General features: G+C 38.5%; 59 protein-coding genes and 1 pseudogene (1 of these 60 running past the window's edge). 6 read left to right on the plus strand and 54 right to left on the minus strand.

Going from position 1 to position 57,671, the window contains the following annotated elements:
* Positions 1-60: 60 nt before the first annotated feature.
* From trmFO to HMPREF2867_RS10385, 18 genes are all read right to left on the minus strand, one after another.
* Entirely contained in the window at positions 61-1,404 is a 1,344-nt protein-coding gene (trmFO, locus tag HMPREF2867_RS10300) for a methylenetetrahydrofolate--tRNA-(uracil(54)-C(5))-methyltransferase (FADH(2)-oxidizing) TrmFO (protein ID WP_070438364.1), read from the minus strand.
* A gap of 117 nt (positions 1,405-1,521) precedes the next feature.
* Complete coding sequence (locus HMPREF2867_RS10305) at positions 1,522-2,898, minus strand: sensor histidine kinase (RefSeq protein WP_141751029.1); 1,377 nt, start codon at positions 2,896-2,898, stop codon at positions 1,522-1,524.
* Complete coding sequence (locus HMPREF2867_RS10310; RefSeq protein ID WP_070577336.1) at positions 2,889-3,548, minus strand: response regulator transcription factor; 660 nt, start codon at positions 3,546-3,548, stop codon at positions 2,889-2,891. The genes HMPREF2867_RS10305 and HMPREF2867_RS10310 overlap by 10 nt, the downstream gene beginning before the upstream one ends.
* Positions 3,549-3,583: 35 nt before the next feature.
* Positions 3,584-4,408 carry a TraX family protein gene (locus HMPREF2867_RS10315; protein WP_064524350.1) on the minus strand — a complete coding sequence of 275 codons (825 nt, stop codon included), beginning with the start codon at positions 4,406-4,408 and terminating at the stop codon, positions 3,584-3,586.
* A 128-nt stretch (positions 4,409-4,536) separates the two neighbouring features.
* Complete coding sequence (locus tag HMPREF2867_RS10320) at positions 4,537-5,184, minus strand: ABC-2 family transporter permease (protein WP_064524348.1); 648 nt, start codon at positions 5,182-5,184, stop codon at positions 4,537-4,539.
* Entirely contained in the window at positions 5,171-5,899 is a 729-nt protein-coding gene (locus tag HMPREF2867_RS10325) for a lantibiotic immunity ABC transporter MutE/EpiE family permease subunit (RefSeq protein WP_064524346.1), read from the minus strand. The genes HMPREF2867_RS10320 and HMPREF2867_RS10325 overlap by 14 nt, the downstream gene beginning before the upstream one ends.
* Positions 5,900-5,903: 4 nt before the next feature.
* Positions 5,904-6,578 (minus strand): ABC transporter ATP-binding protein, encoded by a 675-nt coding sequence (locus HMPREF2867_RS10330; RefSeq protein WP_064524345.1) that lies wholly within the window; start codon positions 6,576-6,578, stop codon positions 5,904-5,906.
* A 182-nt stretch (positions 6,579-6,760) separates the two neighbouring features.
* A complete protein-coding gene (gene topA, locus HMPREF2867_RS10335) occupies positions 6,761-8,902 on the minus strand; it encodes a type I DNA topoisomerase (RefSeq protein ID WP_070577337.1) in 2,142 nt (713 codons plus the stop codon).
* Positions 8,903-9,069: 167 nt separating this feature from the next.
* The gene (gene dprA, locus HMPREF2867_RS10340) at positions 9,070-9,909 is read right to left on the minus strand and encodes a DNA-processing protein DprA (protein WP_048790506.1); all 840 of its coding nucleotides are present in this window, start codon (positions 9,907-9,909) and stop codon (positions 9,070-9,072) included.
* 66 nt (positions 9,910-9,975) lie between these two features.
* Entirely contained in the window at positions 9,976-10,896 is a 921-nt protein-coding gene (locus HMPREF2867_RS10345; RefSeq protein ID WP_048790507.1) for an ROK family protein, read from the minus strand.
* 6 nt (positions 10,897-10,902) lie between these two features.
* Positions 10,903-11,673 carry a ribonuclease HII gene (locus HMPREF2867_RS10350; RefSeq protein WP_048790508.1) on the minus strand — a complete coding sequence of 257 codons (771 nt, stop codon included), beginning with the start codon at positions 11,671-11,673 and terminating at the stop codon, positions 10,903-10,905.
* On the minus strand, positions 11,660-12,514 hold the full coding sequence (gene ylqF, locus HMPREF2867_RS10355; protein WP_014634567.1) for a ribosome biogenesis GTPase YlqF: 855 nt from the start codon (positions 12,512-12,514) through the stop codon (positions 11,660-11,662). The genes HMPREF2867_RS10350 and ylqF overlap by 14 nt, the downstream gene beginning before the upstream one ends.
* Positions 12,515-12,642: 128 nt before the next feature.
* Entirely contained in the window at positions 12,643-13,332 is a 690-nt protein-coding gene (locus HMPREF2867_RS10360; protein ID WP_049553740.1) for an XRE family transcriptional regulator, read from the minus strand.
* 97 nt (positions 13,333-13,429) lie between these two features.
* Positions 13,430-13,942 carry a transcription repressor NadR gene (locus tag HMPREF2867_RS10365; protein ID WP_070577338.1) on the minus strand — a complete coding sequence of 171 codons (513 nt, stop codon included), beginning with the start codon at positions 13,940-13,942 and terminating at the stop codon, positions 13,430-13,432.
* A gap of 22 nt (positions 13,943-13,964) precedes the next feature.
* Positions 13,965-14,492, minus strand: a complete 528-nt coding sequence (locus HMPREF2867_RS10370) for an ECF transporter S component (RefSeq protein WP_002883896.1) — start codon at positions 14,490-14,492, stop codon at positions 13,965-13,967.
* 110 nt (positions 14,493-14,602) lie between these two features.
* Entirely contained in the window at positions 14,603-16,165 is a 1,563-nt protein-coding gene (gene ffh, locus HMPREF2867_RS10375) for a signal recognition particle protein (protein WP_070577339.1), read from the minus strand.
* A 32-nt stretch (positions 16,166-16,197) separates the two neighbouring features.
* On the minus strand, positions 16,198-16,530 hold the full coding sequence (locus HMPREF2867_RS10380) for a putative DNA-binding protein (RefSeq protein WP_002883908.1): 333 nt from the start codon (positions 16,528-16,530) through the stop codon (positions 16,198-16,200).
* 65 nt (positions 16,531-16,595) lie between these two features.
* The gene (locus tag HMPREF2867_RS10385; protein WP_070577340.1) at positions 16,596-17,294 is read right to left on the minus strand and encodes a GntR family transcriptional regulator; all 699 of its coding nucleotides are present in this window, start codon (positions 17,292-17,294) and stop codon (positions 16,596-16,598) included.
* A 168-nt stretch (positions 17,295-17,462) separates the two neighbouring features.
* Between HMPREF2867_RS10385 and guaA the strand changes: the two genes are divergently transcribed.
* Positions 17,463-19,025 carry a glutamine-hydrolyzing GMP synthase gene (gene guaA / locus HMPREF2867_RS10390; protein ID WP_070577341.1) on the plus strand — a complete coding sequence of 521 codons (1,563 nt, stop codon included), beginning with the start codon at positions 17,463-17,465 and terminating at the stop codon, positions 19,023-19,025.
* A 288-nt stretch (positions 19,026-19,313) separates the two neighbouring features.
* Here guaA and HMPREF2867_RS10395 read toward each other — a convergent pair whose 3' ends face one another.
* A complete protein-coding gene (locus HMPREF2867_RS10395; RefSeq protein ID WP_070577342.1) occupies positions 19,314-19,898 on the minus strand; it encodes a GNAT family N-acetyltransferase in 585 nt (194 codons plus the stop codon).
* A 109-nt stretch (positions 19,899-20,007) separates the two neighbouring features.
* Between HMPREF2867_RS10395 and HMPREF2867_RS11800 the strand changes: the two are divergent.
* Positions 20,008-20,073: pseudogene (locus HMPREF2867_RS11800) on the plus strand (IS3 family transposase); the annotation flags it as partial.
* Between the two features lie 109 nt (positions 20,074-20,182).
* Here the strand turns inward: HMPREF2867_RS11800 and adhP are convergent.
* The 9 genes from adhP to glmS form a co-directional block, all read right to left on the minus strand.
* A complete protein-coding gene (gene adhP, locus HMPREF2867_RS10400) occupies positions 20,183-21,202 on the minus strand; it encodes an alcohol dehydrogenase AdhP (RefSeq protein ID WP_037611373.1) in 1,020 nt (339 codons plus the stop codon).
* Between the two features lie 160 nt (positions 21,203-21,362).
* Positions 21,363-21,644, minus strand: a complete 282-nt coding sequence (locus HMPREF2867_RS10405; RefSeq protein WP_037611375.1) for a DUF5960 family protein — start codon at positions 21,642-21,644, stop codon at positions 21,363-21,365.
* Entirely contained in the window at positions 21,622-21,999 is a 378-nt protein-coding gene (locus HMPREF2867_RS10410; RefSeq protein ID WP_037604998.1) for a hypothetical protein, read from the minus strand. Before HMPREF2867_RS10410 ends, HMPREF2867_RS10405 begins: the two co-directional genes overlap by 23 nt.
* Positions 21,996-23,411, minus strand: a complete 1,416-nt coding sequence (locus HMPREF2867_RS10415) for a Y-family DNA polymerase (RefSeq protein ID WP_038676147.1) — start codon at positions 23,409-23,411, stop codon at positions 21,996-21,998. Before HMPREF2867_RS10415 ends, HMPREF2867_RS10410 begins: the two co-directional genes overlap by 4 nt.
* Positions 23,412-23,524: 113 nt before the next feature.
* Complete coding sequence (locus tag HMPREF2867_RS10420; protein WP_004182025.1) at positions 23,525-24,376, minus strand: amino acid ABC transporter substrate-binding protein; 852 nt, start codon at positions 24,374-24,376, stop codon at positions 23,525-23,527.
* Between the two features lie 12 nt (positions 24,377-24,388).
* Entirely contained in the window at positions 24,389-25,018 is a 630-nt protein-coding gene (locus HMPREF2867_RS10425; protein ID WP_004182073.1) for an amino acid ABC transporter ATP-binding protein, read from the minus strand.
* Positions 25,019-25,026: 8 nt separating this feature from the next.
* A complete protein-coding gene (locus tag HMPREF2867_RS10430) occupies positions 25,027-25,668 on the minus strand; it encodes an amino acid ABC transporter permease (protein ID WP_002891087.1) in 642 nt (213 codons plus the stop codon).
* Between the two features lie 200 nt (positions 25,669-25,868).
* The gene (locus HMPREF2867_RS10435; RefSeq protein WP_004182104.1) at positions 25,869-26,201 is read right to left on the minus strand and encodes a zinc ribbon domain-containing protein YjdM; all 333 of its coding nucleotides are present in this window, start codon (positions 26,199-26,201) and stop codon (positions 25,869-25,871) included.
* A 117-nt stretch (positions 26,202-26,318) separates the two neighbouring features.
* A complete protein-coding gene (gene glmS, locus HMPREF2867_RS10440) occupies positions 26,319-28,127 on the minus strand; it encodes a glutamine--fructose-6-phosphate transaminase (isomerizing) (protein ID WP_002891089.1) in 1,809 nt (602 codons plus the stop codon).
* A gap of 207 nt (positions 28,128-28,334) precedes the next feature.
* Between glmS and HMPREF2867_RS10445 the strand changes: the two genes are divergently transcribed.
* Entirely contained in the window at positions 28,335-29,243 is a 909-nt protein-coding gene (locus HMPREF2867_RS10445) for a LysR family transcriptional regulator (RefSeq protein ID WP_014634578.1), read from the plus strand.
* Positions 29,244-29,336: 93 nt separating this feature from the next.
* On the opposite strand, the gene HMPREF2867_RS10450 is transcribed toward HMPREF2867_RS10445, so the two are convergent.
* Positions 29,337-30,050, minus strand: coding sequence for a glycoside hydrolase family 73 protein (locus HMPREF2867_RS10450; RefSeq protein ID WP_014634579.1), 714 nt, complete (start codon positions 30,048-30,050; stop codon positions 29,337-29,339).
* Positions 30,051-30,222: 172 nt separating this feature from the next.
* Here HMPREF2867_RS10450 and HMPREF2867_RS10455 point away from each other — a divergent pair, with 172 nt between their 5' ends.
* Complete coding sequence (locus HMPREF2867_RS10455; protein WP_070577343.1) at positions 30,223-31,230, plus strand: YeiH family protein; 1,008 nt, start codon at positions 30,223-30,225, stop codon at positions 31,228-31,230.
* Positions 31,231-31,284: 54 nt separating this feature from the next.
* Here HMPREF2867_RS10455 and HMPREF2867_RS10460 read toward each other — a convergent pair whose 3' ends face one another.
* The 3 genes from HMPREF2867_RS10460 to HMPREF2867_RS10470 all read right to left on the minus strand — a co-directional run bounded on the left by HMPREF2867_RS10460 (position 31,285) and on the right by HMPREF2867_RS10470 (position 33,902).
* Positions 31,285-31,596, minus strand: coding sequence for a hypothetical protein (locus HMPREF2867_RS10460; RefSeq protein WP_070577344.1), 312 nt, complete (start codon positions 31,594-31,596; stop codon positions 31,285-31,287).
* Positions 31,597-31,740: 144 nt separating this feature from the next.
* The gene (locus tag HMPREF2867_RS10465; protein ID WP_004182418.1) at positions 31,741-32,139 is read right to left on the minus strand and encodes a hypothetical protein; all 399 of its coding nucleotides are present in this window, start codon (positions 32,137-32,139) and stop codon (positions 31,741-31,743) included.
* A 218-nt stretch (positions 32,140-32,357) separates the two neighbouring features.
* A complete protein-coding gene (locus tag HMPREF2867_RS10470) occupies positions 32,358-33,902 on the minus strand; it encodes a metal ABC transporter solute-binding protein, Zn/Mn family (protein WP_048790516.1) in 1,545 nt (514 codons plus the stop codon).
* Positions 33,903-34,059: 157 nt separating this feature from the next.
* Between HMPREF2867_RS10470 and HMPREF2867_RS10475 the strand changes: the two genes are divergently transcribed.
* Positions 34,060-34,881, plus strand: a complete 822-nt coding sequence (locus tag HMPREF2867_RS10475; RefSeq protein WP_070577345.1) for a PrsW family glutamic-type intramembrane protease — start codon at positions 34,060-34,062, stop codon at positions 34,879-34,881.
* Positions 34,882-34,936: 55 nt separating this feature from the next.
* Here the strand turns inward: HMPREF2867_RS10475 and HMPREF2867_RS10480 are convergent, their stop codons facing one another.
* The 16 genes from HMPREF2867_RS10480 to HMPREF2867_RS10555 form a co-directional block, all read right to left on the minus strand.
* Entirely contained in the window at positions 34,937-36,334 is a 1,398-nt protein-coding gene (locus HMPREF2867_RS10480) for a C69 family dipeptidase (protein ID WP_070577346.1), read from the minus strand.
* A gap of 17 nt (positions 36,335-36,351) precedes the next feature.
* Entirely contained in the window at positions 36,352-37,263 is a 912-nt protein-coding gene (whiA, locus tag HMPREF2867_RS10485; protein ID WP_070577347.1) for a DNA-binding protein WhiA, read from the minus strand.
* Positions 37,260-38,234 carry a YvcK family protein gene (locus HMPREF2867_RS10490; RefSeq protein WP_070577348.1) on the minus strand — a complete coding sequence of 325 codons (975 nt, stop codon included), beginning with the start codon at positions 38,232-38,234 and terminating at the stop codon, positions 37,260-37,262. The genes whiA and HMPREF2867_RS10490 overlap by 4 nt, the downstream gene beginning before the upstream one ends.
* Positions 38,231-39,121: an RNase adapter RapZ gene (gene rapZ, locus HMPREF2867_RS10495; RefSeq protein WP_060971235.1), complete on the minus strand. Its 891-nt coding sequence runs from the start codon at positions 39,119-39,121 to the stop codon at positions 38,231-38,233. Before rapZ ends, HMPREF2867_RS10490 begins: the two co-directional genes overlap by 4 nt.
* The gene (locus HMPREF2867_RS10500; protein ID WP_070577349.1) at positions 39,102-39,872 is read right to left on the minus strand and encodes a DUF1003 domain-containing protein; all 771 of its coding nucleotides are present in this window, start codon (positions 39,870-39,872) and stop codon (positions 39,102-39,104) included. The genes rapZ and HMPREF2867_RS10500 overlap by 20 nt, the downstream gene beginning before the upstream one ends.
* A 125-nt stretch (positions 39,873-39,997) precedes the next feature.
* Positions 39,998-42,007 carry a CAP domain-containing protein gene (locus tag HMPREF2867_RS10505; RefSeq protein WP_070577350.1) on the minus strand — a complete coding sequence of 670 codons (2,010 nt, stop codon included), beginning with the start codon at positions 42,005-42,007 and terminating at the stop codon, positions 39,998-40,000.
* Positions 42,008-42,271: 264 nt separating this feature from the next.
* Positions 42,272-42,763, minus strand: coding sequence for a preQ(1) synthase (queF, locus tag HMPREF2867_RS10510; protein WP_003097375.1), 492 nt, complete (start codon positions 42,761-42,763; stop codon positions 42,272-42,274).
* A 122-nt stretch (positions 42,764-42,885) separates the two neighbouring features.
* Positions 42,886-43,602: a 7-carboxy-7-deazaguanine synthase QueE gene (gene queE, locus HMPREF2867_RS10515; protein ID WP_070577351.1), complete on the minus strand. Its 717-nt coding sequence runs from the start codon at positions 43,600-43,602 to the stop codon at positions 42,886-42,888.
* Positions 43,595-44,038 (minus strand): 6-carboxytetrahydropterin synthase QueD, encoded by a 444-nt coding sequence (gene queD, locus HMPREF2867_RS10520; RefSeq protein WP_070577352.1) that lies wholly within the window; start codon positions 44,036-44,038, stop codon positions 43,595-43,597. The genes queE and queD overlap by 8 nt, the downstream gene beginning before the upstream one ends.
* On the minus strand, positions 44,038-44,691 hold the full coding sequence (queC, locus tag HMPREF2867_RS10525; RefSeq protein WP_004182407.1) for a 7-cyano-7-deazaguanine synthase QueC: 654 nt from the start codon (positions 44,689-44,691) through the stop codon (positions 44,038-44,040). The genes queD and queC overlap by 1 nt, the downstream gene beginning before the upstream one ends.
* Positions 44,692-44,866: 175 nt before the next feature.
* The gene (locus HMPREF2867_RS10530) at positions 44,867-45,247 is read right to left on the minus strand and encodes a RidA family protein (protein WP_002891112.1); all 381 of its coding nucleotides are present in this window, start codon (positions 45,245-45,247) and stop codon (positions 44,867-44,869) included.
* Between the two features lie 108 nt (positions 45,248-45,355).
* Positions 45,356-45,763, minus strand: coding sequence for a hypothetical protein (locus tag HMPREF2867_RS10535; RefSeq protein WP_070577353.1), 408 nt, complete (start codon positions 45,761-45,763; stop codon positions 45,356-45,358).
* A gap of 26 nt (positions 45,764-45,789) precedes the next feature.
* Positions 45,790-47,136 (minus strand): asparagine--tRNA ligase, encoded by a 1,347-nt coding sequence (gene asnS, locus HMPREF2867_RS10540; protein WP_002891115.1) that lies wholly within the window; start codon positions 47,134-47,136, stop codon positions 45,790-45,792.
* Positions 47,137-47,172: 36 nt separating this feature from the next.
* Positions 47,173-48,354, minus strand: coding sequence for a pyridoxal phosphate-dependent aminotransferase (locus HMPREF2867_RS10545; RefSeq protein WP_070577354.1), 1,182 nt, complete (start codon positions 48,352-48,354; stop codon positions 47,173-47,175).
* Between the two features lie 4 nt (positions 48,355-48,358).
* The gene (locus HMPREF2867_RS10550; protein WP_070577355.1) at positions 48,359-48,841 is read right to left on the minus strand and encodes a cell wall elongation regulator TseB-like domain-containing protein; all 483 of its coding nucleotides are present in this window, start codon (positions 48,839-48,841) and stop codon (positions 48,359-48,361) included.
* Positions 48,842-48,998: 157 nt separating this feature from the next.
* Entirely contained in the window at positions 48,999-51,485 is a 2,487-nt protein-coding gene (locus HMPREF2867_RS10555) for a bifunctional DnaQ family exonuclease/ATP-dependent helicase (protein ID WP_070577356.1), read from the minus strand.
* Positions 51,486-51,580: 95 nt separating this feature from the next.
* Here HMPREF2867_RS10555 and HMPREF2867_RS10560 point away from each other — a divergent pair, with 95 nt between their 5' ends.
* Complete coding sequence (locus tag HMPREF2867_RS10560) at positions 51,581-52,216, plus strand: MBL fold metallo-hydrolase (RefSeq protein WP_070577357.1); 636 nt, start codon at positions 51,581-51,583, stop codon at positions 52,214-52,216.
* Positions 52,217-52,320: 104 nt separating this feature from the next.
* On the opposite strand, the gene HMPREF2867_RS10565 is transcribed toward HMPREF2867_RS10560, so the two are convergent.
* The 6 genes from HMPREF2867_RS10565 to deoC form a co-directional block, all read right to left on the minus strand.
* A complete protein-coding gene (locus HMPREF2867_RS10565; protein WP_070577358.1) occupies positions 52,321-53,277 on the minus strand; it encodes an ABC transporter permease in 957 nt (318 codons plus the stop codon).
* Between the two features lies 1 nt (position 53,278).
* Positions 53,279-54,346 carry an ABC transporter permease gene (locus HMPREF2867_RS10570; protein WP_004184109.1) on the minus strand — a complete coding sequence of 356 codons (1,068 nt, stop codon included), beginning with the start codon at positions 54,344-54,346 and terminating at the stop codon, positions 53,279-53,281.
* Positions 54,339-55,877, minus strand: coding sequence for an ABC transporter ATP-binding protein (locus tag HMPREF2867_RS10575; protein WP_070577359.1), 1,539 nt, complete (start codon positions 55,875-55,877; stop codon positions 54,339-54,341). Before HMPREF2867_RS10575 ends, HMPREF2867_RS10570 begins: the two co-directional genes overlap by 8 nt.
* Positions 55,878-55,992: 115 nt before the next feature.
* A complete protein-coding gene (locus tag HMPREF2867_RS10580; protein WP_277752511.1) occupies positions 55,993-57,057 on the minus strand; it encodes a BMP family lipoprotein in 1,065 nt (354 codons plus the stop codon).
* Between the two features lie 67 nt (positions 57,058-57,124).
* The gene (locus HMPREF2867_RS10585; protein ID WP_002891126.1) at positions 57,125-57,523 is read right to left on the minus strand and encodes a cytidine deaminase; all 399 of its coding nucleotides are present in this window, start codon (positions 57,521-57,523) and stop codon (positions 57,125-57,127) included.
* Positions 57,510-57,671, minus strand: partial view of a deoxyribose-phosphate aldolase gene (gene deoC / locus HMPREF2867_RS10590; RefSeq protein ID WP_070577361.1) — the 3' end only. It continues 501 nt past the right edge of the window; the window shows 162 of its 663 coding nt (coding positions 502-663); its start codon lies beyond the right edge, outside the window; its stop codon occupies positions 57,510-57,512. Before deoC ends, HMPREF2867_RS10585 begins: the two co-directional genes overlap by 14 nt.

Here is a 57,671-nt window from a genome sequence, read left to right on the forward strand (position 1 = left end):
GATTTTTTCTGTCTAACTTTTGGGGTGCAGTTCACATTCGGTAAGGGATTTTGATCTTGTCTAAGCTTGAATAAAAGGTTGTAAATCCTTAAGAGCACGCTCAGCAATTTTTTCGTAACGCTCTTTCTTGTCACGAATACGTGGACCTTCCAACTCTTTGATAATACCAAAGTTAACATTCATTGGTTGGAAATGTTTGCTCTCAGCATGTGTCACATAATATGGGAGGCTTCCGATAGCTGTTGTATGAGGGAAGATAAGTTCCTCTTCACCTTTAAAGAGACGGGCTGCATTGATTCCAGCAACTAAACCTGAGGCCGCTGATTCAACATAACCTTCAACACCAGTCATTTGTCCCGCAAAGAACAAATTAGGGTTTGATTTTGATTGGAAAGTCTGCTTAAGCAAGTTTGGCGAATCCATGTAAGAGTTGCGGTGCATAACCCCATAACGCACAAATTCAGCATTTTCAAGACCTGGAATCATTTGGAAGACACGCTTTTGCTCGCCCCATTTGAGGTGGGTTTGGAAACCAACGATATTATAGAGACTACCAGCCGCATTATCCTGACGAAGCTGAACAACTGCATAAGGTGTCTTGAAATCGCCGTCACGTGGCCCTTTGTAATCCTCAGGATACTCCAAACCAACAGGTTTCATAGGGCCATAGAGCATTGTCTTGATACCACGTTTAGCCATGACCTCGATAGGCATACACCCTTCGAAATACTTTTCTTTTTCAAAGGAATTCAAAGGAGCTTCTTCAGCTGTTGTCAAAGCCTCATGGAAGGCCAAGAACTCTTCCTTGATCATTGGACAGTTTAGATAAGCTGCTTCACCCTTGTCATAGCGTGACTTAAGGTAAACCTTGTTCATATCGATAGTCGCTTTATCAACGATTGGTGCAGCGGCATCATAGAAATAGAAGCCATCTCCACCGTTAAGCTCATGAATTTTTTCAGCTAGAGCATCAGAAGTCAATGGTCCTGAAGCAATAACTGTAATGGCATCATCAGGAATTTCTGTGATTTCTTCACGGATAACTTCAATTAATGGATGATTTTCAATTTCAGCTGTTACTGCTTCTGCATAACCCTCACGGTCCACCGCCATGGCACCACCAGCTGGCACACGGTGAGCTTCTCCATTGCGCATAATGATAGAGTCCAAGCGACGCATTTCTTCTTTAAGAAGCCCTACAGCATTGGTCAAGCTATCTCCACGGAAAGAGTTAGAGCAAACCAATTCTGCAAAATTTGTTGTCTTATGCTGTGGTGTTGCTTTAACCCCACGCATTTCATAAAGTTTTACTGGAATACCACGTTTGGCAATCTGATAAGCCGCCTCGGATCCGGCCAAACCAGCTCCAATCACGTTAATATAATCTGCTTTTGATTGAGACATGACACTAATACCTCTTCGGGAACAAGATAAAATCCTGCCCCCACAAATCTTTCTTCATTTTTACTCTTAGTAGTATAGCAAAAAACTCCTCATCTGGCGACTAGGAGTCATCTGTATTTAAAGGGGTAAAATGATAGTCACTCTAGCACCACCTGTGCCATTGTCATTTGAAAGAGAAAGACTACCGTGGTGTAAGCGAATAATATCATTAGCAATAGTCAGACCAAGTCCACTATGATTGCGGCTCTGTCTACTTTTATCCTCTTGATAAAAGAGCTGAGTGGCCTTTTCAAGTGATTCAAGGGAAAATCCAGGACCAGAATCAAGGCAGATAAACTTGAATTCATCATCTTCTACCCTAGCAGTTAAGAGCAACTGACTACCACTAGGCGTATGCTCTACCGCATTCGAAAGGATATTCATAAAAGCTCGATTCAACAAGGACCTGTCCCAATTGCCTATAATTTCTTCCTCAATTTCTTTCTTGTCAAATACAACATTGATTTGTTTCGTTTGTGCTAATGACAAGGTTTGATCGTAAATGTCTTCAACAAATTCCTTAACTGGAATTTCTTCAAGCGTCAAAGTTTTCTTCAAACTCGTTTTGTTGAGTTCAGACAACTCTTTCACATAAGCATCAACCTGTGCAATCCCTTTTTGAAAATGCTCTAACAAATCCGTCTGTTCTGCATTTAAGGGCGTCATAGCTAAGAGCTCAGCATTCCCACGAGCAACTGTTAGGGGTGTCTTTAAATCATGTGTCAGAGCAGAAATCTGATTTTGTTTATCTTGCTCTGCCTTCCAATTTTCCATCAAAGACTCACGAAGTGCTACTCGCATATGATCCAAACCATTTAAAACTTGGTTAAACTCAGTAATTTTAGATTTGGACGTTTGAAAATCCAAGTCTTGCTCTGCTATTTTCTTTGTTGCCTTCAATATTGGGCTTAACTCTCGACTCAATTTACTAGCATAGTAAAAAGTTAAAGAAATAAATATGAGTAGGATAGACACCATCATTGAGCCAATCATCAATAGATCAGCATTGGGAAAATGCTGGTTCATCCAGTCATTACGGTACCGAGGTGATAGTTGATAATTGACAATGACTATGCCATCTGACCGTTCAAAAGACTGAAAATAGCCGTATATTCCACCGTGAGCATTCTTGAATTGGTAATTTAGTAAGGATTCTTCTTGCAAGTTAACTGGCATGTTAGACTTCTTAAGCTTAAAATCCCTAGTCAAAAAGACATAGCGAGTACCATCGGGCAAAACATCTGGATTAAAGACCTTAGAAGTTTCAATATCATTCCTCACAGCATGCAAATCACTTTCTACCCGATTTGCTGGAATGACAACCCCAAAACAATAAGACAAGCTGAACAAAGACAAAATAAGTAGGCTACTGATTGCTGATAGAACTGTAAGGCTGACGACATAAGATATCAAGATTGTTCTTAGAGAGTGTTCTCGTTTTTTAATTAGTGCCACTTATAACCAATCCCCCAGACTGTTTCAATAGGACTTTGCCCAACATTTTTGAGCTTTGCACGGATATTTTTGATATGTTCGGCCACTGCTGTCGGACTCCCTTTATCCTCATAGCCATACAAATGCGTGTAGATTTGTTCTTTGGAAAAGACTTGGCCCTTATTTTCAGCCAGAAACTGACAAATACAATATTCTGACTTAGTCAAATCTAACAACTGATTCTCAACATAGAGCTCCTGAGCAGACAAATCAAACTGAATATTCCCAATTAATAGCTTATGGTGGCGCTCACGATGTTCACGTCTCAAGTGTGCAGCCACACGCGCTTGCAGTTCTTTAACCCCAAATGGCTTACAAATATAATCGTCAGCACCATAAGTCAAGCCTTGGACAATATCTGCCTCTTGTGTTTTAGCTGTAATAAAGAGTATAGGACAATCCACCTGATCACGAATCTCATGACAAAACTGGAGACCGTCAACATCAGGCATCATGATATCCAGTAAAATCAAGTCAAACTGTGGCAACGAGTTCTTATCCAAATCTAAAACACTTGTAAACCCCGTCACCTTATGATTTTTAAGCTCTAAAGCTTTTACAACCAATTTCACAATATCTTCTTGATCATCAATAACAAGTATTTGAGCCATAAGCTTTCCTTTCGTACAAAATTACCTTTATCATATCATCTATAGAAGATAACTGACAAGGCGTAGAGTAGATAAATATGTGTTGGGTAAAAGACATAGAATAAATATTTTGACCCATTCCCTCTTTGACCGTTATAACAAAGCATCAAAGGAGCTGCAAATATTTCCATCCATTCAATGTATTTAAACATTAAATCGTGAAAAGAAGGTCTAGTTAGAACAATCGCCATTAGTACCCAAACAAGACTAACACTCACAAAAGCAAGCACTTCTTTCTTAAGATTCTTATGACAAAGATACATAGCGATACCAGTCAAAAGCAACCATGTTCCTCCATCACTAATAAATGTATGAACTGGTAGCACTGTAAAATTGAGAAATTTTAGTAGAAAAAGTAACATAGGTTTATTCACACTTAGCAGATAAAAAGGCAACATTAGCAATGGGAGTAATATTGGGAAAAGTAAGGTTGGAATTCCTTTAAGGTATTTCTTTTCTTGAATCCAAGCAATACCTTGAAGAGCAACAAGCAAAATAGCGAATGATGACAGCATCATATTTTGTGGAAAGAAACCATCTGGTCTCACAAGAGGATGTAAAAAATTATAGAATCCAAACTGAATCAATCCCATCAAAATCGCTAAAGCATAAATCTTTAGGAAGTATTTTTTTCGATTGTGTGTATGAACGAAACCTTCAATCACAGCAAAAAGGAACAAGGGGGCCGCTAATCTCCCAATCATAGTAAACCAAATTGGTATTTTCCCTGTATAATCAAAAAAGTAATGAATATGGTCAAATACCATAGTAATTAAGGCTATATATTTGAGTTGGAAACTTGTCAAACTTAAACGTTTCATAATAACTCTCCTTTCTTTCATTCTTAGTAAAAAAAATTAACTAATATAGTTTACTTTTCAGACAAACAATTAATATTATTTTAGGATAATCATTGAAGACTAATACACTATCCATGTTATTTCTTATATTATCTTTTTGTTTTGAAATCTATGGAACAAATAAATAACATAGTCACCCCAACTATCCATAAAGGCAAGGTAGTGAGTTGACGCCAATCACCTATGAGAATGCTGTTAATAGGAAATGCAATAGGAAGCCAATGAATAGACAAGAAAACTTTATTACTAGCAAAAATAATAAAAATAATTTCAACCATAGAGATAATAATATTACTGGCACTGTTCAGACTCACTTGTGTTAAGTAATGAAAATGATTGAGAAAGATAATTAGCATCCAACTTGATAGGCTTACTACAAATCCATCAAGGCTATGTTTTAAGAGTAGATTTATACTAATCCAACTCAATAAAGAAGGTAGACTAAGGATTAGGTCTGCTATTAAAAGTTTTGTCAACCATAAACGTCTTTTCTTAGGATAACTCAATATTTCTTGATAATGATTAGCGTGTTCTTCTTGTTCAATCCATAAAATTGACAAAAATGATGTCAATAGCGGATAGCATAAAAAAGATAAGATAGCTAGATTGCTTATAAATATGACTTTGGGCACAAACCTCACATATAATGGAATTGTAAGGGTTTCTAATACCGCAAAACTGAAAACAAGATAGAGACCTACTGTGTTTTTTAATTTAAGTAACTCACTCCTTAACACTTGATTTCCTCCTTTTTAGGATATACGATAAAAGAATTATCATTATCATTGATAAAATAATAATAAGCGGCACTTGCAAAATGCTGGTTTGATTTTGATTTGTAAGAACATCTCCCGATGGTTTAAGGTTTAATATAAATTGAGCTATTTTATAGTGATAGGTATAGGGCAAGACGAACCAGAGAGGACTTTGAGCAATAAAGGGGGCTATTAAAAGACAAACCAGTGTATTAAGAGCTAATAGAATGAAATGACTCATGTATTTAGACATCAGATAAAGAAAAGGAATATTCCATAAAGTTGTCATCCAAATTAAAATTAATGAAATAGCTGTTTTAGGAATATTTATTGGAATAAAACCTGTGTAAATAAATGCAACGAGACTGAGGAAAGCAAGTAAGAATAAACTAGAAATCAATGTCCTCATTCCTATAAGCACCATTTTCATCAAGATAATTTTCCAAGTGAAATATCCATTTGTAACATTTTGAAAATGCCCAGCCTGGTCTTCTAAACGTCTATCAACTATAAACAAAAGACCATTTACAAGATATAAAAAGATAGCTTCCCACCAATAAACCGAGAAAGGAACAAAAATCTGTAACCCTCCCATTAAAAAGGCTATAAGAACGGTTAAAAATGGTATGATGATTAAGAATTTAGTCGTTCCTAAATGTCGTAATTTGAGCAATTCCGAATAGAATATCTTTTGCATATCACTAACCCCCATGAACAATTTTAAAGAAGAGTCTCTCAAGACTATCTACATTTTTGTTTTCACCATCATATTGAATTTTACCTTTATCGAGAATAAGAATATGATCAGCAACCTTACTAATTTCTAGAAGTTGATGACTGGAAACCAGAATTGTCATCCCTTTTGCTTTCAAAGAACGAATAAGGTTTAGCAATTCATTTATACCATCAGGATCAAGGCCATTAGTAGGCTCATCTAGAATTAAAAATTGGGGATTAGTTAAAATAGCCATACCAATCCCAAGTCGCTGCTTCATACCTAATGAAAATTTACCGGCTTTTTTCTTTCCAGTATTTGAAAGACCAATTATTTCCAAGGTTTCAAAAATTTTTGAATCAGGAATATCATATAACAACGCTTTTGTTTTTAGATTATCAAAAGCCGAAAGGTTGTGATAAATTGCAGGTGCTTCGATTAATGCACCTAATAAATGTTTGTTTTTGGATGATCCATCAAATCGAATTTCTCCACTACTTTTTTGGACTAAACCAAAAAGAATTTTCATCAGAGTTGACTTACCAGCCCCATTTACTCCTAATAGACCAGAAACCGTTCCAGATTCAATTGTAAATGTGATGTTGTCTAAAATAGTCTTATCTTTGTAGGATTTTGAAAGTTGTTTAACAGTTATTTGCATTTGTACACCTCTTTTAGAATAGTTCTGTTTTCAATATAAGCTTATATTTACCTAATATCAGAAAACCACTTACTCTCCTTTCTTTTCATGCTTAGTATAAAAAACAAATTTAAGGAAAGTATCAGTTTTTTTGATAAAATGCAAAAAACTATCTCAAGACTTAACTTGAGATAGTTTTCTTTTTATTTAACAATAGATTCTTTGTAGTCACACTCTTCGTTACTACAGATAACTTGCTTGCCGCCACCACGGACTTTCTTCTCGACAAGATAATCGCCTGATTTAGGACAGTTACGTCCAACAGGGATATCCCACGATGTAAATTCACAGTCAGGATAGCGATCACAACCATAGAAGACACGATTTCGTTTTGTCTTACGTTCGATGACCTGACCTTTACCACAGGTTGGACAAGTAACGCCAATTTCTTTGGTTATGGCTTTAGTATTGTGACAATCTGGGAAGTTACTACATGCATAAAACTTACCATATCGACCAAGTTTGATTACCATTGGGTGACCACAGAGGTCACAATCAAAACCAGCTGGCTCATCCTTGATTTGGATTTTTTCAATACCTTCTTCAGCTTTTTCCAATTCTTTTTGGAAAGGTTTGAAGAACTCATCAATAACCTTTTGCCACTGCTCTTTACCGATTTCAACTTTATCGAGTTTTCCTTCCATCTCGGCAGTGAATTTAACATCCACGATGTCTGGGAAGAATTCGACGATTAAGCTATTAACGATTTCACCAAGTTCTGTTGGTTCAAAACGTTTAGCTACTAATTTAACATAGTAACGACGTTGAATAACATCAAGTGTCGGTGCATAAGTTGACGGACGACCAACACCATTTTCTTCCAGCGTCTTAATCAGAGTCGCTTCAGAATAGCGGGCAGGGGGTTGCGTGAAGTGTTGTTCAGGCGTTGTCACAACCTTCTTAACCGTATCACCTTCAGCCATATCAGGAAGCATTTTATTCTTATCAGAGTCGTTGTAAACGGCCATATAACCATCGAACTTGATTTGGCTACCTTTTGCTGTGAAAATGACTCCGTTTTGAGACAAGGTCACCTTCATCGTATCAAATACAGCAGCTGTCATTTGACTCGCCACAAAACGATTCCAGATAAGAGTATAAAGCTTGAGCTGATCCTTATCCAAATACTTAGCGATGCTTTCTGGTGTTTGGAAAACATTTGACGGACGAATAGCCTCATGGGCATCTTGTGCTCCCGAACTATTTTTCACCTTGCTACCATGTTTTGAATACTTAGAACCAAAGCGTTCCGTAATAAATTCAGCAGCCTGGTTTTGTGCCACCGGACTGATACGTGTAGAGTCCGTACGCATATAGGTAATCAAACCTTGAGCGCCTGAACCAAGATTAATCCCTTCATACAACTGTTGGGCAACCATCATGGTCTTACGTGTACGGAAGTTAATCTTATTGGCAGCATCCTGTTGGAGAGATGAAGTTGTATATGGCAATGGCGCATTACGACGACGTTCTTTTTTCTCTACCTTATCAACGTTAAAGTCATCACTTGTGATACGAGAGAGAACAGCTTGAACATCATCATTATTGTTGAGCTTAAGCTTTTTACCATCCAAGCCATAGAAGCTAGCCTGAAACTTTTTAGCACCCTTCTTAAAAGCACCATCAATAGTCCAGTATTCTTCTGGTTTAAAGGCCTTAATTTCATTCTCACGGTCGATAATGAGCTTAAGAGCTACCGATTGTACACGACCGGCCGAAAGACCTTTCTTAACCTTCTTCCATAGAAGCGGTGAAATAGAGTAACCCACAATACGGTCCAAGACACGACGAGCTTGCTGGGCATCTACCAAGTCCATGTCAATGGCGCGTGGCTCTACGAAGGCATTTTTAACCGCATTCTTTGTGATTTCATTGAAGACCACTCGGTTTTTATCATGTTCGTCAAGACCAAGAATATGTGACAAATGCCATGAAATAGCTTCTCCTTCACGGTCCGGGTCACTTGCCAGAAAGACTTGTTTGGCTTTTTTAGCTTCCTTCTTTAGTTCATTGATAAGAGGTCCCTTGCCTCGAATGTTAATATATTGAGGTTCGTAATTATTTTCAAAATCAATCGACATACTTGATTTTTTCAAATCACGGATATGCCCAACAGAGGCCACAACTTTATAATTGCGCCCAAGGTACTTCTCAATCGTTTTCGCTTTAGCAGGAGACTCCACGATAACCAAATTTTTCTTTGGTGTCGCTCTCTTTTTAGTCGCCTTTTTGGCTGTCGTTTTCTTTGTTGTTTTAGTTTTCGTTTTTGTTGTTGCTGTCGCCATAGACTATTTCCTTATAATGTTATAAACTGGCTGCGCCACTAATTTGTCTAAATTCTAGTCACAAGACATTAAAAAATGAAACATCTTGGACCGAGCAACTAACATGATACCGTCCTTTTCTTTAACTGTCAATAAAAAACTTTATCTCTATAGGAGAACTTTGATTTTCAAGAAAACTCTGAAAGGATGTCAAACCCTGTCGTAATGCACTTTGCGCCCTCCTGAATTAGGTGATGGCATCCATCTGACTTGCCATCTAAAATATTTCCTGGAATAGCAAAAACATCTCTACCTTCTTCCATGGCACGCTCACAAGTAATCAGACTTCCTGAGCGAAGCTTAGCTTCTACAACCATAACTCCTTGACACAATCCAGAAATAATCCGATTGCGTTCAGGAAAGTGGTACTTGAGAGGCTGTTCACCTGGTCCATATTCTGTAAGAACTAAATGATTTTTTGCCATATAGTCCTGCAAAGCTTTATTTTCTTTAGGATAATAAACATCAAGTCCTGTCCCGATAACTGCAATAGTGTTGCCTTTATTTTTCAAGGCTTCCATATGCGCACAAGTATCAATCCCACGCGCCAATCCACTAACAATAGTAAAGTGATTCCCAAGTTCACTAACAATTTTTCGAACGGACTGTTTGCCTGTTTCAGAACACTTTCTTGCCCCAACAACAGCTAATTTTGGCTTACTCAAGAGATCAAGATTTCCTTGATAAAATAAGAGAACAGGGGGATTATAGGTATGCTTTAGCTCAATGGGATACTCCTTATCAAAAATTGAGAGTGTAGGAAAACGTTTAAACTGCTCTCTCAGTTGCTTGACATCCAAATTCTTGTATTTCTCCATAAAGAGAACAGCATTTTTAGACTTAGAGACAACTGCCATATCACGCAGACTTAATTTTCTATCTTGAGTTTCTTGATAGTCTAAAATATTTAAGATATTCAAATTCGTCAACCCAGCAGATTTCAGTTTAAAAAGTTCAAAGTGGTTCATGTAAATACCTCCACTTCTTTATTCGTAAGAAAAAAGAAAAAAGCTCCATAATGGAACTTTCCTTGATTATAAAACATTTTCAGAGGCAAAATAAGACGCCGCGCCTAGTAGGTTACTATCGTTATGGAAATAACAGGCTTGAATAGTTATGGGCTCAAATCCTAATCCAGGCATATCCTTAAATAACTCCTCATAGGCATCACTTATTCCTTCTATTAAAGTACCTTGCCTACTGATACCACCACCGATAACAACTTTCTCCAACCTAAAGAAGCTCTGCAAATTTAGCACAAGAACAGCAATTTCATGACAATAGTCTTTAAATAAAAGATTTAGATCCTCCGATTGATTTCCCTCTATAGCTGAGAATACGGCTGGACCATCGTCTTGATCTAACCCAAGTAATTGACTGGCTTCATGAACAAAGCCTACTGCAGACCCCTTATTATCGACAAGACTTACTAAGCAATGCATAAACAATTCCCACTGGAAAGGTAGAGAGGTTTGACTCATTCTTTGGGGACTTGGAGCTCGCAGATATTGGGTGACTGACAGAGGTGATAGCAAGTCCTTCTGTGAGACAAGTCCTAAACCAACACCCGTACCTAAAACCAAGGCAGCCCCACAATCTAAGTCTTGTAGACTTCCATATCTGGCTTCAGCCAAAGCTGCTGCGTCAGCATCATTAATAACCTTTACAGGCAGTTGAAATGTTTTAGTCAATCGTGATCCAAGAGGAATAGCCGTTAAATATGGGATAAGACCTCCCTTGAAAATGAAGCCACGTTTACTATTTATTTCTCCTGGGCACGCAATGGCAATCCCAGAAATGATATCCTTGTGAGACGAGACAATATGCTCTAAAGTCAACCAAAAGTCGTCTAACGTTGGTGGTGTTGGAACTTTAGATTGATTGCTAAACCTAAAATCATCATCAACTAACCCAAACTTGATAAAGGTTCCTCCAATATCAATAGCTAAAATCACACCACTTCACCTACTTTTTATTATTGACTTTATGGGTTCAAAGCTTCTTCTATGAATTGGAGTAACACCAAAGTTATCTATGCCAGTCAAATGATCCTTAGTACCATAGCCTGCATTTTTGGCAAATGCGTAACCAGGAAACTCCTGATCATAGTCAGCCATCATCTTATCACGGGTTACCTTTGCTACGATAGAAGCTGCCGCAATTGATAAAGAATTAGCATCCCCTTTTATAATTGATGTTTGTCCTATTGGTAGGTCTAAAGTCATGGCATCAATTAACAAATGTTCAGGTTTGGGACTAAGTTTTTCAATAGCTTCAGTCATAGCAAGCTTGGTTGCTTCATAAATATTGACATCGTCAATCACATGATTGTCCTTTATACCAATCCCGACGGCTACCGCTTCCTTCATGACCTGCTTATAAATAGCTTCATGTTTTGATTTTGGTATTTTTTTACTATCATTAAGACCTTTTATTTTGCAAAGCTTCGGTAAAATCACCGCTGCAGCTACCACTGGCCCAGCCAAAGGGCCACGTCCAACTTCATCAACACCTGCAATGAGTTCAACTCCCTGAGCATAAAGCGATTTTTCATAACTGAGCATCACCTCTAAGCGTTCTTCCTCAGCAATCTCAGCTTGTATAGCTTTACGGCGTTGCTTAATGGCAGTTTGTATACCAGCTCGACTATCTTCCTCAAAACTTGCCCATCGGTGATCGTCAAGGTCTGTCAAAGTGGCCAATTGCTCTTTGACTTCTTTAATTGTCGCCATCAGTATCGACCCCAACAATATCAAGTGTGTAACGTCCTAGTTTTCCATCACGAACTTCTTTGACAAATAGATTATAGAAACGGTCATAATCTTCACGGAAGCCAAGTTTTCGAGTCATTTCCATAATGATTTCTGGTGCCTCTTCTTCAAGGTCAATCCCTTTAAAGCGTTCCTCTAAACGTTCAGGATAGTAAGTTTTAAAATAGTTAAGTCCAAAAATTGTAACCTCATCCATTGGCAATAGCTGGTCCTTGATGGCACCTGTCAAAGCAAGTTTCAAACCGACCAATTCATCTTCAAACTTAGGCCACAAAATCCCCGGAGTATCCAGAATTTCCAAGTCCTTATTAGACTTCAACCACTGTTGACCTTTTGTCACACCAGGTTTATTTCCTACAACGGCAATTTTTTTACCAGCCAAACGATTCATCAAGGTAGATTTCCCAGCATTTGGAATCCCAATAATCATGGTTCGCAAGGTCTCTTTCTGGATACCGCGTTCACGTAGTCGTTGAATCTTGTCAGCCATAAGACTCTTAGCAGCGTCTGTCACCAATTTAACTGTAGATTGTTCCTTGGAGTTGATGGCCAAGGTTTTAATTCCTTGACTCTCAAAATAGCTACGCCACTCTTTTGTACGATTACTATCAGCAAGGTCAGCCTTATTGAGAATTAAAAGCTTTGGTTTATCGCCAACAATTTTAGTCAGCATGGGATTTTGACTTGACAGTGGCAAACGTGCATCCACTAAAATCGTTACAAAATCAACATGCTTAAGATTTTCCTGGACCTGTCGGCGTGCTTTGGACATGTGACCAGGAAACCATTGAATAGTAGCCATGTATATCTCTCCTCTTTATTTTCTTAATAAAATATGATTTAAATTCTTTAAAAAAAGCCAAAAAATTGGCTTTACTTTACTTATATTATAACAGATTTAGTTTGAGATGCCTAATCGATACAAGCTGCTTAAGCCTCAACAGGCATAAAGTTACCGACAATTTTACCAATAATTCGAGGATCTTCGTCATAGGGTGCGAACTTATCACCATAACGTTTATTGAGAGAAACTAAACGTAGCCCATCTTCCTCGCGATAAACTTTTTTAATATAGGTTTGACCATCCCAGTCTACAGCATAAACAGCTCCATCATAATCAAAACCTGTTTGTTTGATTAGCACTACTTCACCATTTAGGTAGGTAGGTTCCATAGAGTCTCCAAATACCCATGATGCAAAATCATGATCCAATTCTTCATCATAGAAAACTTCATCATAATTGCCATCACCAAAGTAAGTGTAACCAGTTCCGGCTGATAAACGCTCGAAAACTTTGTATGAGTAAAGGGGAATAACAGGAGCTTTTTGCTTTTCTGTTTCTTGCTCTTCTAGGAGAGCCTTAGTGAGTCGCAAAGCTTCTTGGCGATTTTCCTCATTTAGTTCCAAGTAGACTTCTACAATCTCATGTTCAGACAGAAAATAAGTCTCAGCTACACCAAAAAGTTCGGCCAAAACCGAAAGGTTCTTTTGATTGGGTTTCGTCTTACCATTTTCCCAATTAAAATAAGAGGAGCGTGAAATTCCTAGATGCTTAGCTACTGATGCTTGGCTCATTCCTTGTGCTTCTCGAATTTCCTTAAGTCTTTGTCCTGAAAACATGGCTACCTCCGTAAGTTAATAAACTAACATAAGTTTATCAAAAAAAGCAGTTGTTTTCAAGTGAAACTAACTACTTTTACATTTCTCTTTTATCTCATTATTTAACTAAAAATCCTAGATGGTTAAGTGCCTCTTCAATATAATCTATATCTTGCTCACTATCTGCTTCGACAAGATGATAATGAACACCGTTTGTCAAATCAGATAAGGGGCGAAAGTCATTTGACGAGGCTTGGTCTAAAAAATGCCTAACATCTCGACGACAAGTCAATTTCAACAAAGTCTGAATTTCTCCATAAACTGGATGATCTATCATGATATTTTGAATACGGCCTCCATTATCAACAATAGCCAAAAGCTCATCCTCCATATCGGACACTTTATGATTCACCTTAAACAGTCGACGTACATAAGAATTGTCATCGCTACTTTTATAGATATATCCTCTATTAGTTGAAATAATCTGGGCACCATCTGCACGTAAGAGTGCAATATCTTGAACAATGATTTGACGTGTCACACCAAAATGCTCCGCCAAACTCTGTCCATTCATTGCCTCTTTAGCTCCCTTTAAGAGTGCCAATAATTCTTGTTTGCGATTTGAAGCCATAGACCAACCATACCTCTTTCAATTAGCGTATTTTTCGAATACTTTTGAAAATCGTTAATGCTATAACATAGTCTATCATACTATGGACAATAGTGCCAAAACCAACTAAAACAAAGAGAACATAGAACAGTTTTTGGAAATCCTCTCCTGTTACGGAATAAAAAATCACGCAAGCAAGAACTTCACCTATGGCATGGATAAGTCCTAAAACAAAGTTGAAAAGTAATGATGATTTATGGTTTTCTATCGTTTGTGGAAATTTTTTCAAATAGAGTGCGCCTAAAAAGCCAAATATAATATGAGAGAATGCTCTAAAAACAACCACAATCGGATAGCCAGCCATAAAGTATCCCAAACTAGAAGCTAAGATAACAAAAGCAGTTACCCAGGGAGATATAAACATAGCTAGAAATATTGGAACATGACTCCCCAAAGTATACGAAGCCGGTGGGATGATTAGTTTAATTGGCATGATACTTGGGATAAGGATAGCAATTGCAGTTAATAAAGCTGCAAAGGTCATTTCTTGAATTCTCTTTTTCGGTTTCATAATCTACTCCTTTTTATTGTATATACATTAGTATATTACAGTGTATAGTTATATAAGTCAATATTTTTCAAAAAAAACACTAGAGCAAAATGTCTAGCGTTCTAAGTTTCTTATTTACGTTTTTTCTTAGCTTTTTTCATCTTATTAGCTTGACGCTTCATCGCATGTTTCATGGCAAATGAACCAACCTTACCTTTAAGGCCACCACCAAGCATTTGGCTAAGATCTAAATTTCCAAAATCTGGCATACCAGCGCCACCCATCATGCCTTCGAGAGCAGACATATCCATATTACCCATATCAGGCATATTTGGCATGTTTTTTGGCAGATTATTTGGGTTAAGACCCATTTGACGCATCATTTGCTCCATATCGCCAGACATAACACCTTGCATCATTTGTTTGGCTTGGTTGAAGTCTTTAATAAACTTGTTTACTTCGATGAAGGTATTCCCTGAACCATTGGCAATACGGCGACGACGGCTTGGCGTTAAAAGATCTGGATTTTCACGTTCTTCAGGTGTCATAGATGATACGATGGCACGCTTACGCGCAATTTGCTTTTCATCTACTTTAACATTAGCCAAGGCTGGATTGTTAGCCATACCTGGCAACATCTTAAGCAAATCCTCCATAGGACCCATATTTTGTACTTGGTCTAATTGGTCGATGAAGTCATTGAAATCAAAGGTGTTTTCACGCATCTTTTCAGCCAACTCAAGAGATTTTTTCTCATCGTACTCTTGAGAAGCTTTTTCGATAAGGGTAAGAAGGTCACCCATACCCAAAATACGACTTGACATACGGTCTGGGTGGAAAGTCTCGATATCCGTAATTTTCTCACCAGTACCCGTAAATTTGATTGGCTTGCCTGTAATCTCACGAATAGAAAGAGCTGCACCACCACGTGTGTCCCCATCAATTTTAGTAAGAACAACACCAGTGATATCTAGCTGTTCGTTGAACTCCTTGGCAACGTTAGCAGCTTCCTGACCAATCATGCTATCCACAACCAAGAGAATTTCATTTGGATGAGCAAACTCCTTAATATCATGCAATTCTTGCATGAGAGTCTCGTCAATCTGCAAACGACCAGCCGTATCAATCAAGACATAGTCATTCTTATTGGCACGCGCTTGTTCCAAACCATTTTTGACAATCTCAACTGCTGGTGTCTCTGTTCCCATATCAAAAACAGGAACATTGATTTGTTGCCCCAAAGTTTTCAATTGATCAATGGCTGCTGGACGATAGATGTCCGCCGCAATCATCATTGGACGGGCTTCTTGTTCCTTGATCAACTTATTAGCCAATTTACCAGCAAAGGTTGTCTTACCAGCCCCTTGGAGACCAACCATCATAATGATTGTTGGAATCTTTGGAGATTTTTCAATTTCAGATGTTTCAGACCCAAGAATCTCTGTCAATTCTTCATTAACAATCTTGATAATTTGTTGTGAAGCATCAAGAGTATCAATGATTTCGTGACCTACAGCACGTTCACGAACACGTTTGATAAATGTCTTAACGACTGGTAGCGCTACGTCTGCTTCAAGAAGTGCCAAACGAATCTCTTTAGTGACTTCTTGAACTTCTTTCTCTGAAAGTTTTCCTTTACGTCTTAAATTTTTGAAAACGCCTTGCAAGCGTTCCGTTAAGCTTTCAAAAGCCATATATCATTTCCTCTCTTACTTTCTGCTTGAATCTAATCTCTATTATCAATGCTGCTGAGCACAGCAATTTGTTCCTGAAGATAGCTATCGTCTGGATATTTTTCCATGATATCATCAAAAATTTGGCTACGAACGATGTAATCTGAATACATATGTAATTTCATCTCGTAAGCTTCTAAAATCTTCTCAGTACGCTTGATGTTATCATATACTGCCTGACGACTTACACCAAATTCCTCGGCAATTTCTGCCAAACTGTAATCATCCGCATAATAGAGCTCAATATAGTTCATCTGCTTATCTGTCAAAAGTGCAGCATAGAACTCAAAAAGGGCATTCATGCGATTGGTTTTTTCAATTTCCATAAGCTCCATTTTACCATAAAATCATGGTGTTAGCACGATTCTTGTGCAGAAAAAAGCAGTGACTTTTAGTTATTCTCCAAATAAAATTCAAAACGGTCACCAACATAGTAACTTCGTACATATTCGAAAGCCTGACCGTCTTGGAGGAAGGAAATTTGTGTCAAACTCAAGAGAGCATCACCAGTCTTAACCTTGAGGTGCTTGGCTAAACTACTATTGGCCAAACTAGCTGATATGGTCTGCTGACTTTTCCCTATTTCATAGCCATTATCAGTTAAGGTCTTGAAGAAGTGTTCGGTAATTTCTGATTCCTTAAAACCTCGGATAATTTTCTCAGGGATACTGGCAATCTCATAGGCAACTGGAATGTCATCGGCAAAGCGAACACGTTCCATACGAATGACATAGGACTGCGGTAAAACACCTAAATTCTTGATTTCAAACTCATTTGGATGTACACGTTGATAAGAAATAAGCTCACTAGATGGTTTCTTGCCTTGGGATTTGACAATCTCAGTAAAACTCGTAGTTCCACGCATCTTTTCCTTAACTCGACTGCTAGCCACAAAGGTTCCACTGCCTGGTTTGCGTTCTAAAATCCCCTCATCCACTAAAAGTGTTATGGCCTGACGAACAGTCATACGACTCACATCAAAAGTCTCGCAAAGATCTCGCTCGCTAGGGAGACGTTGCCCGATTTTCCAAGTACCATCATCAACATCTTCCTTAATCTTATCATGTATGCGAATATACGCTGGTAACATCTAATCCCCCCTTCTGTACCCCTATTTTACAAAAAAAGTAACAGAATTGTAAAGATGAGTATGATACTTACAGTTTCTCGTATAAATCTAGGTGCTAAGTCCATAAATTTGTGATACAATGATTGCATAAGAAAGAGTCCATGTGTGACGTAAAAAGAAAGGGTAATAATGACTGACATTTCTACTTTGAATGATGTGCAGAAAATCATTGTTCTAGACTATGGTAGCCAATACAATCAGCTGATTGCACGTCGTATTCGTGAATTTGGTGTTTTCTCTGAATTGAAGAGCCATAAAATTACCGCTGATGAAGTCCGTGCCATCAATCCTATCGGTATCGTACTTTCTGGTGGTCCTAACTCTGTTTATGCCGAAGATTCATTTGGTATTGACGAAGAGATTTTGGAACTTGGTATTCCAATTCTTGGTATCTGTTACGGAATGCAACTTTTGACCCACAAACTTGGTGGTAAAGTTGTTCCAGCTGGTGAAGCAGGTAACCGTGAGTATGGCCAATCAACACTTCGCCTTCGTGCCCAATCAGAACTCTTTGCAGGAACTCCTGAAGAACAAGTTGTTCTTATGAGCCACGGTGATGCAGTTACAGAAATTCCAGAAGGTTTCCATCTTGTTGGTGACTCAGTAGATTGCCCATTCGCCGCAATGGAAAATACTGAGAAAAACTTCTACGGTATCCAATTCCACCCAGAAGTTCGTCACTCTGTATATGGTAATGATATCTTGAAAAACTTTGCTTTTGGTATCTGTGGTGCCAAAGGTGACTGGTCAATGGCTAACTTCGTAGATATGCAAATTGCACAAATCCGTGAAACAGTTGGTGACCGTAAAGTCCTTCTTGGACTCTCAGGTGGGGTTGACTCATCTGTTGTTGGTGTCCTTTTGCAAAAAGCTATCGGAGATCAATTGACATGTATCTTCGTTGACCACGGTCTTCTCCGTAAAGGTGAAGGTGACCAAGTTATGGAGATGCTCGGAGGTAAATTTGGCCTTAACATTATCCGTGTTGATGCTTCTAAACGCTTCCTAGACCTCTTGGCTGGTGTTGATGATCCTGAGAAAAAACGTAAAATCATTGGTAACGAGTTTGTTTACGTCTTTGATGACGAAGCAAGCAAACTTAAAGGTGTAGACTTCCTAGCTCAAGGGACACTTTACACTGATATTATTGAATCAGGTACTGAGACAGCTCAAACAATCAAATCTCACCACAACGTTGGTGGTCTTCCAGAAGACATGCAATTTGAATTGATTGAACCACTTAATACCCTCTTTAAAGATGAAGTTCGTGCCCTTGGTACTGAAATGGGAATGCCTGATGAAGTCGTTTGGCGTCAACCTTTCCCAGGACCAGGACTTGCCATCCGTGTTATGGGTGAAATCACTGAAGAGAAACTTGAAACCGTTCGTGAGTCTGATGCTATCCTTCGTGAAGAAATTGCCAAAGCTGGTCTTGATCGTGATGTATGGCAATACTTCACTGTTAACACAGGCGTTCGTTCTGTCGGTGTTATGGGTGATGGCCGTACTTACGACTACACTATCGCTATCCGTGCTATCACTTCAATCGACGGTATGACAGCTGACTTTGCGAAACTTCCATGGGAAGTTCTTCAAAAGATTTCTGTTCGAATCGTTAACGAAGTTGACCACGTTAACCGTATCGTCTACGATATTACAAGTAAACCACCTGCAACAGTAGAGTGGGAATAAAATATAAACCTAATTTAAAGTGACTTGATTGATTTAACAGCATTTGAATTGTTTTAAAACGCTAAAATCTAATTACTTATATTTGGTTCCCCACCAAATACCCCACCAGAATTTCTTTCTGGTGGGTATTTTTTATATCTTAATTACAAAAATAGAGCAATAAGCAATGATATGGGGTAAGAAAAATTTTTCCTTTTCTGCTGTTCAGTACTAACTCTTACATCATACCTAGATAATGGGGTAAAATCAAAACTCTCTGATTATTATTTATTTGTAAAAAAATTCACTTTAATCATTTGCTATATTTCCTTCGTTCATATTTAGCCCATAAATTTCAAAATCATGATAGAATCCATTATAGAACTCGAATTGGGAGATTTCGCTTTCCTTTTTAAAACCTAAACTGATTGGTATAAACTTACTTTTAACATTATCAACATCTATATAAATCAAAAGCTTATCAATTTTAAATTTGGATGGAATGATTGTTATTAATTCTTTTAATCCCTGCTTTACAAAACCTTGATTTTCATATCTTTCTGATATCCAATATCCAATTTCGGCTTGATGTTTTTGTAAATCAATATTATGTATATCTATCATTCCTACTGGTTTCTGATTGACACAAATTGTTAACATAAATAACTCATTGCGCTCCATTTTTTCACGTGCATACTTTATAAACGCTCTTTCATTTTCAATACTTTTCATATCTTCCACCCAAGGAAGCCACATAGCAAGACGTTCTCGTTCAGTAGAAACAATCTCATATAACCCTTCACTATGTCTATCGGATATATAAAAAAGTTGGCATCGTTTCCCACGTGATTTAAACTCTATGAATAGTTCCGAGTCCAAGTTGGTAGAATCCACTTCATTCTCCTTGTTATAAATGATAATATTCTTTAACTTCTTTATTTACGAAATCATTATATAACTTTTTTACTACTTTTCAAATGACTAAAATTTTGTCTATCTTTTTGAGTACAGTACATATTACAACTACAAACGAATTAAGGTAAAACTAAAAGGACCTAGTCCTATATAGTAGAGAACTAAATCCTTCACTTAAATTATTTGTCTAACTTTCTAGTATCAGTTCAAGTTTACACCACTAGACTCTTCACATAGTCAGGGTAGCACAGAAAGATGTTTGCTTACTTAGTGAAATCCAATACTTTACGTCCTTGAATTTCACCTTTTTCCATTTGGTCAAAGACCTCTACCGCTGTATCAACAGGAACAGTTTCAACAACTGGCACTACCAAGCCTTGTGCACCGAAGTCGAAGGCTTCTTCCAAATCCTTACGTGTACCTACAAGAGATCCAACAACACGGATACCATCTAGAACTGTTTTGACAATTGAAAGCTCCATATATTCAGATGGGAGACCAACCGCAACGACTGTTCCACCAGCACGTACACTATCGACAGCTTGATTGAAGGCAACTTTAGAAACAGCGGTTACAACAGCACTGTGTGTACCACCAGTTTTTTCTTGGATATAACCCGCTACATCTTCAACTTCTTTACCGTTCACAACTAAGTCAGCACCAGATTCTTTAGCCAAATCAAGTTTATCTTGGTTGATATCAACGGCCACTACTCGTGCATTGAAAACTTTCTTAGCATATTGAATAGCCAAATTACCTAGTCCTCCAGCACCATAAATAGCTACCCATTGACCAGGTTCAACTTTAGCTTCTTTAATAGCTTTATAGGTTGTAACTCCCGCACAAGTAATAGATGAAGCTTGAGCTGGATTAAGTCCTTCTGGAACTTTCACAGCATAGTCTGCAGTAACTAAAGCATAGTCACTCATACCACCGTCAACACTATAACCAGCATTTTTTACAGAACGGCAGAGTGTTTCGCGACCAGTCGTACAATATTCACAATGGCCACACCCTTCGAAGAACCAAGCAATTGATACACGGTCACCTTTTTTAAGTGTTTCAACACCTTCACCAACTTCTTCGACAATACCAATACCTTCGTGACCTAGTATACGACCTGGTACTTGACCAAAGTCTCCATGAGCTACGTGAAGGTCAGTATGGCAGACACCGCAATATTCAACTTTAACCAAAGCTTGACCATGACCAACTACAGATGGTTTTTCATGATCAACAACTTCAACACCTGTACTTGCTTGATTAACAACAACTGCTCTCATCTTAATTACCTCCATATGATAACTTTAACACCTTCATTATAGCACTCACACAGACAATGTCAACGCTTACATAAAGCTTTTCTTAGCTTGCGAAAACTTTCTTGAAAACTCTCTATACAAGTGGAATTGCTACTATTTCTGCTGCTGATATTGCTTTGTTTCAATCATTTCCAAGATACCTATACTGTCTCACAAGTGTCTTGGAATCCGGTAGACTGACTTCAAAATGGAAATAATGATTGCGTCCATCTCTGGCATTCTCTTTATTTAATAGAAAATAATTCTTTTGACTGATAGCCATCTCCCTCATAATATCATCCGTCAAAAAGGTTAAGGGAATATCCATGGCAGAATAGCGATAAAAGTCTTCTTCAAATTTTAAATAGCTATCAGAAAAATAGTCAATTTGAAGTTTATCATCATAAATTTTTCTCTTCCTCATCTATGTTTTCAACCCCCAAACTAATTTCTAATATATCCTTTGTTCGAATACATTTATGTCGCTTGCAAGATTTTATAGTAACTTGATTAAAATCCAAGTCAACCACATAGCCACTACATCTACAGCGCCTACCTTGATCCTTTATCTGGAAACTTCCCAATAATTGACCTGAATAAAGCTGGTTTAATAAAGTAAACTTCTCTAAATCATCCAAATGACTCCTAAGATTTTCTTTAGTCTTATCTTCATGTAGGGAGCTTGTATGTTCTGATAAGAAAAAGCCCATCCACTTCATCATTCCCCTGTCTTGATGTTCCCTAGCTGATTGAAAGGGAAGGTAACTACGGTCTATCATTTTAAGCCATCTAATCCTCCAGCAGAGTGCCCACCAATAAGCTTACTTCGAGCAAGACTCCTAGATGCCTCCTGTAAAGCAGTTGCTTTTTGAATGGTCGTAAAGCCAAATTCCTGTCGAATACTATCTATAACTGCCTGAAGTCTTTCTTCTTTATCAATGTCATCTGGATTATCAAATAAAGAAAGAATCTGAAGCCTTTCATCTACAAAATTTGCATAAGAGACACTGACACTTCGAACAGCCCCTCCTTGATATTTCTTCCTAAAGAGTTCAATGACATGGCTTATTAGTACTCTTGTATTATTAGCGGGTTCAATCTTCATCTGTGCTTGTAGCGAACGCTTGCCCTCTAACTTTGAAAATCCAATGCTGATGGAAACTTGACAAGCTTTCTTATGGGCTCGTCTTAACCTAATAGCTACCTGTTCTGCCATCTCTCTTAGAATCAATTCAATATCAGCTTGACGCTCATAGTCTCGTGGCAAGATTTGGGAATTCCCTAAGCCATGTGACTTTGGTTTATAAGGTTTATGAACATTACTCTCATCGATACCGTTGGCATGAAAAAAAAGATCTAAACCCACAATACCTAACTCCTTTTTAAGAGTATCAGGATTGCTATTAGCAAGTTCTCGAATAGAGAAAATCCCCAACTTGTTTAAACGCTTCTCCATCCGCTTTCCAATCCCCCAAAAATCGGTCATATGGGGAATATTCCAAACCTTAGTCTCGACATCTTCATAGGACCAGTTGGCTCTCATAGTAGCCGTATGTTTGGCCTCATTATCAAGAGCTAACTTGGCCAATAAGGGATTGCTGTTAGACATCCCAACTGTCGAGTAAATGCCTGTCTCCCTCCAAATATCTCTTTGAATACGCCCTGAAATCATATCTAACTTATCTTTTCTTGTAACTGTTCTATCGGGAATAAAGTAATTCAGTGACGACGTGAGATCAATGAAACCCTCATCAATGGAATAAGGAAGAATGTCTTCAACACTGGCATAATTCTGGAAAATGTGTTGAATTTGGATATTCTTTTTTATATAGAGGTCCATTCTAGGAGGAACGATAAAGGTAACCTTAGCCCAAGATTCGATGTAATCTACAAAAGCTCTATCCGTTGGAAGTCCCTGCTTTTTGGCATTATAATAATGAAACTTACGAGAATGAATGTCAAAAGGTAAGTCATAAGAACGACTAACATTTGACTTGCCAAAAACCTGCTTAAATATGGGGGAGGAGGCTAATATCAAACCATTAGCATTTTCAGCCCTGCTCATCACACATAGAGAAGTCTTAAGAGGGTGCAGCCCACGTTCAACACACTCTACACTCGCATAGAAAGATTTCATATCTACAAAAGCAATATCACTTTGCGGTTCTCTTGAATAATCAAAATATCCCATGCTCACCCTTTCGTTAGTTTATAAACTAACACTAGTATAAAATATAACTTGTTTTATTTCAAGTATTTTCCACAAAAAAATAACAACATCCCTTCTAGAATGTTGTTATCCTTCTATTTTTTCCCTTTAACTTGGTCGGTGGCAACATCTTCACCAAACCATTTGTCAGAAATCTTTTGGAATTCTCCATTTTTATAAAGGGTTCTAAATCCTTGATTGATTTTTTTGATCAGTGTCTTATCTGCCTTACGAGCACCTACAGCAAAGCTTTCACCCTCGTAACCAGCAGGCATAACGTTATACTGATTCAGAACTCCTGATTTTTCTAAGTAGTAATTAGCATATACACGGTCAATCAATAGACCATCAATACGTCCACTATCAAGGTCAATCAAGGCCTGAGTAAAGGTCGAATATTGGACTGCTTTTTGGTTGGCGACGATATCCTTCAAAATCTTCGGAGAAGCATTGAAAGCATCATAACCAGAAGAACCCGCTTGAGCACCTAAGGTCTTACCTGCCATTCCTGCAACAGAATCAATTCCCGAAGACTTTTTGGTTACCAGTACTTGTTCATTGACCATATAAGGCACTGTAAAGTCTGCAGACTGCTTACGCTCATCCGTGACCGAGTAACCATTCCAAATGAGGTCAATTGTCCCATTCTTCAGTTCTGTTTCTTTCATATCCCAGTCAATAGCCTGCCATTCGACATCAATACCATACAATTTAAAAACTGCAGTGGCAAGATCAATATCAAAACCAACATAGCTACCATCCTTTTCCTCATATCCCATAGGAACAAAGGTCGCATCAAAACCAATTTTGATTTTCTTTTCTTTGGTATAGGTTTGCCACTGATCTTTCTGAGTTGCAAAATGTGAGCGCGAGCTACAAGCTGATAGCGCAAACAAAGGCAAAATGACAAGACAGCCTAGCAAAATCGTTTTTACTATTTTTTTCATGGAAAATCCTCACTATTTTGGATTGATAGTGACAATCTCATCGGCGATGTGCTGTGCAAACTGCATATCGTGAGTGATAACGATTTGCGTAATCCCAGTCTCACGATTCTGCAAAATCAATTTCTCAACTTCTTGACGCAACTCAGGGTCAAGAGCTGATGTTGGTTCATCATAGCCGACAATTTTCGGATCAATCATCATAGCACGCGCAAATGCAACACGTTGTTTTTGTCCCCCAGAAAGAGAGTAAGGATAAGCATTTCCGTGAGCTCCAAGACCTAAACGGTCAAGTAGGGCTTGAGCTTTTTTCTGAGCATCTTCCTTAGACATTCCCATCGTCTTAATTGGTGAAAGCATTAGATTGTCTAAGACTGTCAAGTGCGGAAACAGTTGGAAATCTTGGAAGACAAAACCTAGCAAGTTACGACTTTCCATTTGATCCAAAGGAATCTCTTCATTTTCATAAATAATTTGTCCTGAATCAATGGTTTCAAGTCCTGCTAGCATACGCAAGAGAGTCGTTTTACCACCACCAGATGGTCCGACAATAGCTAAGATTTTCCCTTCTTCGACAGTTAGGTTATAGTTATCAAAGATTTTGTGTTGACCAAATTGCTTGGAAATATTTTTTAATTCTAACATAAGGTCTCCTATTTATAATAGTTGAATTTCTTTTCGATGTGTTTCGAAGCCACAGTCACCACACCCACAAGGATAAGATAGATAGCTCCAGCCACAAACATCGGTGCTAGGGTAGCATCACGGTTCGCAGCGGTACGACTTTCCAAAAGAAGGTCTCCAACCCCAAGCACATAAACCAATGATGAATCCTTAACCAAGTTAATAATCTCGTTAAAAATACTTGGCAAGACAATCTTGACCACCTGAGGAAGGATAATGTAGCGGATAGTTTGGAAAGGACTAAGTTTAAGCATTTTCGCTGCTTCATATTGTCCTTTCGGAATAGCCAAGATTCCTCCACGGAAAATCTCTGCGAAATAAGCTGCATAATTAAGCGTAAAAGCAAGAATAGCAGCTGGCAGACGGTCAAAGACAATCCCAACACTCGGAAGAACGTAATAAACAAAGATCAATTGTAAAAGGAGGGGGGTTCCACGCATAATCCAAACGTAAAGGGTTAGTAACCAATTTAAAGGTTTGAATTTAATCTGCATTAAGAAAGCAAGTACAATCCCTAATGGAATCGACAGTACGATAACAATGAAGAATACTTGAAGTGTGACTACCGCACCGTTCAAAAGGGCTGGTAATACTTCCAAAACGTATGACATATAAACTCCTATAATTATTTAGTATTGTTGAATATTATACCAAATTATTTAAAAAAATGATATAAGATTTTGAAAATAGTAAAAAGGAGTGCGACTAGACCCATTTTTCAAAATGAGTTCATAGTCACACTCCTGAGAGACTTAAATAGTCTGTCCTGAGAAACAAACAATACTTAAGTCTAGCATCTCTAAAGCTTATTTTAGATTTTCTTAACAAATTCAGATTTAAGTTTCATAGCACCAAAACCATCAATCTTACAATCAATGTTGTGGTCACCTTCAACCAAACGAATATTTTTAACACGTGTGCCTTGTTTAATATCTTTTGGCGCACCTTTAACTTTCAAATCTTTGATAACTGTAACAGTGTCACCGTCAGCAAGACGTGTGCCATTGCTATCAAGAACCACAAGTCCTTCTTCTTCTGCAACTTCGTTTGGATTCCACTCATAGGCACATTCAGGACATACAAGCAAGATTCCATCTTCATAAACATACTCTGAGTTACATTTTGGACAATTTGGTAATGACATAATTCTCTCCTAAGATTGTGATATAGATACTATTCTACTTTAGATTTCCTAATTAAGCAAGGGTGAAAACGATAAAAACAAACAACATCCCTTACACTGTAAGAGATGTTGGTATTTTTATTCAACAGTAACTGATTTAGCCAAGTTACGTGGTTTATCGACGTCGAGTCCACGATGGAGTGTTGCAAAATAAGCAATCAATTGTGTCGGTACAACCATTGAAATTGGTGACAAGTAAGGGTGAACGTTATTAAGAACGATGTCATCACCTTCTTTAGCAACATTTTCCTCAGCAATAGTCAACACTTTCGCACCACGTGCTGCTACCTCTTGGATATTACCACGAGTGTGGCTAGCAAGAACAGCGTCAGACAAGAGGGCAATAACAGGTGTACCATCTTCGATCAAAGCGATTGTTCCGTGTTTCAACTCACCTGCTGCAAAACCTTCACATTGGATATATGAGATTTCTTTCAATTTAAGACTAGCTTCCATAGCAACGTAGTAATCTTGACCACGACCAATATAGAAAGCGTTACGTGTTTCTGCAAGGAGAGCTGCCACTTTCTCGTCAATGACTTCTTTTTCAGAGAGTGTTGATTCGATAGATTGTGCTACAAGTGACAATTCATGTACCAAGTCAAAAGCTTTAGCTTTTTCATTGCCATTAGCCTCACCAACTGCTTTAGCCAAGAAGGCAAGAGCTGCAATCTGAGCAGTATAAGCTTTAGTAGAAGCTACGGCAATTTCTGGGCCAGCATGAAGAAGCATTGTATGGTCAGCTTCACGAGAAAGAGTAGATCCCGGAACGTTTGTCACTGTCAAACTTGGAATACCCAACTCGTTAGCTTTAACAAGAACCTGACGGCTATCTGCTGTTTCACCTGATTGGCTAATAAAAACAAAGAGAGGTTTCTTGCTAAGGAGTGGCATACCATAACCCCACTCAGAAGAAATACCAAGCTCAACTGGTGTATCTGTCAACTCTTCGAGCATCTTCTTAGAAGCAAAACCAGCATGATATGATGTTCCTGCCGCAAGAATATAGATACGATCAGCCTCTTGAACAGCCTTGATAATATCAGCATCTACAGTCACTTGCCCCTTGTCATCTGTGTAGGCTTGGATAAGCTTACGCATCACTGTTGGTTGCTCATCGATTTCTTTGAGCATGTAGTAAGGGTAAGTGCCTTTACCAATATCAGATAGGTCAAGTTCAGCTGTATAGCTATCACGTTCTTTTACATTGCCATCATAATCTTGAACTTCAACACTATCAGCTTTCACGATAACTAACTCTTGATCGTGAATTTCCATGTATTGATTAGTTTCGCGAATCATAGCCATGGCATCTGAGCAGACCATGTTATAGCCATCACCAAGACCAATCAAAAGTGGTGATTTGTTTTTTGCAACGTAAATTGTTGAGGCATCTTCAGAATCCATGAGGGCAAAGGCATATGATCCACGGATAATGTGAAGAGCTTTCTTGAATGCTTCAAGAGTTGACAAACCATCTTCTTCAACGAATTTTCCAATCAAGTGAACTGCAATTTCAGTATCAGTTTGACCTTTGAAATGGTGACCAGCAAGGTATTCTTCCTTAATTTCAAGATAGTTTTCAATAACACCATTGTGAACCAAAACGAAACGTTCTGTTTCTGAGCGGTGTGGGTGAGCATTGTCCTCTGTTGGTTTACCGTGAGTTGCCCAACGAGTATGTCCAATACCGGCTGTGCCTTCTACTCCTTCAGTTTTAGCAGCAAGTTCCGCAATACGGCCAACAGCCTTAACCAATTGACTAGATGCATCGCCCGCTACAAAGATACCAGCTGAATCATAACCACGGTATTCTAGCTTTTCAAGTCCTTGAATCAAGATATCAGTTGCATTTGTGTTACCTACAACACCAACAATTCCACACATATTTTTAATAATAACCTCAGATCAAAGAGGTCATGTCTCCTTCATTTAAAATTGGTATAGTCAATAAGCTCTTTAAAAAGCTTAACGAGGACAGTATATTGCATATATTTGACATTGTCAAGTATAAAAATTGGTATAGTCCTAAAAAGACCTTTTACTTGCCTCTTATCCTAAGGAATAATCCTTAAAATATGCTATAATAAGGCTATGCGAATTCAACAATTACATTATATTATCAAAATCGTCGAAACCGGCTCAATGAATGAAGCTGCAAAACAACTTTTCATTACGCAACCAAGTCTTTCAAATGCTGTTCGTGACTTGGAAAGAGAAATGGGAATCGATATCTTTATCCGTAACCCTAAGGGAATCACCTTAACTAAGGATGGAGTTGAATTTCTCTCCTATGCCCGTCAGGTAGTGGAACAAACGAATCTCTTGGAAGAACGCTACAAGAGTCACACAGAAACACGTGAATTGTTTAGTGTTTCCTCTCAACACTACGCTTTTGTTGTCAATGCCTTCGTCTCACTTCTCAAGAGAGCTGATATGACACGTTACGAGCTCTTCTTACGCGAAACACGTACTTATGAAATCATTGAGGACGTTAAGAACTTCCGTTCAGAGATCGGTGTTCTCTTCCTTAACAGCTATAATCGAGATGTCTTGACTAAGATGTTTGATGACAACCGCCTCACATATACCAGTCTCTTCAAAGCTAGACCTCATATCTTTGTCAGCAAGTCAAACCCATTGGCTAAGCATGAAGTTGTCTCTTTGGAAGATTTAGAAGAATTTCCATACCTTAGCTATGATCAGGGGATTCATAATTCCTTCTACTATTCTGAAGAGATTCTCTCTCAGATTCCCCATAAAAAGTCTATCGTGGTTTCAGACCGAGCGACACTCTTCAACCTATTAATCGGTTTGGATGGTTACACCATTGCTACAGGTATTTTAAATAGTAATTTGAATGGTGATAACATTGTCTCTATCCCACTTGATATTGATGATGAAATTGATATTGTTTACTTGAAGCATGAAAAGGCAACCCTCTCTAAAATGGGGGAAAAATTCCTTGATAACCTCGTTAAAGAAGTCACTTTTGACAACTAATAGATGTTAGTCCCTAGCACATAATGTTGGGGACTTTTTATCGCCAAAACTATCCAATTCAAAGCACAAAAAAGAGCCTTTCGACTCTCATCATTATTTATAATTTTTATAGCTTGCCCAGGCCTCATCTATAGATAAGGTCTCAGCATCTGTGTATGAGCCTCTATAGCTGTTCCAAACAAAGCCACTTGTTGAACCAGTTGCTTGAGTAACTGGAGCTTGATCGTAGGCAGTCAAACCATAGTATGCAATAATGCTATTTAATTTAGAAGCGTAAAGACTATCTGTAGCATAAGTCCCTGTCAGTGCCTGAGTGGCATCTGCATAACTACTTGTATTTGATTTCCAAGTACCTGCATAAGTAGATGACGTCATCAAAGCAGCATAATCTGCTAGGGAATCACTCAGACTTCCATAAGAACGGAAAGGTTCATCAATCTCATAAGTCTTCCCTGTACCATCGTCTTCCCAAGTACGCATAGTAACGGAGTTTCCATTATAAGAGCCCTTAATCCCAAAGAAGTTGTAATAAGGAGCTTGACTCAAACCTGACTGACCTGAATTTGATTCCAGAATAGCTTGAGCAATTAGAACAGAAGCATAGATATTGTAATCTTGACCAATCTGTCTCGCAGTCTCTCCGATACTATCAATAAAAGCCGTCGTAGTTTGATTGTAGGCAGCTTCAGCTTTAGCATTAACACTGTTATCATTTTTTCTATCTGTTGTAAAAGCTAGAACCAAAAAGAGCGAACAAACAAAAGCTCCCACGATAAAAATCATATACTTCTTTAAATGACGATACATACAACCCTTCCTTCATAAAAATTTCAATTATAATATTTTAATACTATTCTATCAGAAAAACTGACAAGTCGCAACTTTCAGACCTTTTTTCCTTGAGAAATAAAGCAAATGTTACCTTTACATCATATTTATAATAAGCTATAATATAGTCAAATTTTAAGGAGATAAATGAATGAAAATAAAAGAATTCTTACCCGGACTAAGTATTGCAATACTTATATCTCTCCTAGCATGGTTCCTTGGAAACTTATTTCCTATTATTGGTGGGCCAGTCCTTGGTTTATTTATAGGACTTCTGCTAGGAATTATTCTAAGAGATTCTCAGAAACTTAAAGCAGGAATGCAATTCACATCTAAAAAAGTATTGCAATACGCTGTTATTCTTCTTGGATTTGGACTAAATCTTTCTCAAGTCTTTAAGGTTGGCGTAACGTCACTTCCCATTATTCTAGTGACTATTACTACGGCACTGCTTACTGCTTATGTCGTCCATCGTGTGTTCAAGCTAGATAGTGAAATTGCTACTTTAGTAGGTGTTGGTTCTTCTATTTGTGGGGGATCTGCTATTGCTGCAACTGCTCCTGTAATCAAGGCTAAAGATGAATCTATTGCAACAGCAATCTCGGTAATTTTCTTTTTTAACATCTTAGCGGCTTTAATCTTTCCTCACTTGGGATCTTGGTTGGGACTTAGTAATCAAGGCTTTGCCATATTTGCTGGAACAGCTGTCAACGATACTTCTTCTGTAACTGCTACAGCTAGTTCTTGGGATAGCTTACATGGAACATCTATCCTAGAGCAAGCAACAATTGTTAAATTGACTCGAACACTTGCTATCATCCCTATAACTCTTGGTCTATCTTTATGGCAGTCACGAAAAGATAATACAAAGGAAGCATTCTCGCTAAGCAAAGCAGTGCCTAACTTTATCCTTTGGTTCCTTTTGGCCTCACTGATTACAACTGTTGCAATGTCACTCGGTGTAACACCTGCCGTCTTTTCACCATTAAAAGACCTTTCAAAATTTATGATTATTATGGCAATGACAGCTATCGGTTTCCAAACAAATCTCAAAAAACTAATCACTAAAGGAGGCTCAGCACTTCTAGTGGGAGGAGTCTGTTGGTTATTAATTAGTCTTGCTTCTCTTCTCATGCAAAAGATATTAGGACTTTGGTAATAGACATCTAAAAAACTCACAATCTGGCTAAGACTGTGAGTTTTTATTATAGAATCATTTTTTATACTCAAAGACATAGGTTTGGATTACCTTATCCCCATCGTTTGTTACTTTCAAATCAACATTGTAGCTCTTAGTTTCACCACTAATATCCTGAACCTTATAATCACCATCTTTTTTTACAGAAGAGGTGGTCTGTCCTGAATAATGCCTAACTTCAAGACCTGAAGCTCTATCTAGAGAAAAAGGAATGAGCCCGTTTAAAGAATATAGCCCATACAAAATAAGACATAAAAGGCTCAGCGACACAAGGCTCACCAAATAATATTTAACAAAATCCCCCAATTTCAACCCCTGCTTACTCACTTAGCTATTATCTTCCTTTAACTTAACATTATTTTTATTAGAGTATTTTCAAATTTTATTTTACACACATTTGGGTATTTTGTCAAATTATTTGATATTTAAAATAGAATCTAATTTTTCTATATACTAAAAGCCGTTAGTCATCTAACGGCAATTTTTTATTTCTGAAATAACGTATTCAAGACGGCTATAGAGACCAAGTAATAAGTCGTAACTTCGATTTTCATTTTCTTTCAAAACAGTGAAAACTGTTGTACTATAGGTAAATTCAAAGAAGTCATCTAATTCCTTGAGCCAGTCATCAATAACCCCTAAATTTTGATCAATGATTGCAAACAAACTTGGCTGATACCAGATTGTACCTTCGATATAAAGGTTTTTGTCAGATAATTTAGATAGGGATACTTTCAAGTCAGCAAGCTCTCTTTTAGCAAGATTTGGTTCAATCTTTAAATCAAAAAGCAAGCGTGCATCATGATTTAGAATATCGAGTTCTGCTTGAAGCAGTTGAATATAATGTATCGCTACTAAATACTGGTTCATGGGTCTCTCCTGGTCATCTGAAAATCGTACTATTATTGTACCACTAAAGAATGAAAAAATGTAGTAATTATTTAATTTTTTACAGGATTTTTTTAGAAAAAATACGATGCTTTAAATTTTTGTTTAAAACTAATGACATTAGCAATTTTCTAAGAGTTTAAGAAATGAAAGATTTTTTTAAAAAAGAAAAACACTCACGAATGAGTGCATTTCTAGTCTTAATGGCTAACCATTTCTTGTGCAATTTCAAAGCCACTAAGTTTTCCAGGATAGTAAGTTGGCCAATTATCCATTTCTTTTAGAATCTCATCTTGGCTACTATTTCCAAAGAAAATATGGAAATGTGCTGAAGTTGTTGGATCTATTTGATGATCTGAAAATTGGACATACTGGTAAGGGTTATCTGCTGCTTGACTGTCAGTTGCTGTGAAGAGATAACGGACACCTTTTTTACCAGAAGCATAGGTCAAAATCTTATACCCATCATAACGATAAGTGTGTGTCACACTACTTCCATCATTCTTTGTAAAAGTCATGGTCATCTTTTTACCATCAATAGCAATTTTAGAAACATCTGTTTGATAGCCCTTAGTGTAGTATTCTTTATACTCTTGTGCTGTTTTATCCTTATTCAATAGAGATTTGTATTCAAATACTTGATCTAAAGTACCATCTTGAAGATAAGGATAGACCGATTGCCACTCACCAGACCAATCCGAAAGTTCTCTATCTTTAACATCTTTGTCATCGAAGTAACCATTTTGAACCGTTTTCTTGTCATCACTTCCCGTTTCAGGTTGGATAGCTTTACCTTCAACGTCCGTTGTTAAACGAAGATTTTTTAGGTTCTCAGTCATAACACTGACATAGTCTTCACCTTTTTTCAACTGTTCCTTAGTTAGTGATTCAATTGGATTTAAAACTGCTGTCTTAACTCCTACTTCGTTAGCTAAGGTTTTAGCAACACTACTTGAAGCATTTTCCTCAAAATAGATATAGTTAATATCATATTCTTTGACATACTTAGAAAGGCTAGCTATACGTTTTGCAGAAGGGTCGGACTCAGCTGAAACACCTAAAATTGGTACCTGTGTCAAACCGTAATCTAAGGCAAGGTAGGCAAAAGCTGCGTGCTGAGTAACAAAACTTTTCTGTTTTGCTTGACTAAAGGCTTCAGTATACTCCTTATCCAAAGTCTTTAATTTTTTAAGGTATTTCTCGGCATTGGTTGTAAAGACTGCTTTTTTATCTGGATGTTGAGCAATCAAACCGTCCCTAATAGTTTCAACTAATTTTTGAGAACGTTTAGGTGAGAGCCAAACATGAGGATCATATTCGTGGTGATGTTCTTCTCCACCGTGATCATGATCTTCTTCCTCTGTTCCAGGTAAGAGAACCATGCCTTGACTTGCCTTAATGACTTTTGTATTTTTAGTGTTAATAGACTTTTCAACTTTCGGAACCCAGGTTTCCATATTTTCATTTAGGTAGACGAAAGTGTCTGCTTTTTCAATGTCAGCGACATTCTTAGTAGATGGTTGAAAATCGTGAGCTTCACTTCCAGCAGGAATGAGATAAGACACCTCTCCCTCATCTCCTACAACCTGCTTGGTAAATTCATAAACAGGGTAAAAGCTCGTCACAACTTTCAAATCACCATTTCCTTTTGAACCGTGGTGACTAGTCGTATAATAAATACCTGCACCAGCAGCTAAAACAACTGCTGCTAATCCTGCTAGGCCAAAAATGCGTTTCTTTTTCATGTTATTCCTTTCAAAATACTTAACCAGTTAATAGTTTACTGGTTAAGTATATCACATTTCATTTATTTTGCAAGCCCTTAAATAAAAAAATTGAAATATTTCGGCGAGAAAGAATTATTTGATATACTGGAAATATCATTTGGAAAGTAGGTTATACATGTTTCGAAAATTAATCCTATATCTTTTTTTATTGCTTTCAGCCATAGGCCTGACTTATGATACGCAATCATACACTTCAGGCGCTTTGTCAGGTTCGGCATACGGTATTATTGGACTATCAACACTGATTGCCTTATGTTATATCGTACCAGGAATATTTCTGATTCAGTACTTAAGCAAGAGATGGCAGGTGAAACCACTTGTTCTCATATTTGCTCTAATTGGTGGACTCTTTATAACAGGATGGATAGCTGGTTATGCCAATACCTTTTCTCACGATTGGGTAACTGCTCATCTTTCTTCAAAGAGTTTCTTCTACCGCTTTGAGGATGCCCTTATGGCTCCCCTAGTTGAAGAACCCCTAAAACTAGCTGCTTTTCTCTTTGCTATCTATATGGTACCAACGAAAAGTTACAAGGGGATCTTGCTTGTTGCTATTACGGCAGGTCTTGGCTTTCAGATTAGTGAAGACTTCTCCTATATTCTTTCAGATTTGCCTGATGGTTTTTCTTATACGATTTCAGGTATTCTTGGTCGAACTATTGGTGCTGTATCGTCTCACTGGCTTTACACATCCTTCCTTGCTATGGGGCTAGTCCTTATATGGCGTTCCCGTCAAAAACTCATTAATTCTAAATACAGTCTTATTGGTATACTTTATGCTTGCGGTGCTTTTGCTGCACACTTTGCTTGGAATTCACCTCTTCGAAATTTAGAAAGCGATTTGCCATGGGCATCAGGCCTTCTCATTTCACTCAATCTTTTCTTCTTTATTACGCTTTATCAGCTCCTCTCGAAACTGGATAAAGAAGACAAGTAATGTTTACAATACTAAAAAACCTTTCCAATTTTATGGAAAGGCTTTTTTGATGACTTTAATCACTCATAGAAAAACGATTGGTCATCAAATTACTTGCATCATCTAAGACTTTTGCCAATAGATTATCTGTTTCTGACTGAATCTTATCACTAATTTTTTGATTTTCAGCTTCAAAATCAATACTCTCATCATTTGCTAAAGCAGTATCTACATGATTAATCATAGCATGGCCAAGAGCCATAGTTGTTTCTACATAAGCATCCAAATCAGCTTCATGCTGTTGGAAATGAGGATCACAGATAGCGGCAATCAAGCGATTACTCCAGTAGAAATTACCTGTATCCACTTTATCAGTTGTTTGACGGAAATAAGCAGGTGTTGTTCCGACTTGAATCCAGAATGGCACCATTGTACCAAATGGCATTGATCCATAGGCTAACCACTGAATTCCTGTCGTTTCTGATGGTTTGTTAGGACGCATTTGCAAGAGTGCTGTTTGACTAGTACGGTTGATACCGATTGGACGGAATTGGCGTTGACTCACCGCATCTCCTTGAGGTCCATAAGGATCGTAAGGTGTATCTTGGTAATGAAGACTCAAGACATATTTAACATCTTCAACTGTAATTTTGCGGTATGGTTTTTGACACCATGGAATAAAGAATGATTTTGGATCATAATCTTTTTCTGGGTTCAAGAATTTCTGCATTGCCCAGGCACGTGGTGTATTATAATGACGATCCTTATCTCGTTGGCTACCAAAAGCATAACGTGGATTAAAGTGTTCATTAGAATAAGTCAAATCCAAGTGATGTTTATTAATAAAATCTCGAATGTCTGGTGAGGCTAAATAGTCGTCTGGATTTTCAAACTCATAGTGATCGATGCCAAGTTGGTTTGGGTTAGTGACATAGGCATCGTCTGGAACACGTCTTGCAATCCAATGGTGACCACCTATGGTCTCTAGCCACCAAATTTCTTCAGTATCTGAGAAAGCAATACCATTAGATTCGTAAGTTCCGTAAGTTTCAAGAAGTTTCCCCAAACGAAGGACACCTTCACGCGCCGTCTTGATATATGGCAAGACCAATGTTAACATATCCTCTTCTCCAAAACCATCTTTAACAAGAGGGTCTGCACCAAGTACACGCGCATTGGTGGTGATTGTTTCTGTTGCACTCATGGCAACATTAGCTGAGTTAATACCAGCTTCACCCCAGATACCGTCTTTACCAAGTGCATCTGGAACAGAAGTATAACGTAGAGGATTATCTGGCAAATCAATTGAAAAATTGCTAAGCACAGAGTGGTAGTGATGTGGTTGGTCTTCTGGGGTTACGACGAGAAATTCTTTAGGCGTAAAAACGCCTGATTGAGAATCCTCAGTACGTGCAATCATGGTAGAGCCGTCATATGAGGCTTTCTTACCTACTAAAATCGTTGTACAAGCCATAAAAGCTTCCTTTCTACTTACAAATCGTCCGCAATCTTATTGATTTTTCTGAGACGATGGTTAACACCACTCTTGGTCAGAGGAGGTTCTATACTATCTGCGATCTGCTGGATAGAGTAATCTGGGTTGGCAATACGGAGTTGAGCAATTTGGCGCAGCTCCACAGGTAAAATCTCCAAGCCAACCGTATCCATAATCTTGATAATATTATTAATTGTTTTCATACTAGCACTAATCGTTCTAGCAATATTAGCTGTTTCCGCATTATTGGCACGATTCAGATCATTTCTGGTCTCTCGAATAATTTTGACCTCTTCGAAGGTATCCTTAGAGTTCATTGCACCAATAACAAGGAGGAAGTCCATAATATCCTCAGCTTTTTGAAGATAGGTCACAAAACCATTTTTATGACTCAAAACCTTGGCATCGAGCATAAATTTTTTCATGAGAGAAGCCAAGTCCTCTGCGTGGTCTTGGTAAACGGAAAAAATCTCTAATTGATAACGGCCTTTTTCAGGATCACGAACTGTTCCAGTCGCCAAAAAAGCACCTCGTAAATAGGATCTTCCAGCTTCGTCATCTTCCATTACTGATGTTTCAATGCCTGTTTCAAAGCCAAAGAAAGAATCCGCCAATTGTAAATCGGACAAAATATCATTGACATGGTCAGCTACAAAAACCGTGTAAACACGATTTTTCTTGAGATTAGTCTTGTTGTGATGTCTCAATTCAGGATTACTCTGATAACGACTTTCCATTAATTGGTAGATATGTCTCGCAATCTTTGCATTTTCTGTTGAGATGGAAAGAGTCAATCCTTGGTTGGTCAATCCAACAGAACCAGACATCTTAATCAATGCCGACAATTCAGCCTTGTCTTTGCTTGAAGCTGCAATTATCTCTTCTTTAACCTTAATTGTGAAACTCATGACTTATTCCTCACTAGATGCATGAGCTCATCCACTACCAAGTCACCATGGTGGAAGGCACCACCATTTTCAAGTCGCAAAAAATTAGAAGACACAACTGTTTTTGCTTCACGACGTAAGCCCTCAAAATCATGCTCAACTTGAACAAGGTATTCATCAAATTTATTACTTGCCATGTATTCCTTAGGCACTTTCTTGATATTAACTAAGACATTGTCAATCACATCGGAGCCAAGATGACGATTAAGAACAGCTACATGGTCGGCATCTGAGAATTGCTCAGTTTCTCCGTACTGCGTCATAATATTACAAATGTATGTGACATCAGCCTTGGTCTCAATAAGAGACTGACGAATCTCTGGTATCACCAGGTTGGGCAAAATCGATGTATAGAGAGACCCAGGACCTAAAACAATCATATCACTATTCATAATAGCATCAACAACCTTACGACTGGCCTTAGGCTCTTCATCATTATAGGTATTGGTCACATAAACGCGCTCAATCATGCCATCGTACTGGGCAATACTACTCTCACCTGCTACTTCATGACCATCTTGAAAAATGGCATGAAGCGTCAAGGCAGTCTCACTGGCAGGATAAATCTTACCTGTGATGTGGAAAAACTTCGTCAGAAGCTGCATGGCATTATAGGTAGATCCCTGCATTTCAGAAATTCCAGCGATGATTAGATTTCCGAGTGGATGACCGGCCAAAGCGCCATCGGTTTTATCAAAACGATATTGGAAAACTCTTTCATAAAGTTTAGGCATATCACTCATAGCTACCAAAACATTACGCAAATCCCCTGGAGGTGTCAGTTGCATGATATCACGCAAATCTCCTGAAGAACCGCCATCATCAGCTACAGTTACCACAGCAGTGATATCAACATCCTTATGGCGTAAACTACGAAGAATGACTGGAATACCAGTTCCCCCACCTATTACTGTAATTCTTGGTTTTTTCATGAACGATTCACCGTCTCCTTACGTCGATCCTTATCACGATGTGTTTCATTGACTGTCCAATCATTTTTTAGATCTTGGGCTAGACGATGTGCAAAAGCTACACTACGGTGTTGACCACCTGTACACCCAACAGCAATAGTAAGAACAGACTTACCTTCTTTTTTGTAGCCAGGTAAGATTGGTTTAATAAGCTGTTTCAAATGATTGTAAAAGTCTTCTGATTCTGTATGCTTCATGACGTAATCAAAAACCTCTTTATCCAAACCTGTGAGGTTACGAAGGGCAGGATCATAATAAGGGTTTGGCAAAAAACGGACATCAAAAACCAGATCTGCATCCAATGGCAGTCCATATTTAAAACCAAAACTCAAAACTTCAATACGGAAAGAAGATTGGTCTTGCTCAGATGAAAACTGTTCAGAAATAGCCTTACGAAGTTGACGCGGAGTCAATTCTGTCGTATCAACTACGTTTTGACTCAAACTCTTAAGCGGTGACAAAAGCTCACGCTCTAACTTGATGCCATCCAAAACACGGCCATCTGCCGCCAGTGGGTGACTACGACGTGTCTCTTTGTAACGAGAAACCAATTCACCATCCGTAGCGTCCAAGAAAAGAATCTTGAAATTAAGTTCCTCATTGCTCTCCAATTTATCCAAAATATCGTTGATTTCATCGAAGAACAAGCGACTTCGCATATCAACGACAAGAGCAATCTTATCTGTCTCTTCACTATGTTTTACCAATTCGATAACCTTTGGTACCAAAGAAGGTGGCATATTATCAATAGTGAAGTATCCAATATCCTCAAAGGATTGAATCGCTACAGTCTTACCTGCCCCGCTCATCCCTGTTACAACAACTAAATTAATTTTTTTCGTTCCCATGAGACTCCCTTTCTAGTCTTTCTTCTTTCAAGACACGAATATCGTCTGACATTTTTTCAACTTGTTGGCTAACCCCCATAATCATTTCTGTCTGCAATTTTTGAATAGTAAGCAAATCTGATTGGTCTTGTTGCACCAAGTGATCAACTTTTTCATGTAAAAGTCGGATTTCTGCCTTTGATTGTTTATTGACGTTATAGTCATTTCGTGCTTGCAATCGATCGTAATCCGATGCCCGATTCTGACTCATCATAATCAATGGTGCCTGAACGGCAGCTAGAGTGGACAAGGCCAGATTCAACAGAATAAAAGGATACTTATCAAAGGCAATCCCAAAGGGTTGGATGACATTTAGCCCCATCCAAATAGCCATAAAAGCAATGAATGACAAGATAAAAGTCCAAGATCCACCAAATCTGGCCACTTCATCCGCCACTTTCTGTCCAAAAGTAATTCGACTATCCAATTGTTCCTGGACATCCTGGTCCTCGTAGAGCAAACTCTTGGTCACATCATGAACTGTTTCACGCACGTGCTCATTTTTCTCATTAGCATTTGCGATAATCTCGTCGAGAAAAACTAACCTATAATCCAAAAGGCTAATATTACTAATGAAATCATGTCCTTGTAAATCAGGGTAATCTTTTTTCAAAAGCACCTGCAAACGACTATTTAGTCGTTCGAAATAGGAGCCATCGGTTTCATCGAACCACTCTTTAGAGATATAATCCTGAACTCTCTTAACCTGCATATTTTCGCCTTCTTTCTAGGCTCTATTATACCATATTGAAAGCTTAAACGTTCAATAGATAAAGGAAAAGAGTCCAAGACTAACCTTAGACTCCTCATTATTGGGACAATTAATTTAACATCTTCTTATTGGTAATTCAAAGTCCAGTAGTAAGTACCATCACCTGCGACAACACAAGCCACTGCAGCTTGAGTAGCATCTGGACTCATGAGAAGTTCACGAATACCACTGCTCAACCATTTATTTGCAACAACTGAACCATCAGATTCACGACGGTAAACAATACCGTCACTGTTGTAAGTATGTGAAATATCTTTGGCGTGTGGAAGAGTTGTGCTATTGTAAAGATCATCAGACCATGTAAGCGCTGGTAAACCGGCAGCTGTACGTTGAGCATTGATTTCATTAAAGGCAGCCTTAGCTGAATCAACTTCAACATAATCAGAATTTTCAGTTGGTTCTACATGATAAACAAATTTAACATAACCAAATTCAACATCACTATATTTTTTGTCGTCAACACCGCTCTTGAGATTAGCTGTAATCACATAGTCACGTGCCCAAGCACTGCCCTTAGAAGCGTTGAAGTTGTCAACATCTTCAATTTCCCAAGTTACATTACAATCCCAGCCAGCATTGTCTATGAATTTTGGAGCAAGATTCTTGATAACATAATCTTTGAATTCATCCACATTTTGGAATGGAAGAGCTTCACCAGCTTTACCAGTACCGACTACATTTTCAGAATACAATTTAACACTTGACGCGTTGTCATCGTACATGTATTCATCGTTTCCTGCTGGTTTATGGAAGTCTGGATCAAGCTCAGGGTCATCATTGGCAGTACCATTGTAGAGTTTCCACTTACCATCAACCCATTTGTAGTAACCATCGATACCACGCGCATTATCTTCATCTGTCAATGCCACACGGTAGTAATAGGTACCGTTGTCATCTACAAATCGTGGATCTGAGTACATGCGATAATCTGTTGGTGGCAATGTTGGTTTTGGCAACTTATCATAGTCAATGTTTGTTTCAGGCGCATATGGTGGTTTTTCAAGTTCAGGAGCTTCAGAACTTGTTTCTGATGTTGACCCTGTCTCTGAAGTTGCTGTTGAAGAAGATTCAGAAGTTACAGTCGAACTTGAGTTACCAGTTGAAGCCGCTTCTGAAGTTGAATCTACAGTTGACGCTGCTTCTGAACTTGCTGATGAAGTTGAGTCAGCAGTTGAGGCTGCTTCTGAACTTGCTGATGAAGTTGAATCTACAGTTGAAGCTACTTCTGAACTTGCTGATGAAGTTGAATCAACAGTTGAGGCTACTTCTGAGCTTGCTGATGACGTTGAATCTACAGTTGAGGTTACCTCTGAACTTGCTGATGACGTTGAAGCCACAGTTGAGGCTACTTCTGAACTTGCTGATGAAGTTGAAGCCACGGTTGAGGATACTTCTGAACTTGCTGATGACGTTGAAGCCACGGTTGAGGATACTTCTGAACTTGCTGATGAAGTTGAATCTAAAGTTGAAGTTGTTGGAGCTTCAGAATCTGTGCTTGAAGCCTTAACAAGTACCCACTTACCATTTGAATAATAGTAGTAATCGCCATTATCTTTCAAATAATAGTGAGTACCATTTTCGTAACGATAGTGAGGGTCATTTCTCAAAACCTCATATCCTGTCGTTGGTGTATTGTTAGAACCACTATTGTTGTTATTATAGTCACCACCACGAACCCAACGACCGTTATAGTTAACATAGTAGCTACCATCACTCAAGATGTAGTACAAATACCCATTGCTATAGCGGTAAGTACCTGATTCGTTGTAGTTGTTGTAACCAGGATTATAGTTGTTATAGTCATAATTATAGCCATAGTTATAGTTTGGATAGTAATTATTGTAACCGTAGTTATAGCCATAATTGTAATTATAGCCTGGATAATAACCATTGTATCCGTAGTTATAACCATAGTTTGGATAATAGTTGTTATACCATGGATTATAAGAATAGTTATTATAGTAACCTCGGCCATAATAACTATCGGCCTGTGCATGATCATTACCAACTATCGTTGGTGCTAATATTGCTGCCCCTAAAACAGCGCACGAAAATAGACGTAAACTTTTTCTCATTGTCTTCATCCCCTTTTTTAAAAACAAATATACCTTTTATAAGCAAGCGCTTACGCTTCTCTTTATACTTTAATTGTAGGAGATAATACTTCTATTGTCAAATTATTTTAATAATAGAAGTTTCTAAGAACAGACCAATAAATAACTAACAATGACCTTACTTTTACTTGTAAAAAATAATTGATCAGCTTTCTTTCACACCCTAAAGACAGGTGTTTAACAAAATAAAAAAAGCCCCTTAACATAAGGACTTTTAGCGTGATATTAACGATTATCAATATTTTCTGGGTAAAGATCGTGATTAAAAAGACGTTGCTCTGCCATCTTTTCATACTTAGTTTCTGGACGGCCATAATTATAATAAGGGTCAATAGAAATACCACCACGAGGTGTAAATTTACCCCAAACTTCTAAGTAACGAGGGTTCAAAAGCTCCACCAAATCTTTACCAATGGTATTAATACAGTTTTCATGGAAATCTCCGTGATTACGGTAACTAAAGAGGTAAAGCTTTAAAGATTTAGACTCAACGCACAGCTGGTCTGGAATATAAGAAATATAGATACTTGCAAAATCAGGTTGGCCAGTAATAGGACAAAGTGACGTAAATTCTGGACAGTTGAATTTGATAAAGTAATCATTATCAGTGTGACGATTATCAAAAGACTCCAAGACTTGTGGAGAGTATTCAAAAATATAAGGGGTCTCCTTATTACCAAGGAGAGTGAGGTTTTTCATTTCTTCTTGTTGTGACATTTTTCTTCCTTCGTTGTTAATTTTTCTAGACCTTTATATAGTCGATTTTTAATCTAAATTTCTAATTTTAATCATTAAAAAAGTAAAAATACTATCAATTCTAAGCTTATAGAATGTGAAGATTAGACACCACGCTCATTATCATAGAGTAGGGTATGAAGCTGAGGGAGGACACGCACATTGCCCCACGAATTATCAGCAGCTACAGTCTCCCACAGTTCTTTTAGGCGATCTAATTGATGTTTGACAATATTACCCTCTGCTTTAGGTTCAGGATTACCAGCCGAAAGAAACATGACATCTGGCTGATAACGTTCCTGAATCATTTTAGCAAAGGCTAAATCTGCATCATCGAAAACAGGAACCTTAAAGGTAACTTTATCAGGATCAAGCTGAGAAACAATAAAGTCAAGGGTTTCCATATTGACTTCCATCTTGGATGATGGCGGTTTAGGACTTAAGGTTACTTGGTCAATATCCTTTAGCCACTCCTGCCAGCGAGAACCCTGTGTTTCAACGGCCAGGGTTACGCCTCTTGCCTTGAGTTTTGAAACGAGTTGAGCCATATTAGCCGCTAGCAGAGCTGGGTTTCCTCCAGATAGAGTAACATAGTCGTAAGATCCTAGCGCATCCAAAGCTTCAATGATTTCATCAGCTGTCATACGAGTTGGCTTTTCTGAACCATCCCAAGTGAAGGCAGAATCACACCAATCACAGTGGTAATCACATCCTGCTGTCCTTACAAACATGGTTTTTTGACCAATTGCTCGCCCTTCCCCTTGAAAGGTTGGTCCAAAAATTTCAAGCACTGGTAGTTTGAGTACACGTTCTCTAGTCATCCAACCACTCCCGTCTAAACTCTGCAAAGGCTGTTGGTGTTTCATAAAGGCGTACATATTCCAAACGAAGTCCCCTCTCCTCTGGCAAATGTTGACTCGTCATCTGGAAAATCCAGAAAACCATATTTTCCGCAGTTGTGTTCATATAAGGCAAAGTCTCATTGAGATAACGGTGATCTAACTGAGGTTCCAAATAATTCTTATAAATGCTCTTAAGATCACCAAAATCATAGGTCATGCCACGCTCATCCAAGTAACCACTCACTGCTATTTGAAGATGGTAGGTATGACCATGAAGCGATTTGCATTTGCCTTCATAATGAAAGAGATGATGGGCAGCATCAAAAGTAAACTCTTTAGAAACCATTGTACGGTGAGAATTGTAAACCAAAGACTCACCTGTTTCTTTTTTGATTTCTTTCGGTGCAAAGAACATTAAGCTTCTCCTCTTTCTGCTAGATATTTTTCAAGTCCTTTTTGGCGCAAATGGCAGGCAGGACATTCCCCACAACCAGTCCCAATAATACCGTTATAACAAGTCAGCGTTTTTTCACGAACGTAGTCGAAAGCTCCAAGTTGATCAGCCAAAGCCCAAGTCTCAGCCTTATCTAACCACATGAGAGGAGTTTGGATAACGAAATCATAGGCCATGGCAAGATTAAGTGTAACATTAAGCGATTTGACAAAAACATCACGACAGTCTGGATAACCGGAAAAGTCTGTCTCACAAACTCCCGTAACAATGTCAGTGATACCACGTTGCTTAGCCAGAACAGCTGCAAAAGAAAGGAAGAGATGATTACGGCCATCTACAAAGGTATTAGGAACCTCTCCTTCTTCTGCCTCAATCTCAATATCAGATGTTAGGGCATTTTCAGTAATTTGACCAAGCAAAGACATATCCAAAACATGGTGTTTGAGGCCTTGTTCTTGTGCAATCTCTTTAGCTACTTCAATTTCCAAGCTATGACGTTGTCCGTAAGCAAAAGTAACTAATTCAACTGTTTCATAATGTTTTAGAGCCCAAAAAAGGCAGGTAGTAGAATCTTGACCGCCACTAAAGACGACCAAAGCTGATTGACGTTTCATAATATTCCTCTTTATTCGTGATGTTTGAGACACATAAAAAGGCTCCTTGAGGGAGCCAAAAAAAACGCCAGTAATGGTTTTTTTTAGCGATGGTGTCTCCCAAACATCGAAAATGATTTATCCTTAATAGTTTATCATAGTTGAGAAAAAAAGAAAAGAGCCAAGGCTCCCTTCCTTAATCAATCTCAGCAATAACTTCGATTTCAATTTTAACATCTTTTGGCAAGCGTGCCACTTCTACTGCAGAACGTGCTGGAAAATCAGATGTAAAGGCAGTTGCATACACTTCGTTAAATGGAACGAAATCGTTAATGTCACTTAGGAAGCAAGTTGTTTTGACAACGTGGTCAAAGTCTGTACCAGCTTCTGCCAAAATAGCCCCAACATTTTTAAGAACTTGTTCTGTTTGTTCTTGAATTGTTTCGCCAATGATTTCACCTGTTTCTGGTGACAATGGTACTTGACCAGAAGCAAACAAAAGATTGCCAACAATTTTACCTTGAACATAAGGTCCGATTGCTGCTGGTGCTTTATCAGTATGAATAGTTTTTGCCATGATAGTTCTCCTTTGACTAATATGTTGCTATTATAACAAAATATTCTGAAAATTGAAACATATAATTCCAAAAAGAAAAGAATCAGCACTAGGCTAATCCTTCTCCTACTATTTCAGATACTTTTTGACATAGCTATAGTAGTCTGGTTTTTCTTTTTTATTAAGTGCAAAGAGCATTTGGCCCTTAAGGGGCTTTTTCTCATCATTTGGATCTAGAAAGAGAGCAACCTCTTTGGATTTAGTTGGGAAAAATACCGTATAAGACGTCTCTTTCCCCTGATCTTTTACTTTTAGCGAATAATAGGTAAAGTCATCTTTAGACTTAGGACCATCCACTGTATAGTTATAATCCTGCTCACCAATCTTGACCTTATCTTTCTTGAAGGCAATCGTATAATCCTTCTTTAAGGCATCTTGTGCCTGCCATTCACCCTCTAGTGAGGGAGTAGACTTGCTACAAGCTACCATTGACACCATAAAAAGCAAGGCCAAAAGACCAAGTAAACATCTTTTCATACTTTTGCACTCCTAAAGAATTTTACTTATGGTTTGATACGGTGCAACATACGTGGGAATGGAATAGCTTCACGGATGTGTTTTGTTCCAGCTACGAAAGTAACCATACGTTCAATACCGATACCAAAACCACCGTGTGGTACTGAACCATATTTACGAAGGTCAAGGTAGAATTCGTATTCTGAACGGTCCATTCCGAGTTCATCCATTTTAGCTACAAGGGCATCGTAGTCGTCTTCACGCATTGAACCACCGATGATTTCACCATAACCTTCTGGAGCCAAAAGATCTGCACAAAGAACGCGCTCAGGATTACCAGGAACTGGTTTCATGTAGAAGGCCTTAAAGCTTGCTGGATAATTAACAACGAATGTTGGAACACCAAAATAGTTTGAAATCCAAGTTTCGTGTGGTGAACCGAAGTCATCCCCATGTTCAAGGTGCTCATAATCTGTATCTTCATCATTTTCATGCGCTTGAAGAAGGTCGATAGCTTCATCATAAGACACGCGTTTGAATGGCTCAGCAATGTATTTCTTAAGAAGATCTACATCACGTTCAAGGATTTCAAGAGCTTGTGGCGCACGATCAATAACACCTTGAATAAGAGCCTTAACATAAGCTTCTTGCAAATCAAGTGACTCATCATGTGACAAGAATGAATACTCAGCATCCATCATCCAGAACTCAGTCAAGTGACGGCGTGTTTTAGATTTTTCGGCACGGAAAACAGGACCAAAGTCAAAGACACGACCAAGAGCCATAGCACCAGCTTCAAGGTAAAGCTGACCAGATTGGCTTAGGTAAGCTGGTGTACCAAAGTAATCCGTTTCAAACAATTCTGTTGAATCTTCAGCAGCATTTCCTGACAAAATTGGACTATCAAATTTGATGAAACCATTTTTATCAAAGAATTCGTATGTTGCGTAAATAATGGCATTACGAATTTGTTGGACAGCCATTTGTTTACGTGAACGCAACCAAAGGTGACGATTATCCATCAAGAAGTCAGTTCCGTGTTCTTTTGGTGTGATTGGGTAATCATGTGACTCACCGATGACTTCTACTGCTGTCACATCCAACTCGTAACCAAATTTTGAACGTTCATCTTCTTTAACCACACCAGTCACATAAACTGATGTTTCTTGGCTAAGGCGTTTAACAGTATCAAATTTTTCAGTACCTTCTTCTTCACCGTATTTTTCGATGAAGTTAGGTTTAAAAGCTACAGCTTGGAAGAAGGCAGTTCCGTCACGCAATTGAAGAAAGGCCAATTTCCCTTTACCTGATTTGTTAGCTACCCATGCACCGATAGTGATTTCTTCACCCACGTGTTTAGGCACATCGATAATTGAAACTAATTGTTTAGACATGTAATTACTTCTCTTTTCTTTTAATCTATATTAATTCTATTTTTCCATAAAGGCTTTGATTCGGCGGACTGCTTCTTTCAAAGTATCCAAGTCTGTTGCATAGCTAAGACGAATATTTTCAGGTGCGCCGAATCCTGCACCTGTTACCAAAGCCACTTCAGCCTCTTCAAGAATAGCATTTGTAAAATCATTGACATCTGTATAACCCTTGATTTCCATCGCTTTTTTAACATTAGGGAAGAGGTAAAAGGCACCTTGAGGTTTGATGACTTCAAAACCAGGTACTTCAGCTAGGAGTGGATAAATTGTATTCAAACGTTCTTCAAAGGCCTGACGCATTTCTTCGATAGAAGACTGATCACCAGTTAAGGCTTCAATAGCAGCGTATTGAGAAACTGCTGTAAGATTTGATGTTGTTTGGCTAATAATTTTCGCCATTCCTGAAATAATTTCTGGATCTCCTACAGCAAATCCCACGCGCCAACCTGTCATAGCATAGGTCTTGGAAACACCATTAATCACAATTGTTTGCTTACGAATCGCATCTGAAAGACTAGAAATGGGTGTGAAAGTATTGCCATTATAGACCAAACGGCCATAGATATCATCTGCTAAAATCAAAATATCGTGCTCAACCGCCCAGTCACCGATTGCTTGCAATTCTTCCTTGCTGTAAATCATTCCCGTTGGATTTGATGGAGAATTAAGCAAGACAACCTTAGTTTTTTCAGTTCGAGCAGCTTCAAGCTGTTCAACCGTTGCTTTAAAGTGATTAGCTTCAGTCGTTTGGAAAGTAACCGGAACACCCTCAACCATTTTAACTTGGTCTACGTAAGAAACCCAGCAAGGTGTTGGAATAATGACTTCATCACCAGGATTAATGACCGTAGCAAAGAAAGCATATAAGATAAACTTAGCACCAGTGCCGACAACAACCTCATTTGGTTTCACAGCATAACCATAGAAATTTTCCATGTAAGTGCTGATCGCATCCTTGAGTTCCGGAAGTCCAGAAGCCACGGTATAAAAACTTGCTTTACCATTTTCAATAGAAGTAATGGCCGCATCTTGAATGTTCTTAGGTGTTACAAAATCTGGTTCACCAAGTGTCAAACTCAAAATATCACGTCCTTGAGCTTTAAGAGCTTTAGCACGCGCACTGGCAGCTAAAGTAACACTTTCTTCCATTTGTAATACACGATTTGATAATTTTGTCATTTCATTATAGTCCTTCCACTTTAATAACCTGACCTGAGATAAAATCAACCAGATAATACTGGGTTCCTGACTTCACTTCCCAAATAGGAGTTTTGCCATATTTTCCTAGGTGAACATAGGATATCTCCTTAGCACCATAGGCCTTAGCAGCTTTCTTAGCCACTGACTTACTAATACCATCAGCTTGCTTGTAGATATCAACCTCACCTGAATCATGACTCACGATAACAGCTAGTTTCTCACCTTGACCAGACTTTCCAAGAAGTCCATAATAGGTAGCCTCACCATGGTAGATATCAAATTCAGTAACAGTCCTTATGTCTGCTTTGCTCTCTGCTATGGCAATAACCTTCTTTTCAGCGTCTACGTAAGGCTTAGTCGCTACAATAAGAATAGCAGTCACAGAGGCAATTAAGGTCACAACGATTACAATTATTCCAAAAATGAGCTGTTGCTTTTTTGTCCAAGGTGAACGTTGTTTACGCATAATGCCTCCTAAAAAAGTTTCTGAATTTATTATATCAGAAAATGATAAATCTTTACATAGCAATATAGCTAGTATTGAGCAATTAAGTCTATCTTTTTTATAACTCAGTAAAATTCATAAAGCCTGAGTAATCTTAGAAAAGGTTTGTTTTAAAAAGTTAACTTTCTTTTTCTAAGAAATCCTTAATATCCTCTTTGACTTGCTCAAACTTAGCATACTTAAGCGCCACTTCTTGTGTGACTTCTTTTAGAAATAGTTTTCCATAGCTCTTAACGAGTGGGCGATTATCCATAAGAAGAATAGCTGAACGCTGTTCTGGGCGTCTTTGGGCACGTCCGATAGCTTGTTTGAAACGTAAAACCGTCATTGGAAGACTGTAACTCTCAAAGGTACTCTTTCCTTGCTTAGAAAACCAAGATTCAATCTTTTGATAGAAAGGATCCTTAGGATTGTCAAACGGCAGACGTGCAATAACCTCAATTACCCTATCTTGTTGAGCAAAGTCAACACCTTCCCAGAATGACCCCATACCAAGAAGGAGATTAGTCTCACCTCTATCAAATCGTTTTTTGACATTAAAAGCTGTCCCATTTTTCTCTTGAGTTAGGTGACGAACTTCCCTATGATCCAATAAATCCGAAACAGCCATCATACTCTTTCGAGACGTGAATAGTACTAAAATTGGATATTCCATTTCAGATAGCTTCTGGAGACGCTTTGCAAGAGCAACTTCATACTCCTCCTCAGAAGAAACTCCAATCATAGGCATGCTTTGATCAATCCAAATAGCTTGATTGGGTAAAGTGTTCATTGGAAGGCTAACCTTGCGTACCTGTTTTAAGCCTAACAAATCAGCCACATCAACATCAGGGCCTACATCAATAGTTGCTGAAACAATTATCACTTTTTGAGCACTTGGTAGATAGGCTGAAAGTTCTAAGAGTTCTTGACGTGACGCCTTTAAATAAGTCACACGATGTTCCTGATAATAGTCTGTTTCAAGCCAAAAATGGCTGTAAAGGGGTGTCTTCAGTGGAGACAACATCTCCATCAAATCACTTTCACCTTCCAGTTCAGAAATGGTTTGTAGCAAACAATCTAATTGCTGGCGATTATACTGCTTCTGAGGAAATTGTTGGTGTTCTTGGATTAGATGGCTAACTTCAAACTGCAAATTTTCGAGCAAGCGTTGTTGAAGTAAGTTTTGATTACCACTATCAAGAATACGATGGATATGTTGCAAAAGGACTGTAAGATTGACTTGATGACGTGAAAATTGTTCCAAAGCCAAGACCATCTTTTGTCCCTCATCAATCACAAGGGTTTTTCCTCGAACAAAATCATGATCATCTTCCATACGCGTCAAAAGATAAGCATGATTGGTCACAACTACCCTAGCTTCTTGGGCTTTTTGGTAGGACTGTAGCCAAAAATCATATTCAGCAAAAAGACTATCCACCTTTAACTTACCATCGTGCTTAATCTCATCAAAATAGGCCATATAGCGCTGTTTTTGTCTGATTTCATCAAGATCTCCTGTCTTCGTTTCAGTCAACCAAACTAAGAGTTGCATTTTGTAACGATTAATCAAACGGTTACTATCCTGACGAAGTAAAGTTTGGTAGAAGGCATCCAACTTGATATAATTCTGAGGTCCTTTGAGACTATGAAAGTTAATATTAAAGACATCCGATAATGCTTTAGCTTCCTGATTCATAATCTGATTTTGAAGAAGCTTGGTTGGAACAGCCACCACCACTTTGTCTACATCAGATTGTGCTAACAAGGGAAGCAAATAGCCATAGGTTTTCCCAATTCCAGTCTGAGCCTGAATCATGGAAATAGCAGTATTATCAAGCTCCTTCCTTACTGCCTCAGCAAACTCTCTTTGTTTAGGTCTTGATTCCAAATCTAAGAGAGCAATATTGGTAGCAAAATCTTGAGACAGTTTTCGTTCCGTCTTATAAGCCACAGGTCTACGAAGAACAATTCCAGATTCTTCAAGCATGACATATTCCTTTGAAAGACCTAAATTTTGACCTCTTATAGCGTCACGAATAACCAACTCAGTCTCAAAAAGTAGATTATCTGAAAAAGTCAAAAGCATCTCAATGGTCTGTCTAGGTAAGCTGGCAATCTTATCCATCAAATGAAACAAAAGCTGTCCGGTCGCTCTCGCATCTTCAATAGCGGTATGGGCTTGAGCTAAGTCAAGATTAAGAACCTTGGATAAATGAGATAACTTATATTGTTCGAACGTTGGATAAAAGACCTGAGCCAATTCGACTGTATCAACACGAGGCGTCCTTAATTCGAAACCTTCCATAAAAAGTGCCTCTGCAAGCAAATTGGCATCAAATTTAACATTATGGGCAACAAAAATACAGTCCTCAATCAGTTCAAAAATGGTTCTGGCAATTTCTGAAAAATCTGGTGCTTGGGCCAACTGCTGATCGGTAATTCCTGTTAAATGAATAATGTGCTCATCGAGTTCTTGGTGTGGGTTAACATCACTCGCAAATTCGTCAACCACCTGACCATTTTGCATGATAACAATTCCCACCTGTATAATACTAGCCGTTGACGAAGCGGAGGTTGCTTCCAAATCAACAATGGCATATTTATTCGTGTTTTTTTCACTCATAGTGACCTTATTATAGCATATACAAAGCACCAAAAAAAGACAAAGCCATCATTCTGATATTGGAAAAAGCCTGAAATTCGTGCTACACTAGAACTATGAAAATAAGACGAATTTTAAATCCTGTTGCTCAGGAAAACACCTATATTTTAGAAAACGATACAGCCTGTCTAGTCATTGATCCAGGAAGTGATACTTCTGCTATCTTAGCTGAACTTAAAGCAATCGACAAACCAGTTGCTGCTATCCTTTTGACACATACACATTACGACCACATTATGAGCGTTGAGGCAGTCCGTCAGGCATATAATCATCCTCCTGTCTATGTTGCTGAAGCTGAAAAAGACTGGTTGATGAGTCCTATTGATAATTTATCTGGACTCCCACGTCACGACGATATGGAAGACGTTATTGTCAATCCTGCAGAACACTACTTCGATTTTACTGAAGATTATAACATCAACAACTTTCAGTTTAAAGTTGTTCCAACTCCAGGACACTCTATTGGAGGTGTTTCTTTTATCTTTGATAGAGAAGAAACTGTATTTTCTGGTGATGCCCTCTTTAAAGAAACAATTGGACGCTGGGACCTTCCATCAGGTAACCACGAACAATTACTCACTAGTATTCAAGAGCAACTTTTTACACTTCCTAACCACTACAAAGTTTTCCCAGGACATGGATGGGATACCACTATTGGTCACGAGAAGGTCTTTAACCCACATTTTTCATAAAAACAAAAGCTTGTCATACCTACTTTAGTAAGTATTGACAAGCTTTTTTACTCGATTAAAAAAGAAGGCCGATAGGCCTTCTTATCCGAGACACTGTAGAGTGCCTATTTAGATTTGATATAGTTAACACCATCTGCCTTAGGTGCAACGGCTTTACCGAAGAAAGCAGCCAAGACAATAATTGTCAAGATATATGGTGCAATTTGCAAATACACATTTGGTACATGTGAAATGAGTGGAAGCTGTTTTCCAATGATTGCCAATGATTGTGACAATCCAAAGAACAAACTTGAGAGCATAGCTCCAATTGGACTCCAACGACCAAAAATCATAGCAGCCAAGGCGATGAAACCAGGACCTGCAATTGTTGTAACGGCAAAGTTGTTTGAGATAGATTGTGCATAAACCGCACCACCAACACCACCAAGGAAGCCCGAAATCATAACGCCATAGTAACGCATACGATAGACGTTAATCCCAAGTGTATCTGCTGCCTGTGGGTGTTCACCAACTGAGCGAAGTCGCAAACCAAAGCGGGTCTTAAAGATGAGCCACCATGATGCTACTGAAACCAAGATAGCAACATATGCTACCAAAGAAACATTAGTGAAGAAAACTTTACCCAAGAAAGGGACATGATCTAAGATTGGGAAGGACACAGTCTTAAAGTTATAACTGATAGCAGGTGTTTGACCAGCACCATAGATAACACGTGTCAAGAACACTGCCAAAGATGGTGCGATAAGGTTCAACACTGTACCAGAGACAACATGGTCAGCTCGGAAGTTAATTGTCGCAACAGCATGGAGCAATGAGTAGAGAACACCAACCAGACCTGCTACAATCGCAGCAATCCAAGGTGTCGCATCTCCAAAACTTTCTGCAAAAGTCAAGTTAAAGAGGACACCTGCGAAAGCACCAATTACCATAATTCCTTCAAGGCCGACATTTACGATACCGCCTCGTTCAGAGAAAGTTCCACCGATACTTGTAAAAATCAATGGTGCTGAATACTTCAACATAGAGGCAACAATCAAGGCTATAATTGTAATAAAGTCCATATTAGTTTTGTCCTCCTTTAGCTTTCACTGATTTATGACGAGGGCGAACCCAATATCTAATGATGTAATTAGCACCAACAAAGAAGATAATCAAGGCTGAAACAACATCGATAATTTCAGGTGGAACACCAATCATACCACTCTTACCAATAGACAAAACACCATAAAGAAGGGCGGCAAATGGGATACCGATAGGTGAGTTAGACGCTAAAAGCGCAACCGCCATACCGTTCCAACCGATAGCCAATGAAGCGTTTTGAACGAAGACATTTTGGAATGTACCAAGTCCTTCTACTGTTCCTCCAAGACCACATAGAGCACCTGAGATAATCATTGACATGATAATAACACGTTTAGATGACATCCCTGCATACTCTGAAGCATGAGGATTAAGACCTACAGATGTAATTTCAAAACCAGTTGTTGTTTTCTTAAGCAAGAACCAAACTAAGAAGGCAGCCGCAAGAGCCAGGAAGAAACCAATATTGAAACGCGAACCACCAGTTATTTGAGATAAGTACTCTGTTTGATAACTAGCTGAGGCTACAACCTTGTTAGAAGCTTCTGAAGAACGCAACATATCAGCTGTAAATCCAAAGCGAATAATATTGTTTGCTACATACAAAATGATGTAGTTCATCATGATGGTAACAATGACCTCACTAGTTCCCAAGTAAGCACGGAGAATACCTGGAATAGCCCCAGCGATACCACCTGCAACCAGACCGATAATGACTGTACAGATAACTGAAATCACCTTTGGTAAGTCAGGGAATGACAAAGCAAACCATACGGCAGAAACCCATCCTGCCAAGGCCTGTCCTGGCAAACCAACGTTAAAGAAACCTGCCTTAGATGCAACAGAGAATCCTAGTGCAATCAGAATCAGCGGACTCATGGCACGAAGAATTTCACCAATATTTTTCAAAGAGCCGAAGGCCGTTGTGAAAAGATCATAGTAAGCCCAGAATGGATCGTAACCGAAAATCAACATCAAAACGGCTCCAATCAGCATTCCCAAGAGGACAGCAATTAAAGGAACTGCCCAATTTTGTACTTTTTTAGACATTTGCTTCCTCCTTATTCAATTGCCCCCCAGCCATAAGAATACCAAGATCTTGCTTATTCGTTTCAGCAGGATCTAGAATTCCCTGAATTGCACCATCATAGATAACCGCAATTCTGTCTGACATATCAAGAATTTCATCCAATTCAAAGCTGACAACAATCACAGCCTTACCTTTATCACGTTCTGCGATAATACGTTTACGGATGTACTCAATGGCACCAACGTCAAGACCTCGAGTTGGTTGACTTACAATAAGAAGTTCTGGGTCACGATCAATCTCACGAGCGATAACAGCTTTTTGTTGGTTACCACCTGACAATTCACCACCAGCAATTAACTCTCCTGCACCACGAACATCAAATTCTTTCATCAATTCACGCGCTTTAGCATTGATGACATTATAGTTCAAGATACCATTCTTAGAATTTGGTTCTTTGTAGTAGGTTTGAAGAGCGATATTTTCAGCAACTGTCATTTCAAGGACCATACCATCACGGTGACGATCTTCAGGAATATGACCAACACTCATTTCAGTAATCTGACGAGTTGTCTTATGAATAATCGATTCACCCTTGATGGTAATATCACCTGACTTAACTTTACGAAGTCCTGTAATCGCTTGGACAAGTTCTGTCTGACCATTGCCATCGATACCGGCAATACCGATAATCTCACCAGCACGAACATCTAATGATAGATTTTTAACAGCAGGAATTCCTCGGTTCTCGTTAACCACCAAATCTTTAATAGAAAGAACAACTTCTTTTGGATTTGAAGGAATTTTCTCTGTCTTGAAGGAAACCTGATGGCCAACCATCATTTCGGCCAAGTCAGCATTTGTTGACCCTTCAATCGTTACCGTATCAATTGATTTACCACGTCTAATGACAGTGACACGGTCAGAAACTGCTCGAATTTCATCCAACTTATGGGTAATCAGAATAATTGACTTGCCTTCCTTAACCAAGGTCTTCATAATGTTTAGAAGTTCAGTAATTTCAGACGGAGTCAATACCGCGGTCGGCTCATCGAAGATCAAAATATCAGCCCCACGATACAAAGTCTTAAGGATTTCAACACGCTGTTGAGCACCAACAGAGATATCTGCTACTTTGGCAGTTGGATCTACCGCAAGACCGTATTTTACAGAGAGTTCAGTAATTTCCTTGATAGCCTTCTTCATATCAAGAACACCACCAGCTTTAGTTACCTCACTACCAAGGATGATATTTTCAGCAACTGTAAAAGCTTCAACCAACATAAAGTGTTGGTGAACCATCCCAATCCCCAGTTTCGTTGCTTTAGATGGTGAATCAATCGTCACCTCTTGTCCTTTAACCTTAATGGTACCGCTCGTAGGTTGCAAAAGACCTGAAAGCATATTCATTAAAGTTGACTTACCTGCACCATTTTCACCGAGGAGGGCATGGATCTCTCCTTGTCTCACATCAAGATTGATATGGTCATTTGCCACGAATTCACCAAATTTTTTGGTAATATTGTGCATCTCAATGACATTTGACTTCGTCATACAATCTCCTTTCAAGAATAATTTTTATTTCAGCAAAGGGGGGCATTAACTGCTTCCCTTTGCTGAGACAAAAATTTGTCTCAGTCTAAGTTCTATAAAGACTTATACTTAACTATTATTTGCTAAGACCATCAGTTGGTTTCAATTCACCATTCTTGATTTGTTCTTTAGCTTTTTCTACTGCATCCTTGATATCTGAAGGAAGATTAGACGTTACAATGTCAACACCACCGTCTTTGATACCGTAAGTCTTAGTTTTACCACCTTCGAATTTATCGCCTTTGACTTGTCCGTTAGCAATATCTTTAACAACTGTACCAACTTGTTTGATTGTTGAAGTCAAAACAAAGTTAGATTTTTTCTTGTCTGAAGATGTATAATTACCTTCTGCTGTTTGGTCACGGTCAACACCGATTACCCATACTTTCTTATCACTGTCAGCATCAAGTTTTTCGTTAACTTCTTTAGCAGCTGTGAAGACACCAGTACCAGTACCACCAGCAGCTTGGTAGATTACGTCAACGCCTGAAGCATACATTGTTGAAGCGATTGTTGTCCCTTTAGCTGCATCAGAGAATGATTCAGCATATTGAACTTGTACATCGATGTCAGGTTTTACTGACTTAGCACCAGCTGTGAAACCAGCTTCAAAACGTGTAATTGTGTCTGATGTTTGACCACCGATGAAACCAACTTTATTTGTTTTTGATTGCATAGCTGCTGCGATACCTGCAAGGTAAGCACCTTCATTATCGGCAAACAAAACGCTTTCAACGTTCTTTTGGTCTTTAATAACATCGTCAATAATTACATAGTTCACATCTTCGTGTTCTTTAGCTGCGTCTGCTACTGCATCATGAAGAGCAAAACCAACACCAAAGATGAGATTGTAGCCTTGACTTTGTGCTGAAGACAAGTTTGTTGCAAAGTCAGACTCTGAACCAGATTGGAAGTAATTGTAGCCAGAATCTTTTTCAAGTTTGTTAGCTTTACCCCAAGCTTGAAGACCTTCCCATGCTGATTGGTTAAATGATTTATCATCAACACCACCAGTATCTGTAACGATAGCAGCTTTAACTTTTGAATCAGCTGATGATCCGCCGCGTCCGCCACGTGCACATGCTGCAAGACCAAGTGCTGCTACAGCAACAAGACCAAGCCCGATAATTTTCTTGTTCAATTTCATCTTGAACACTCCTCCTATAACTTGCAAGAAAACTTGCTTAATAAAGAATAAAACAACTAGACTATTGTAAGTCCGTAAAAGAGTATGGTAACAACTCTCCGACTGTCATCTCGACTGTCGAGTTATCTTCAGCGATAAGAATCACTTTAGAATCAGATTTTAAAAATTCAACCATTACTTGGCGACAAGCACCACATGGTGAGATGGGATCTTTGGTATCTCCGTAGACTGCAAGACATTCAAAATCTCTATACCCTTCGGATACCGCCTTAAAAATGGCTGTCCTCTCTGCACAATTGGTCAATCCGAATGAGGCATTCTCAATGTTACAGCCTTGAAAAATTTGCCCATCCTTTGTAAGCAATGCTGCTCCAACTCTAAAACGAGAATAGGGAACATAGGCATTTTCAGCTGCTTCTTGTGCTGCTTTTATTACTTGCTCTTTTTTAGTAGCTATCATGGCTTTCTTGACCTTTCATAATGGCAACTCCTGACGAAGTACCAATACGGGTAGCACCAGCTTTGATAAAGGCTTGAGCCGCCTCAAGTGTGCGTGCTCCACCAGATGCCTTGACTCCCATAGTAGGACCAACAGCCTCTCGCATAAG

The organism is Streptococcus sp. HMSC064H09 (assembly GCF_001812625.1).
GTDB lineage: Bacteria > Bacillota > Bacilli > Lactobacillales > Streptococcaceae > Streptococcus.

Bases quoted from the DNA above. Each gene is read 5' to 3' on its own strand.
- trmFO (WP_070438364.1), bottom strand. From the start codon at position 1,404: ATGTCTCAATCAAAAGCAGATTATATTAACGTGATTGGAGCTGGTTTG.
- HMPREF2867_RS10310 (WP_070577336.1), bottom strand. From the start codon at position 3,548: ATGGCTCAAATACTTGTTATTGATGATCAAGAAGATATTGTGAAATTG.
- HMPREF2867_RS10315 (WP_064524350.1), bottom strand. From the start codon at position 4,408: ATGAAACGTTTAAGTTTGACAAGTTTCCAACTCAAATATATAGCCTTA.
- HMPREF2867_RS10325 (WP_064524346.1), bottom strand. From the start codon at position 5,899: ATGCAAAAGATATTCTATTCGGAATTGCTCAAATTACGACATTTAGGA.
- HMPREF2867_RS10330 (WP_064524345.1), bottom strand. From the start codon at position 6,578: ATGCAAATAACTGTTAAACAACTTTCAAAATCCTACAAAGATAAGACT.
- topA (WP_070577337.1), bottom strand. From the start codon at position 8,902: ATGGCGACAGCAACAACAAAAACGAAAACTAAAACAACAAAGAAAACG.
- dprA (WP_048790506.1), bottom strand. From the start codon at position 9,909: ATGAACCACTTTGAACTTTTTAAACTGAAATCTGCTGGGTTGACGAAT.
- HMPREF2867_RS10350 (WP_048790508.1), bottom strand. From the start codon at position 11,673: ATGGCGACAATTAAAGAAGTCAAAGAGCAATTGGCCACTTTGACAGAC.
- ylqF (WP_014634567.1), bottom strand. From the start codon at position 12,514: ATGGCTACTATTCAATGGTTTCCTGGTCACATGTCCAAAGCACGCCGA.
- HMPREF2867_RS10360 (WP_049553740.1), bottom strand. From the start codon at position 13,332: ATGTTTTCAGGACAAAGACTTAAGGAAATTCGAGAAGCACAAGGAATG.
- HMPREF2867_RS10365 (WP_070577338.1), bottom strand. From the start codon at position 13,942: ATGGCTTCAAATCGCAAACAAGAATTATTGGCACTCTTAAAGGGAGCT.
- HMPREF2867_RS10370 (WP_002883896.1), bottom strand. From the start codon at position 14,492: ATGAAACCGAAAAAGAGAATTCAAGAAATGACCTTTGCAGCTTTATTA.
- ffh (WP_070577339.1), bottom strand. From the start codon at position 16,165: ATGGCTTTTGAAAGCTTAACGGAACGCTTGCAAGGCGTTTTCAAAAAT.
- HMPREF2867_RS10380 (WP_002883908.1), bottom strand. From the start codon at position 16,530: ATGGAAATTGAAAAAACCAATCGCATGAATGCCCTTTTTGAGTTCTAT.
- HMPREF2867_RS10385 (WP_070577340.1), bottom strand. From the start codon at position 17,294: ATGTTACCAGCGTATATTCGCATACATGATAAGATTAAGGAAGATGTT.
- guaA (WP_070577341.1), top strand. From the start codon at position 17,463: ATGACTGACATTTCTACTTTGAATGATGTGCAGAAAATCATTGTTCTA.
- adhP (WP_037611373.1), bottom strand. From the start codon at position 21,202: ATGAGAGCAGTTGTTGTTAATCAAGCAAGTACAGGTGTTGAAGTTGTT.
- HMPREF2867_RS10405 (WP_037611375.1), bottom strand. From the start codon at position 21,644: ATGAGGAAGAGAAAAATTTATGATGATAAACTTCAAATTGACTATTTT.
- HMPREF2867_RS10410 (WP_037604998.1), bottom strand. From the start codon at position 21,999: ATGATAGACCGTAGTTACCTTCCCTTTCAATCAGCTAGGGAACATCAA.
- HMPREF2867_RS10415 (WP_038676147.1), bottom strand. From the start codon at position 23,411: ATGGGATATTTTGATTATTCAAGAGAACCGCAAAGTGATATTGCTTTT.
- HMPREF2867_RS10420 (WP_004182025.1), bottom strand. From the start codon at position 24,376: ATGAAAAAAATAGTAAAAACGATTTTGCTAGGCTGTCTTGTCATTTTG.
- HMPREF2867_RS10425 (WP_004182073.1), bottom strand. From the start codon at position 25,018: ATGTTAGAATTAAAAAATATTTCCAAGCAATTTGGTCAACACAAAATC.
- HMPREF2867_RS10430 (WP_002891087.1), bottom strand. From the start codon at position 25,668: ATGTCATACGTTTTGGAAGTATTACCAGCCCTTTTGAACGGTGCGGTA.
- HMPREF2867_RS10435 (WP_004182104.1), bottom strand. From the start codon at position 26,201: ATGTCATTACCAAATTGTCCAAAATGTAACTCAGAGTATGTTTATGAA.
- glmS (WP_002891089.1), bottom strand. From the start codon at position 28,127: ATGTGTGGAATTGTTGGTGTTGTAGGTAACACAAATGCAACTGATATC.
- HMPREF2867_RS10445 (WP_014634578.1), top strand. From the start codon at position 28,335: ATGCGAATTCAACAATTACATTATATTATCAAAATCGTCGAAACCGGC.
- HMPREF2867_RS10450 (WP_014634579.1), bottom strand. From the start codon at position 30,050: ATGTATCGTCATTTAAAGAAGTATATGATTTTTATCGTGGGAGCTTTT.
- HMPREF2867_RS10455 (WP_070577343.1), top strand. From the start codon at position 30,223: ATGAAAATAAAAGAATTCTTACCCGGACTAAGTATTGCAATACTTATA.
- HMPREF2867_RS10465 (WP_004182418.1), bottom strand. From the start codon at position 32,139: ATGAACCAGTATTTAGTAGCGATACATTATATTCAACTGCTTCAAGCA.
- HMPREF2867_RS10470 (WP_048790516.1), bottom strand. From the start codon at position 33,902: ATGAAAAAGAAACGCATTTTTGGCCTAGCAGGATTAGCAGCAGTTGTT.
- HMPREF2867_RS10475 (WP_070577345.1), top strand. From the start codon at position 34,060: ATGTTTCGAAAATTAATCCTATATCTTTTTTTATTGCTTTCAGCCATA.
- HMPREF2867_RS10480 (WP_070577346.1), bottom strand. From the start codon at position 36,334: ATGGCTTGTACAACGATTTTAGTAGGTAAGAAAGCCTCATATGACGGC.
- whiA (WP_070577347.1), bottom strand. From the start codon at position 37,263: ATGAGTTTCACAATTAAGGTTAAAGAAGAGATAATTGCAGCTTCAAGC.
- HMPREF2867_RS10490 (WP_070577348.1), bottom strand. From the start codon at position 38,234: ATGAAAAAACCAAGAATTACAGTAATAGGTGGGGGAACTGGTATTCCA.
- rapZ (WP_060971235.1), bottom strand. From the start codon at position 39,121: ATGGGAACGAAAAAAATTAATTTAGTTGTTGTAACAGGGATGAGCGGG.
- HMPREF2867_RS10500 (WP_070577349.1), bottom strand. From the start codon at position 39,872: ATGCAGGTTAAGAGAGTTCAGGATTATATCTCTAAAGAGTGGTTCGAT.
- HMPREF2867_RS10505 (WP_070577350.1), bottom strand. From the start codon at position 42,007: ATGAGAAAAAGTTTACGTCTATTTTCGTGCGCTGTTTTAGGGGCAGCA.
- queF (WP_003097375.1), bottom strand. From the start codon at position 42,763: ATGTCACAACAAGAAGAAATGAAAAACCTCACTCTCCTTGGTAATAAG.
- queE (WP_070577351.1), bottom strand. From the start codon at position 43,602: ATGACTAGAGAACGTGTACTCAAACTACCAGTGCTTGAAATTTTTGGA.
- queD (WP_070577352.1), bottom strand. From the start codon at position 44,038: ATGTTCTTTGCACCGAAAGAAATCAAAAAAGAAACAGGTGAGTCTTTG.
- queC (WP_004182407.1), bottom strand. From the start codon at position 44,691: ATGAAACGTCAATCAGCTTTGGTCGTCTTTAGTGGCGGTCAAGATTCT.
- HMPREF2867_RS10530 (WP_002891112.1), bottom strand. From the start codon at position 45,247: ATGGCAAAAACTATTCATACTGATAAAGCACCAGCAGCAATCGGACCT.
- HMPREF2867_RS10535 (WP_070577353.1), bottom strand. From the start codon at position 45,763: ATGAAAAGATGTTTACTTGGTCTTTTGGCCTTGCTTTTTATGGTGTCA.
- asnS (WP_002891115.1), bottom strand. From the start codon at position 47,136: ATGTCTAAACAATTAGTTTCAATTATCGATGTGCCTAAACACGTGGGT.
- HMPREF2867_RS10545 (WP_070577354.1), bottom strand. From the start codon at position 48,354: ATGACAAAATTATCAAATCGTGTATTACAAATGGAAGAAAGTGTTACT.
- HMPREF2867_RS10550 (WP_070577355.1), bottom strand. From the start codon at position 48,841: ATGCGTAAACAACGTTCACCTTGGACAAAAAAGCAACAGCTCATTTTT.
- HMPREF2867_RS10555 (WP_070577356.1), bottom strand. From the start codon at position 51,485: ATGAGTGAAAAAAACACGAATAAATATGCCATTGTTGATTTGGAAGCA.
- HMPREF2867_RS10560 (WP_070577357.1), top strand. From the start codon at position 51,581: ATGAAAATAAGACGAATTTTAAATCCTGTTGCTCAGGAAAACACCTAT.
- HMPREF2867_RS10565 (WP_070577358.1), bottom strand. From the start codon at position 53,277: ATGGACTTTATTACAATTATAGCCTTGATTGTTGCCTCTATGTTGAAG.
- HMPREF2867_RS10570 (WP_004184109.1), bottom strand. From the start codon at position 54,346: ATGTCTAAAAAAGTACAAAATTGGGCAGTTCCTTTAATTGCTGTCCTC.
- HMPREF2867_RS10575 (WP_070577359.1), bottom strand. From the start codon at position 55,877: ATGACGAAGTCAAATGTCATTGAGATGCACAATATTACCAAAAAATTT.
- HMPREF2867_RS10585 (WP_002891126.1), bottom strand. From the start codon at position 57,523: ATGATAGCTACTAAAAAAGAGCAAGTAATAAAAGCAGCACAAGAAGCA.